Consider the following 55808-nt stretch of genomic DNA (forward strand, 5'->3'; position numbering starts at 1 on the left):
GACGGCCTGCCCGCGATGGCCTTCGGCACCCCGGGCGGCGACCAGCAGGACCAGTGGCAGCTGGGGTTCTGGCTCGCGCACACCGCGGGCGGGATGAACCTCCAGGAGGCCATCGACTCGCCGATGTGGCACACCAACGCGTTCCCGAGCTCGTTCTACCCGCGGTCGTGGACGCCCGGCGAGGTCGTGGTCGAGTCGCGGATCGGCGACGCCGCGATGGCGGAGCTGCGCGAACGCGGCCACGCGGTCCTCGACGCCGGACCGTGGACGCTGGGCCGGATGTCGGCCGTGGCCCGGGATTCGCGCGACGGCCTGCTGCGTGCCGCCGCCAACCCGCGCGGTGGCCAGGGTTACGCCGTCGGCCGCTGACCGGGTCGGGCTGCTCGGCTGATCGGCGCTGATCGGCCTGGTTGGAACGGCCCCGGCCCGAGGGGGAGGGGGCCGGGACCGCTCCGGATCGGGGGTGTCAGCGGCCGAGGCTGATCTTCAGGTCCAGCGGCCCGCCGGTGGCGCCGTCGCCCAGGACCAGGGGACCGGTGACGACCGGGCCGGCCGGGTTCGAGAGGTCGACCCGGACCACGTCGCCGAGGTTCGCGACCTTGCCCGGTTCGGCGTCGAGGTCGGGCCGCGCGTGCGCACCGAGGTCGACGGCCTGCGCGGTGCCGCCCAGGCCGAGCATGACGGCCGCGCCGCCGAGGGTGACCGCGGCTCCGGCGATGGTCTTCCTGAGGTTCATGGCCCGGAAAGTTTCGCAATCCGGGTGTCCGGTTCAAGCTCGCTAATCCACCCGAGTGGACTACTTCACCCGGTCCGGTGGAGCCCGGTCCAGTGCAAACCCACCGTGCAGACCCGCGTCCCACCTCGCCACACCGCGACCGAGTAGACGCCCTTCGGCGCTCCTGCCCGCGCCAGGAAGTCCACCGCACACCCCCGCGTGTACCGGTCCTTCCACTCCGCGCCACGTTCGATGTACCAACCGTGGTCGTTGACGTTCTCGACGTGCTCGCGCACGAGCGAGCCGTTGGCCTGACGCCGGAAGTACTCGATCCGGTGCAGGTAGGCCGTGTCCGTCATGGGGTCACGGTCGTCGGCGGAAGCCCTCGTTGAGATTCCCACCCGCTGTTTCCGCCGCCGTAGCGTTGCGCGGTCGGATGATCACACGCTGATCCGGAGGTGGTGCCGATGACCAGGAACGAGCCGACTCACCGGATGCGCAGGCTGGGGGAGGTCCTGCGGGAGCTGCGCCTGCGGGCCGGCCTCTCGCAGCAGGAAGCAGCCGACCGGCTCAACTACGACCACCGCAAGATCAGCCGGATCGAGAAGGGCCAGCGACCCGACTACCACGGCATGCGCGCCATGCTCGACACCTACGGCGTCCCGTTCTCCCAGTGGGAGCCGTACATGGAGATGTACGCGAGGGCGTTGGAGAAGGGCTGGTGGAGCAAGTACGACCTCGACGACCAGGGGTACATCAGCCTGGAGCACGACGCGTCCAAGGTCTCCGACTTCCAGGTCACCTACGTCCCTGGACTGCTCCAGACCGCCGACTACTCGCGGGCCGTGCTGGCCGGCGCGCGGGTGCAGCGGTCGAAGCGGTGGATCGCGAACCAGATCGAGGTGAGGCTGCTCAGGCAGGAGCAGCTGCTCGGTGAAGAACCGGTCGAACTGCACGCGATCATGTTGGAGAGTGCGCTGGCCCAGGTCTCGCAGGCTCAGTTGCTGCACCTCGACTCGCGGTGCCGACTCCCCAACGTGACGGTCCAGGTCCTGCCGCATCGGGCGGGGTTCCATGAAGGGCAGTACGGCGCGTTCACCGTGCTGGACTTCCCGATGAAGGCGGACCGATCGGTGCTGTACGTCGAGCACGCGGCCGGGTCGTTGCACGTGGAGGACCCGGCGAAGGTGAAGGTGGCTAAGCTGAACTTCACCCATCTCTCGAAATTGGCGTTGTCTCCCGAGGAGTCCGCCGAGTGGATCGGGGCGCTGACCGCTGAGCGATAGGGATCGGGGTGTCACCGTGTGGCGCAAGAGCAGCCGTAGCAACGGGGGCGGGAACGGCAACTGCGTCGAGGTCTCGTTGACGGGCCTCTCGGCACGCGTTCGGGACTCGAAGAACCCGGCCGGGCCGACCGTGGCGCTGCCGGACTGGGCGGGCTTCCTGAACGCGGTCAAGAAGGGCGCGTACGACGCCTGACGTACGGGCGTGAGCCGCCTCTGAGGGGACGCTGACCTGCGCCGGCCTCCCGTACCGTCGTCGGCATGGCGTGGCTGGCGTGGGTCTGGTTCGCGGCGACGTTCGCGCCGCTGGTCTGGCGCAAGCGCTTCCCCGTCGCCGTCATCGCGGTCACCGGGATGTCGACGTGGCTCTACTACGTCACCGGGCACTGGGGTCCGCTGATCGCCGCGCCCGCCATCGCCGTGCTCTCCCTGCGCCGCACCCGGGTCCGCGAACAGCGCGGCCGCCAGGCGGAGGAGGAGCGGTTGCGCATCGCGCGGGAGGTGCACGACGTCGTCGCGCACAGCCTGGCCATGATCAACGTGCAGGCCGGTGTCGCCGCGCACGTCGCCGACCGCCGTCCCGAAGAGGCGGTCAAGGCCCTCAGGGCGATCAAGGCGGCCAGCGGCCACGCGTTGGACGACCTGCGCGCGACCCTCGGCGTGCTGCGGACCGGCGGGGGCACGACGCCGGTGCCCGGTCTGGACCGGCTGGACGAGCTGGTGGAGCCCGTGCCGGTCGCCAAGGTCGTCGGCACGCCGGGCGCGGTGCCCGCACCCGTCGACGCCGCCGCGTACCGGGTGGTGCAGGAGGCGTTGACCAACGCGATGCGGTACGCGCCGGACGCGTCCGAGATCGTCATCTCGTTCGAGCGCACCGAGGACGCCCTGGTCCTCACCGTCACCGACGACGGCACGACCAGGGGCGGCCAGGCGCCGCAGGGCGCAGGCTCCGGCATCCGCGGCATGCGGGAGCGGGTCGAGGCGCTCGGCGGCACGCTGGACGCCGGACCATCGGCCGCGGGCTTCACCGTCCACGCGGTCCTACCGTGGGAGGTTCGTGGTGATCAGGGTGGTGCTGGCCGACGACCAGGCGTTGGTGCGCGCGGGTTTCCGCCTGCTGCTCGACACCGAGGACGGCTTCGAGGTCGTCGGCGAGGCCGGTGACGGCGCGGAGGCGGTCCGGCGCGCGCACGAGCACCGACCGGACGTCGTGGTGATGGACATCCGGATGCCCGGCACCGACGGCCTGGCCGCCACGCGGCAGATCTGCGCCGAGCTGCCGGACGTGAAGGTGCTGGTGCTGACGACCTTCAACGTGGACGAGTACGTGTTCGAGGCGTTGCGGAGCGGCGCGTCGGGCTTCCTGCTCAAGGACACCGATCCGGTCGAGCTGCTGCGCGCCCTCACGGTGGTCGCGGAGGGTGAGGCGCTCCTCGCACCGAGTGTCACCCGGAAGTTGATCGAGGAGTTCGCGAACCGACCGGAGCACCGCCGTCCCGATCCCAGGGCGTTGCGCGGGCTGACCGCTCGGGAGCGGGAGATCCTCGCGCTCGTCGCGGCCGGGATGTCGAACGAGGAGATCGCCGGGCACCTCGTGATCAGTCCGGCGACATCGCGCACCCACGTCAGTCGGGTGATGACCAAACTGGGCGCGCGGGACCGCGCACAACTCGTCGTGCTCGCCTATGAATCAGGTTTGGTGTCACCGCGCCGAGGGTGAATATTCATTGTTGGGAACGCGCCTGGCGCACGCGGACCGGCTTCGAAACTTCTACGTAAAACGTAGAACAATCACGGACAGTAACCGAAACGCCGATACCCGCCGCATTGTGTGTGCGGCGGGTGACGTTAACGGGAGATGTCTAGGCGATAGCGCCGGGCGGCAGGTTCAGCTTGAACGGCAGGGTGGTCACGACCGCGAGGTCGGATGCCGTCTTCTTCATCAGCGTCGGCGCGTTGCGCGTGCCGGGCTCCGGCAGGTCGAGCAGCCGGTCCACGGCCTCGACCAGCGGTCCCTCGTAAATCCAGACGGCCTGGGCGGCGCGCTGGCTGTCCCGGACGGCCGGGAGCCTGCCCGCGCGGGCCTCGGTCTCGGACCAGAACAGGATCGAGTCGATGAACCCTCTGCGCTGCTTGAACGCCATGATGCGGTCGAGCTGTCCGTCCTCGTCCCGGAGGTGGAGGAACTGGAACCCGCTTTCGCGCAGCTCGATGACCTTACTCAGTGCGAGATCCATGACGCACCTACCTCTGTTCTGAGGTCCCCTAGCAGGCACAGGTCGTACGACCCGAAATGATCGTACGGCAAGTGGACAAGCCGCCATAGGGACTAGACCGGTGGGGCGGTCTCAATACGGGTTCGCCCACCTTCGGATTTCGATGCGGAGCACAGGACTCGAACGGTTCGCACTAAAAACGCCAGCGCTCCGGCGGTGACCAGCATCACAGTGGGCCACATGCGATCCTCCGGTGCGTCAGGTGTCCTGCCACCCGAAGAGACGTTCGCCATGGCCGCTGGGTTGCACGCGCGACAGTTCTTGAATCCCCACCTTGAGGTGAACCACTAACAGGTGATGTGCGCGCCGGCTACGCTGTTCGGCGTGAGCACCGACCCGCCCAAGAGCCTCCCGGCGGTGCCGGAGTCGCTGCTACCCCGCGAGCACGCCCTCTACCGCCCTCGGCACAGCGGCCGCCAGCGCACCGCGCTCACCCTCGCGGTCCTCTTCTTCTGCGCGCCCGCCCTGCTGCTGGTCGTCGGCGTGCGCCCGGCGGAGTTCGAGAACCGCAAGCTCGCCGAGTTCCCGTCGATCACCGACGGCTGGGGCTTCTTCACCGGGCTCAACGCGTGGGCGAGCGACCACGTGCCGCTGCGCGACAAGGCCGTGGCCGCCGCGAACGGCATCAGCCGCGGCGTCTTCGGCGAGGCGCCGGACCTCGACCGGCGGCAGGACGTGGTCGGCCCGGTGCCGACGCCGCCGAAGGACCCGTCCGCGGATCTGCCCGACCCGACGGCGTTCGTCGACGTGATCGAGGGCAAGGACGACTGGCTGTTCCTCGGCGCGGACGTCGAGGGCGCGTGCGACCCGGTGATGCCGGTCGCCGAGGTGCACGCCCGGCTGGCCCGCCTGCGCGCCGCGGTCGAGTCGTCGGGGCGGCGGTTCCTGCTGATCGTCGCGCCGAACAAGAGCACGATGGTGCCCGACTACCTGCCGTCGAAGTTCTACGGCAAGGACTGCTTCAACAAGGCGCGCGACGAGTTCTGGCGGGGGATCGGCAAGACGGGCGCGCTCGACCTGCGGTCGCGGATCGAGGAGACCGCCGAGCTGACCGACCGCCTGCCCTACCCGAAGTACGACAGCCACTGGACCCACGAGGGCAGCCTCGTGATGGCCCGCGTCATCACCGACACCGTCAAGCCGAACACGTCCCGGGACTGGAAGGTCGAGCCGACGAAGGTGGTCGACCGCGAGGGCGACCTGGCGCCGTTGCTGGGTCGGACCGCGACCGACCCGATCCAGTCCTACGACCTCGCGCCCGACGGCAGGACGGTGCGCAACCACGAGATCGCGCCCGACCCCAAGCCGCAGCGGTTCACGCAGCCGCCGGCGAAGGGCGTGGCGACCGCCAAGGTGGGATTGCTCGGCGACTCGTTCGCCTACTACGCGGCGCAGTACCTGGTGGCCTGCTTCACCGACTTGACGATGGTGCACGTCGAACGCCTCACCCACGACCCGCGCGAGGTCGCCCGCGCCCTCGCGGCCAACGACGTCGTGGTGCTGGAAGCGGCCGAGCGGCTCCTCGTCAGCGGGCTGGACCCGGTGCTCGAACCACCGGTCATCGACATCATCGCCGAGGAGATGGCGAAGCAGCCGCGCTAGCGGTGGTGGCCGTTCTCCTTGGCGTGGTTGGCGAGCAGCGCCGCGACCGTCACCGCGGGCCCGCTGTCCTCGCGCAGGCGCCGGCGCCCGGGCGTGGGCGCCTCGTCGGCTTCGGGCTCCTCGACCGGCCAGACCGCGGCGGGCAGGTACTGGGTCGCGTCCTCGACCGGCGGGGGTGAGGGCGGGGGTGTCGGCCGTGGCGCGGGCGGGCGCGGCGGGGGTAGGGCCGGTGTGCGCTGGGCCGGCGTGCCGCGCGGGGGTGTGCCGGGGACCGGTGACCCGTTGGCCGGTGACCCGTTGGCCGCGCCCCTCGGCGGCGCGCCGTTGACCGGAGAGCCGTTGACCGGTGAGCCGTTGACCGGTGAGCCGTTGACGGGTGAGCCGTTGACGGGTGTGCCGCGAGCCGGCGTGCCGTTGACCGGTGCGCTGCGCGGCGGTGTGCCGTTGACCGGCAGGCCGCGCGGCGGTGTGCCGGGAACCGGAACTCCCCTGGGCGGTGCGCCGTTCACGGGTGCGCCGTTGACCGGCATGCCCCGGGGTGGCGTGCGCGGAGGCGGGGTGCGTTGGAGCGGGGTGCCCTGCGGTGGGGTGCGGGGTGGCGTGCGCCGGGGTGGTGGCGTGCGCGAGCGGACCGGGCGGATGATCTCGGTCGGGTCCTCCCGCACGGGCGCGGGTTCGTCCGGCTCCTCGGACTCGTCCGGCCAGTCGGCGTCCTCGACGTCGTCGAACCCGTCGTCGAGCCCGTCCTCGATCCCGTCGTCCTCGAACTCGGCTTCGGCCGCCTCCGCTTCGAGCTCCGCTTCCGGCTCGGGCACGGGCGCGGGCTTGCGGGACAGCTTCCGGGCCAGCGCGTGGCTCGGCTTCTCCACGTACCGGTAGCTCAGCTCCACCACGCCGAACGTCAGGGCCACCGCGAGCGGGATCGCCAGCAGCAGCGGCACGGTCGGCCGGATCAGGTCCAGCGTCACGAACGCCACGAGACCGTGCAGCAGGTAGATCGAGTAGCTGCGCTCGGAGAGCAGGATCCAGACCTTGCGCTCCTTGAGCCGCGACTCCGCGAAGTACCCGGCCATGAAGAACAGCAGCGCGAACGCCAGCGCGAGGTTGTACGAGGTGTCGAGCCGGCCGAGCTTCAGGAACTCGGCGAGCACGTACAGCGACCACGCGATGCCGACGTACACCCCGCCCAGCCACAGCGGCACGCGCTTGCTCGTGGTCGCCCAGATGATCTGGCCGATGATCGGGATGGGCAGGTACGACACGTTCACCGCGAACAGCGCCCACGACGCGCCGAACTCGCGGGCGCTCATCATCACCACGAACACGAACGTCAGCTGCACGCCGATGGCGAGCCACGTCCAGCGCCGCATCACCGGCAGCAGCACCACCAGCAGGAGGTAGAACACGACCTCGACGACCAGCGTCCACGCGACGCCGACCATCACCACCTGCGGCACGATCAGGTAGTTGATCACCAGCGAGTTGGTGAGGACGGTCCACCAGGTGATCGTCGGCTCCTCCGCGCCGATCAGCGTCCGCGCGCCGAGCAGGATCACCGCGGCGGTCAGCAGCACCACGAACGTCATCGGGATGTAGACCCGGACCACCCGGTTGAGGCCGAACCGGCGCCGGCCCTGCCGCAGCGCGATCGGCGTCACCACGAACCCGCTGACCAGGAAGAAGAACGGCACCGCGATCTGGCCGATGCCCTGCAACCCCATGTGCATCGGGTCGCTGGTCAGCGCGTCGATGAAGTCGATGCCCGGTGTCGGCCCGACCTCGCGCTTGGCGACCCACTGCTCGGCGATGTGGCTGTAGAAGACGAGCAGGGCGGCCAGCCCGCGTCCGATGTCGATGAACGCGATGCGGACCTTCGGCGGTGCCGTCTGACCGTCCAGGGGTCCGCCCCTTCCCCGTCGCCGCCTCCCCGCCGCCCAGCATGGTAACGGAAGGCTCTCGATCAGACGGCGGATCGTGACTATCCCGCGCGGCCGGTGGCGCTGCCCCGTCGTTCCCAGCGGCGGACCGCCCGATCGGCGGGCATCTCGATCCAGCGGTGCAGCGCCTCGGCCGCCACCGCGGTCGTCACCAGGCCCAGCACCGCCACCAGCGTGGGATCGAGGTGGGGCATCAGGGTGTCGTACAGGGGGTACATCGCGCTGAGGTGGATCAGGTAGATCGCGTAGGTCCGCTTCGACCAGCCGCGGATGAACGCCGACCGGCTCAGCGGACCGCTCGCGGCCACCAGCAGCACGGTCAGCAGCACGGCGACCAGCAGCGTGCGCGGCACCGAGTCGCCCTGGTCCGTGTGGCCGCCGACCTTGTCCACCCAGACGAACAGGGTGAAGTGCACCGCGCCGATGGCCGTGCCCGCGACCGGGTGCACCTTGCCGGAGTGCACCAGCGAGATCAGCTGCCCGAGCACCAGCACCGGCAGGTAGGACGCGAACTGGCCGATCTCGTGACCGAGCACGGTCGGGACGTGGCCGACGACCAGCAGCACGGTGAAGCACAGCGGCGCGGCGGCCAGCGGCGGAATCCAGGCGCGCTTGCGCAGCAGCGGGATGGTCAGCGCGACGTAGCAGTAGAAGACGACCTGCACCTGGAGCGTCCACGTCACCGCGACCAGCGCCACCTGCGGCGTCTGCAGGAAGTTGACCAGGAACATGCCGCTGACCAGGTCGCCGAGGTCGAGGTCCGCCTCGCGGGCCGACGACACCCGGAAGCCGAGGTTGATCAGCACCCACACGACGACCGTGACGACCCACAGCAGCGGGAGCAGCCGCACGACGCGGCGGCGCAGGAACTGCAACGGGCGCTCGCGGTTCGCCACGTGCGTCACCACCACGCCGCTGACGACCAGGAACAGCGCGACGCCGAGGAACGACAGGCGCGGGTTGAGGTGCAGCGGCTCGACGACGCCGCGCTCGACCGCCGTCGCCAGCCAGAACTCGCGGTCGTTCAGCGTGAACCAGGCGATCAGGTGGGTGAGCACGACCGCGCAGGACGCGATGACCCGCAGCAGGTCGAGGCCGTGCAGGTACCCGGCGCTCTTGGGGATGACCTCGGTCCGTGCCAGCGTGTCCGCCGTCATGCCACCTTCTCCGAACCCCGGTGCAGCGCCTCCGCGGCGCCGCCGGCGCACACCGTGCCGAGCAGCAGGGCGATCGTCGGCGGCACGACGTCCGCCAGCACGCCGGTCACCGCGTAACCGACGACCGGGACGGACGCGTACAGCGGCACCGCGCGGCTGCTCAGCCAGCGCACCGGGCGGGTCGCCGCCAACGACGCGCCACGCGGCAGCGCGATCAGGAACAACAGCAGCGCCAGCACGCCGCCGTACGGTCGCCAGTAGCCGGCCAGGTCCGGCGCCATCCCGTCGGCCAGCACCAGCAGCGCCACGGCGAGCAGGCCGAGCCCGAAGCCGTGCGCCGCGGTCAGCCGCCCCGCGCGCACCTGCCAGGCCACCTGACCCAGCGCGGTCAGCGGCAGGAGCCCGCCGACCAGGCCGAGCAGGCGCAGCACGTCCGGACCACCGCCGCCGGCCCAGCCGCCCGCCAGCACCAGCACGCAGGCGATCTCCAGCTGCACCAGCACCGCCAGCCACGGCGCGCCGCGCTCCACCGGCCGCAGCAGGAGCACGAGCAGCCCCGCCGACGCCACCGCCGCGACCGGCGCCGTCACCGCCGCGTCGGTCAACGGCTCCGCGCCGACCAGCGACAGCAGCACGCCCACCAGGACCGCGCACACCACCGCGGGCACGACCCGGCGCAGCAACCGGACCGCCGCCGGCCACCGGTCGACGCCCGCGACCGCGTGCCCGGCCGCCATCAGCAGCAGGGCGACGCCGAGGAAGCCGAAGTCCTCGCCGATCCCGGTCGGCTGGTTGACCCAGCTCCGGACCACCACGACCAGCCCGGCCTGGTGGTCGTGCCGGTTCGGCCACAGGCCGAACAGGTAGCTGTAGGCGAGCAGGCACACGGCGGTCGCGGTCACCACGCGCACACCGGGCGGGGTCGTGCCGCCGGTCCCGACGGCCGTCATCGTCTCAGCCATCGGCCGGCAGCGCCCGCAACTGCCTCGCCAGCAGCGGCCCGAACTCGGCGGTGAGGTCGAACGACCTGGCGTTCAACTCGACCCGGACCAGCAGGTCCCGGTGCACGTAGTAGCCGCGGGTGGTCGGCCGCGGCGCGGGGTCGACGTCCGGGTGCCGGACCACCCGCGTCACCCGGGTGACGCCGTGCTCGGGCGGTATCCGCTCCAGGCCGAAGCCCAGTTGCAGCTCGTCCAGGCGGTCGGCGGCCCGCAGCGCGGCGTCCCGGTCCGCCATCCGGATCACGGCGACGAGCACCCGCCCCTCGGGCCGCTTGGACGACACGGTCATCCGCGCCGCGCCCGCCCCTTCCTCCTGGTAGACCGCGACCTCGGCCCGGTTGAGGAAGTCGAGCCTGAGCATGTCCGGGAACGCGCGGACGAAGTCGTAGGACTCGGTGCCCGAGTCGAAGTCCGCCAGCGCCAGCGGGTCGGCGGCCAGCCGGCCCGCCTCGCCGGTCGGCGGCACGTTGCGCGCGCTCGCCGGCAGCGGTTGCCCGCCCCACAGGCCCCACGCGCCGAGGGCGACGGCGGCGAGCAGCGCGATGATCGACAAGGTGCCGAGGAGGGAGGTGCGCGACGGCGTCCGGCGGTCGGACACGGAACCTCCTCATGGACGCGGCTCCCACCGGTGGGTGGGAGCCGCGTCGATTGTAAGTGAGGAGCTCGGCCGTCCGCGCCGAGAACGCTCAGGTCAGAGTGGTCGGAGCCACAGCGTGACGAAGCCGGTGTCGACCGCGTTGGCCTGGCGCACCAGGTCGTCGTCGGCGTGCTCGGCCTCCGGGTCGGCGCCGAGCGGCACGGGGGCGTAGCCCATCTTGCGGTAGCCGAGGAGCACCTGGAGCGGGTCGTCGCCCAGCTCCTCGATCGCGCTCGGGCAGAACTCGCACACCACGTGCGGGCGGTCGCGCTCCAGCACGGCGGTCAGACCCGCGAGCGCCCGGTGGTCGCGGCCCTGGAGGTCGACCTTCACCAGCGTGACGCGGCGGTCGGTCACCTCGGACCTGCCGTCGAGCCGGATCGCGGGGATCACCACGCCGCCCGCGCCCTCGTCGGACAGCTCGTGCGCCCGGTGGTCGCCGCTGTTGTCGTCCTCGGCCTGCACGAGGCGGATGCTGCCGTCCTCGTCCCACGCCGCGACCGGCAGCACGTCGACGGTCCGCGCGCCCTCGGCGCCCAGGTTGGCCACGACGTTGCGGCGCAGGTACTCGGCGTTGACCGGGTTGGCCTCCACCGCGACGACCGACGCGACGCCCTCGGCCCGCTGGAGCAGGCGCAGCGTGTGGTAGCCGACGTGCGCGCCGATGTCGAGGAACGTGCCGTCGCCGACGAGCCGGGCCATCAGGTCGGCCTCCTCGACCTCCCACGACCGGTGGTAGGCGAGCCACGGCAGCACGACGTTGTCCACGGGCAGCAGCAACGCGCCCGCGTCGCACACCACCACGTCCGCGCCCGCGGGCACCGGCGCGTGCCGCAGCCGTGCCGTGTCCTGCACCGCGGACAGGGTCCGGGCCAGGTCCGCGATCCGCTGCTCGTCGCCGTCGAGCCGCTCGTCGCGCTCGGCGAACCGGGTGTGCGTGGCGCGCTCGTCGTCCTCCAGCCGCGACCACACCCGCTCCAGGGTGCTGTCGAGCCGCCGTTCCAGGTTCGTCAGGCCCGCCAGGTTCGTCGCCGCGCTGTCCTCGGCGGCGGCGCGGAACTCGTCCTGCACGCTCGCCAGCCGGGTCTTGAGGCCCTCGTTCGCCCAGCGCGTCGACTCGACGTTCGACTCGACCGCCTCCAGCCGCGCGACCACGCTGTGCAACGTGTCCTCGACGCCGCCGACGAGCGTGCCCATCACCTTGCGCTGGTGCACGTCGTAGTGGTCGATGGCGCGCAGCACGGCCTTGCGCAGCGCGGGCGCCAGCGGCATGCGCGACGCCGCGCCCACCTCGGCCCGCCACAGCAACGCCTGCTTCGACTCGCGCAACGGCCGCAGCAGGTCCGCGCCCGGCAGCTCGGCCCGGTAACCCGCGCCGCCGCTGCCCTGCCAGCTCTCGTACGCCGCGCGCAGCTGCTCGGCCATCCACGTGGCGGCCCGCCGCACCGACCGCGTGCGCAGGACGTGCTCCCGGGCCGCACGACCGCGGCGGGCGGCCTCGGCCGGGTTGTCCGCGACCTCGCGCATGGCGCGGGCGGCGGCGTCCAGGTCGGGCTCGGCCCACATCGCGCTCGCCGGGTACGGGTGGTTGCCCGGACCCACCGGCACCAGCTTGGCCGGCACCGGCCAGCCGGTCTTCGCGTTCAGGAACTCCGCGGTGCTGGAGTAGTCGGTGGAGATCACCGGCATGGCCCGCGCCATCGCCTCGGCCACGGTGAGGCCGAAGCCCTCGCTGCGGTGCAACGAGACGTAGGCGCTGCTCGACGCGTACAGCTCGTCCAGCTCCCGCACCGACAGGTAGCGCTCGACCAGCTCGATCCGCGGGTCGTCCATGACCCTCACCCGCAGCCGCTCGGCGGTGTGCGGGTTCTTGTCGCCGTTGATCGCCTTGAGCACCAGGCGCACGTCGTCGCGGCCCTCGAAGGCCCGCTGGAACGCCTCGACCAGGCCCCACGGGTTCTTGCGCTGGCCGATGCTGAAGAAGTCGAACGCGAACAGGAACTGCACCGGGTCGCCGGGCCGGCGTTCCGGCCGGGACACCGCGCCGGGGTCGCGCACGGGCACCGGGATCGCCTTCACCGGCACCGACGTGTGCTTGGCGATGGCGTCGCGGCAGAACTCGCTGACCGTCCACACCTCGTCGACCAGGTCGAACGCGTGGTGCATCTCGCCGGGGAACTCCTCGAGCTCCCAGGCCCACAGGCCGATCCGGTAGCGGTGGTGGCCGACGTGCGGCTGGTGGTCCAGCACCGCGCGCGTCTGGTCGGCGTTCACGCACAGCAGGCTGATCGGGAACCGCGGCCGGCCGACCGTGCCCGGCTCGGCCAGGCCCGTGCGGTTGGACACCAGCTGGTCCTCGACCACCGAGACGACCGGCACGCCGGACTCGCGGATCGCGTCGTGCACCAGCCGTGCCATCTCGCCGACGCCCAGCTCCGCGGTCAGGTAGCCGACCACGTTGACGCCGAACTCGTCCGACGGCTCGGACGGCTCGACCGGCTCGGCGGGCAGCGCCCACGCCGGCAGCGACGCCTCGGTCACGCCGGAGCTCGCGCACCAGGAGCGGAACGGCGCGGCGTCACGGCTGTGCGGCAGCGGGAACGCGGTCCTCAGGTCGGGGCGCGACTCCCACACCGCGTGCACGAGGCGGCTCAGCGTGGTGCCGACGGGCGCGTCGTCGGGCGGACCGGCGAGCCACCGGCGCAGCGCCTCGCCGCCGTCGGCGTCGAACGCGTGCGGCGGGACCGGGGTCCTGCGGTTGCCGGCCAGGCCGTGGGCGTCCTCGCGCTCGGCCTTCACCCACGCGTCCCGGTACAGGGTGCGCATGGCCGGGCTGATCTTCGTGCCGTCGGCCATCTTCGCGAAGCCGTACGGGATCGACTCCAGCGTCTCGGCGTAACCGTTGCCCTGCAAGGCCGCGCGGTAGCCGTCGCACAGCTCGCGGACGGTGGGGTGCTCGGACAGCACCACGCGCGGCCGGTTCGGCGTGTGGTGGGACAGCAGCCACGGCTTCTCCGGCCGGTACCCGCTGTAGTGGAAGAACCGCAGCCGGTGGCCGCCCGCGGTCAGCACGCCGTCCGCGTCGCGTTCGACCGGGCGCTCGTGGATGTTCCAGTAGGCGACGTTGAAGCCGGGGTCGCGCAGCACGGTGTTCCCGAACAGCGCGGGGACCTGGTCGACCCACCGCTGGTCGGTGAACAGCTGCTTCTCCGGCGCGACGATCGCGTCGTGGCGCAGCCGCTCGGCCCAGAAGTCCAGGAACGGCTCCGAACCGGGACCGGTGGCCACGAAACCGAGGTTGAAGATCCCGGCGCCCATGATCGCGGCTTCGCTCGGGTCCTTGCCGTCACGCGGCAGCGGGGTGAGGAAGTGCGGCGTGAGCACGATGCCGTGCGCGAGGGCCAGCTCCGCCAGTTCCGGCATCGGCGCGAAGACCTGGATGTCCGGGTCCAGGTAGATCACCACGTCGGCGTGCGCCCGCAGCTCGCGCAGCAGGTACGGCTTCACCGCCGTGGCCAGCTCGGTGATGTTGTAGGCCGTGGCCATGCGCAGGTAGTCGTCCGCGTCGATGCCGCCGGCCTCGGGGCCGACCGTGCGCAACCGGCCCTGCCGCTCGCCCGAACCGCGTGGCGCGTCGATCACCGCGATCACGAACTCGTGGTCCGGGTGGTGTTCGAGGTACGACGCGGCGAGGACGCGCGCGGCGGGCATGTAGTTGCGGGCGACGACGGTGCACGCGGTGACGGCGCCGCCGGCGTTGCGCGGGTCAGCCATCGGCGGGGAGCACCTCGAGCTCGGCTTCCAGGGCCTCGTCGAAACCCTTGCGCGCGGCGGTGAGCGTGGACGAGGCCACGTCGACCCGGATGATCAGGTCCTTGCTGCTGTAGTGGCCGCGGACGCGGGCGAGCGCCGGGTCCTTCGCGTCGATCTGGCCGGCCACCACGCCGGTGGGACTACCCGTGACCTGCGTCATGCCGTTGTTGATCTGGGTGTTGTGCAGGCCGAGCACGGCCGCCGCGGCGGACGCGGCGTCGGCGCCCTGCACGATCAGGATGATGCCCTTGGAGCCGTCGTCCAGGGTGAACTGGGTCAGCTTGGTCTTGGTGGCGCCCGCGGTCGTGTAGAGCGCGGCCTCCGAGTCCAGCAGGTACTTGAGGTTCGGGACCGCGGTGAAGTCGGTCACCGCCTTGTTCGTGGCGACCTTGCCGGGGATGTCGCCGAGGGGCAGCGGGTCCGGCGGCGGCTGCGACGTGGTGGTCGTGGGCGCGGTCGTCCCGGTGGTGCTGCCACCGGCCGTGGACGACGACTCGCCGCGCCCCCAGATCCAGTAGGCGCCGAACGCGATGCCCGCGAGCAGCACGACGGCCACCACGATCCCGATGACCTTGCCCTTGCCGCTGCCGCTGTCGTCGAAGACCTCGGGGCCCTGCGCGATCCAGCTCGGGTTGGCGTCGCCGATCGGGCTGTAGTTGTCGCCACCCCACGGCGGCGTGCTCGACGGCGGGCCGGACTGCCAGCCACCCTGCTGCTGCTGTTGCTGCGGCGGCGGCATCTGGTGCTGCGGCGGCGCGATGGGGGTCACGTACTGGGTGCGGTCGGCGTCGGCCGGCCGCTGGCTGACCACCTGCGTCCGGTCCGGGTTCGCCTGCTGCTGCGCGCCGGGCGTGACGATCTGGGTGGCCTCGGGGTTCTGGTTCGGCGGCGACGGCGGCACCGCGTCCCACCGCACGGGGGGTGCGAACGGGCCGCTGTTGGGCGGTGCGGCCGGGCCGCCACCCGAGGCGGCGGCGAGGAGTTCATCCCGGCGTCGGCGGTAGTCGTCGGCGCTGATCCGACCCTCCGCCAATGTGCGGTCCAGCTCTGCCAGGTCCTCTTGCCAGGACATTCCGCTCCTCCAGGGGTTGCCGCGCGAGCGCCATTGTTGCTTATGCGTCCGTGGCGGGTGCGGGCGTACGGCACTTGTGATGCGGTCGTTGCCGGCCGTTGCACCCTCCGGTCGGTGCCCGGCCACCGAACAGCACGTGGAACGGGCCGTGTGACGAAAGCCGAGCGGGGCGTGAGGGCTCCCCGAGTGCGATGTTCCCCACACGCCGGGTGAGTGCTTTGATCGATGGGCCGCCGCCGCGTGGACCGAGCGGAAGGATCGTCGATGCGCTTGACCGCGACAGTGCTCGCCCTGCTCGCCGTGCTGGTCGTCCCGGGCCAGGCGAATGCCGCCAGCCCGATCGGCCTGACCAGCGGTTTCTACGTCGACCCCAACTCGAACCCCGCCGTCTGGGTGCGCAACAACCCCAACGACGGCCGCACGTCGGCCATCAGGTCGTCCCTCTCCACCAAGCCGATGGCGCGGTGGTTCGGCAGTTGGAGCGGTGACATCCGCACGGCCGTCGGGAACTACGTGGCCGCCGCCGACGCGGCCGACAAGCTGCCGGTCCTCGTCGCCTACAACATCCCCGGCCGGGACGCGTGCGGTGGGCACTCCGGTGGTGGCGCGGGATCACCCGAGGCCTACCGGGCGTGGATCTCGAACTTCGCGTCGGCCATCGGCACGCGCCCCGCCGTCGTGGTGATCGAGCCGGACTCGCTGGCCGACTTCAACTGCATGACGCCCGACGCCGTCACCGCGCGCAACGCGATGATCCGCTACGCCACCGAGCAGTTCCGCGACCGCGCGCCGAACACGTGGGCCTACCTGGACGCGGGCAACGCCCGCTGGGTGCCCGCGAACACCATGGCGGGCCGGTTGGACGCGGCCGGCGTGCGCAACGTGCGCGGGTTCGCGATCAACGTCTCCAACTACTACCCGACGACCGAGTCCGCGTCCTACGGCAACTCGGTGAACGGCTCCCTGCCCGGCTACACCAAGGCCTTCGTCATCGACACCAGCCGCAACGGCAACGGGTCCAACGGCGAGTGGTGCAACCCGGGTCAGCGCAAGCTCGGCGCGACCGCCCAGACCGGCGGCGGCGCGGAGATGCTGCTGTGGGTCAAGGTCCCCGGCGACTCCGACGGCAACTGCGGCACCGCGCCGAACACGCCCGCGGGCACGTTCGACCCGGAGATCGCCTACCGGCTGGTGTTCGGCTACTGACCGACCGGGCGGGTGTCCCCACCGGCACCCGCCCGCCGGTGCCCGCAGTGGCGAGCGCGACACCCGACCGATCCGCACCTCCCGACCGGGCCGGCCGCTGTCACTTCCCGTAGTGGTAGCGACACGCGGCGTACTACCGCCGGTTTGCGCCTGCTCGACGGCGTTGAACAACCGCCGGACGTCCTTCGGACTCCGCAGCGGTAGGTGGTTCGGGCAGGTGTCCTTACCCGCCCGGCCAGGGCAAATGGGGTGGACCGGCCACCTACGATGTGAGAGCGCTCTCCCCACACGGCGCGGTGTGGGTTTCTCGTGACCCCCGTTCGCAGGAGCCCCCGCACCATGCCCCACGGTCCGCTCGACCACCGCTACCGCGGCGAGCACCCCATCCGCACCCTCCTCTACCTCTTCCGCGACGACCGCGCGAAGCTCGGCCTCGGCGCCGGCGCGTTCTTCGTCAAGCACAGCCCCACCTGGCTCACCCCGGTCATCACCGCCCACGTCATCGACGTCGTCGTGGAGCGCAAGCCGGTCACCGGCATCTGGCTCGGCGCGGGGTTGCTGCTGGTCACGCTCGTGCTGAACTACCCGTTCGCGGTCCTCTACACGCGCTGGTGGTACGGCAGCGCGCGCCGGACGGGGATGCGGATGCGGTCGGCGCTGAGCCGGCGGATGCAGCAGCTGTCCATCGGCTACCACGCCCGGGTCAGCGCCGGCGTGCTGCAGACGAAGGTCATCCGGGACGTCGAGAGCATCGAGACGTCCACCCAGCAGGTCGGCGACCAGGGCCTCTCGGCGCTGGCGACGTTGATCGGCGCGCTGGTCGTGATCAGCTTGAGCGCGCCCGCGTTCCTGCCGGTGTTCCTGCTGGTCGTGCCCGCGGCGGCGGTGCTGGTGATGTGGTTGCGCGGCCGGCTGCGCGCGTACAACGAGTCGTTCCGCCAGGAGGTCGAGCAGCTGTCGTCGCGGGTCGGCGAGATGACCACGCTCATCCCGATCACCCGCGCGCACGGCCTGGAGAGCACCGCCCTCGACCGCATGGACGGCACGCTGCGCCAGGTCTTCGCCGCCGGCATGAAGCTGGACGGCCTCAACGTCCGCTTCGGCGCGCTGGCGTGGATCCTGCTCAACGCCCTCGGCGTCGGCTGCCTCGCCGGCGCGGCCCTGGCCGCCTACCACGGCCGGCTGTCCGTCACACCGGGCGACGTGGTCATGCTCAGCGCCTACTTCGCCTCCCTGACCGGCGCGGTCACCACGTTGATGAGCCTGACACCGCTGATCAGCAAGGGCTTGGAGTCGGTGCGCTCGCTCGGCGAGGTGCTCCAGGCGCCGGACCTGGAGCACAACGCGGGCAAGGCGCAGGTCGACGTCGTGCACGGCGGCGTGCGGTTCGAGGACGTCGGGTTCGCCTACCCGGAGTCCGCGCGGAACTCGGTCAGCGACTTCACCCTCGACGTGCGGCCGGGCGAGACGATCGCGCTGGTCGGCGCGTCCGGCGCGGGCAAGTCGACGGCGGTGAACCTGGTCATCGGGTTCCTGCGGCCGACCGAGGGCCGCATCCTGCTCGACGGTGTCGACATGGAGGCGTTGGACCTGCGCAGCTACCGCCGGTTCGTGTCGGTGGTGCCGCAGGAGTCGATCCTGTTCGAGGGCACGATCCGGGACAACGTCACCTACGGCCTGGACGACGTGCCCGAGGACGTGGTGCGGCGGGCGTTGGCCGACGCGAACGCCCTGGAGTTCATCGACCGGCTGCCGACCGGGCTGGACACCGTGGTCGGCGAGCGCGGCGCGCGGCTGTCCGGCGGCCAGAAGCAGCGGCTGGCGATCGCCCGGGCGCTGATCCGCGACCCGCGCGTGCTGGTGCTGGACGAGGCGACCTCCGCGCTGGACAACAGGTCCGAGGCGCTGGTGCAGCAGGCGCTGGCCCGCTTGGTGCACGGCCGCACGGTGTTCGTGGTGGCGCACCGGCTGTCCACGATCCGCAACGCCGACCGCATCGTGGTGATGGAGGACGGTCGGATCGCGGAGATCGGCTCGCACGACGAGCTGCTCCGGACCGGTGGCCAGTACGCGCGGGCGCAGAGCGCGTAGCCGGGGACCGCGCGGGAAGCGGGGCGGTCCCCGGCTGCGGGCCGCCCTCAGTTCTTCCTGGTGAGCAGGGTGGGTCCGACGATGCGGCGCGCGATCCGGCGCAACTTGCTGCGCGAGGTGGCGGGCGGCGTCGGCTTGGCGGCGGCGGTCGCGGCGGGCGCCGGTGCCGGTGCTTCGGCGGGCTCGGTGACGGGCGCCGCGCCGGGCGCGGGTGGCGTGGCGACGGGCGCGAGCGCTTCGGCGGCGGGCGGGTCGGCGGGCGCGGTCACGGGCGGCACGGGTGCGAACGCCGCGGTCCGGTCGGCGGGCGCGGGCGCGAAGGGCGACGCGGCGGACGGACCGGCGGGCGCGAAGAACGACGTGGTGGGCGGGTCGGCCGGCGCGAACGTGGGCGCGGCGGGCGCAGGGGGCACGCTGGTGAGGACGGGTGCGCCGAGTGCGCTGGTGCCGAGTGCGCCGGCGGCCGGCGTGGGCGCGACGGGCGCGGGTGCGCCTAGTGCGTTGGCGGCGGGCGCGGGCGCGGGTGCGTTGGTCACAGGTGCGGGTGCGGCGGGCGCAGGTGCGTTGGCGGCGAGCGCGGGTGCGGCGGGCGTGGGAGCTGGTGCGCCGAGTGCGTTGGCGGTGGGCCCGGCTGCGGCGGGTGCCGGCGCGGTGGCGGTGGCGGGCGGTGCGAGTGTGGCGGGCGGTGCGTCGGCGGCTCCGTCGAGCCTGCCCTTGAGCGCGTCGACGAGCCTGCCGTTGCTGTGGCCGTGACCGTTGGTGTGGCCGTTGCCGTTGCTGTGGCCGTTGAGCGTGCCGTTCGACCTGCCGGACACCGGCTCGAACTTCGTGGTCGCCGCCGCGACCGGCGCGAGGTTGGTCGCGGTCATCGGCTCGGCGGTGGGCCAAGCGGGCTCCCGCACGGCGGCGATGGGCCGCACGCGGATCGTGGGCGTGTCGTTGGTTCGCTGGGGCTGGGTGGGCACCTGGCTGGACGTCACGCCCCGATCTTGCCAAAACACGTTCGGTTATCCGTTGCCGGGCGAGTCAGCAGAAGATGAACCCGCACGGTCTGCGGGTCGTCGTCGTGGTCGTCGTGGTGGTGGTGGGACGCCGCGTCGTGGTCGTCGTCGTGGTCGGCCGCGCGGTGGTGGTGGTCGTCGTGGACGACGTGGTGGTGGTGACGGTGGTGCTCGTCGTCGTGGTGGTCGTGGTCGAGGACGCCGACGTGGTGCTCGACCGGTCGCTTGACCTGGTGCCGGCCGACGTCGTGCCGGTCGTGGGGGTCGTGCGGCCCGGCTGCTCGCTGCGCTTGACGACCACGACCTCGCCGCCACCGGTCGGCTCCAGGCCGCGCGGCGGCTTGGCCGTGCTCCCGTGCGCCGCCAACAGCGCGGCCACCGCCGCGCCGATCAGGGCGCCGAACGCGAGCCGGCCGGGTCCACCCAACGCCGTGAGCATCCCCAACGACTACCGGCCTCACTCATTGGGGTCAAATCCTCGCGGACAACTGGTACCGGCCTGACACTTCGGGTATCTGACCGGTACCAGAGCTCATCCGGCGAGCCGGGTCACGCCTGGAGGTTGGCCGTCAGCGTGATCTCGGTGCCGGCCAGCGCCTTGCTGACCGGGCAGTTCTCCTTGGCGTTCGCGGCCGCGGCCGCGAAGCCCTCCGCGTCCAGCCCCGGCACGACCGCGGTGACGGTCAGGTGGATGCCGGTGATGCCGGTGCCGGGCTGGAACGTCACCTCGGCCGAGGTCTCGACCTGCTGCGGCGGGGTGCCCGCCTGCGCGAGGCCGTGCGACAGCGCCATCGAGTAGCAGGACGAGTGCGCGGCGGCGATCAGCTCCTCGGGGCTGGTCTTGCCGTTCGCCGCCTCGGCCCGGGACGGCCAGCTCACGTCGAACGTGCCGACGCCGGACGACTCAAGGGCGACGTTGCCCTTGCCCTCCAGCAGGTTGCCTTCCCAGCGCGTGGTCGCCTTGCGGGTGGTGGCCATGTCTACAACTCCGTCTTCGACGAGGAAACCCTTCGCCGCCAAACCTAATGGTGATCGTCGGCGCGTGCCGTGGCGCACACGCGAAAGGCCCCCGGTGCGACACCGGGGGCCTTTCGGAGAGCGGATGACGAGACTCGAACTCGCGACCCTCACCTTGGCAAGGTGATGCGCTACCAACTGCGCTACATCCGCCTGTTGGAGACCACTATAGACCACTCTCGAACCGGGTTTCGACGGGGGGTCCCGATCGCGCCAGCAACCGGTCGACCTCGATCAACCGCTCCTTCGACCAGCGCCACTCCCACAGGGGCCTGACCCGGTCGACGACCTCGGCGGGCAGCCACGGCGCCACCTCGTCGCGCAGCTCCCACTCGTCGAACACGTGCTCGTAGAAGCTGACCACGGACGCGTCGGACAGGAACCGCTCGGGCTGCCGGAAGCACCAGTGCGCGAAGCCGTACACCCGGCCGAGCGCCTCGCGGTCGCCGTCGCGGTGGGCCTCCAGCGCGAGTTGCCACAACTCGGACAGGAACACGTGGCAGGACCAGGACTCGCGCTCGACAACGGCGCTCAGCTCGGGGAGGAGGGCGGAAGCCCTTGTGCGCCAATCGACCACGCGGCAGGAGACTACTCGTCGGCGGGCGGTCCGCAGCGCGGTCGGCCACCAGCTGACGCCCACCCGTGACCGCCCCGTCACCGACCGCGAGCGCTCCCGCCGCGGTGCGCAGGTGCTCTGACTAGGCCGAACGGTCGACACCACCCGTCGGGTGTTCGGTATCGGCTCGCTATCACTTCGGGCCGGGACCAGCCGACTGTGGCATCTTGACCACTGGACCACAGGCGGGGCGGGAGGTGCCGGGGCGGGATGGCCGGAGATGCCGATGTCGACCTGGAACTGCTCGCCAGGGTCAGGGCGGGCGACGACGGCGCGTTCGGCGAGCTGTTCACCCGCCACGCCGACGCCGTTCGCCGGTTCGCCCTCCGGCACGTGCGCGAGCACGCCGAAGCCGACGACCTGACCGCCGAGGCGTTCTTCCGCGTGTTCCAGGCGATCCGCCGGGGCAACGGGCCCACCGAGCACGTCCGCACCTACCTGCTGACCGTCGCGCGCCGGGTGGCGTGGGAGTGGAGCGGGCGGCGGCGGGACGTGCCGGTGGCGGACGAGGAGCTGAGCCTGCGGGTCGAGCCGTTCCCGGACGTCACCGCGAACCGGCCGGAGCACGCGCTGATCTCCCGCGCGTTCACCAGCCTGCCCGAGCGGTGGCGCACGGTGCTGTGGCAGGTCGAGGTGGAGGGCGAGCGGCCGGCCGCGGTCGCGCCGCACTTCGGCCTGAGCCCGAACGCGATGGCGGCGCTGGCCCGCCGCGCCCGCGAGGGGCTGCGGGCGGCCTACCTCCAGGCGCACCTGGCCGAGGACGCCGGGCCGCGCGCGTGCAGCTCCGTGGTCGCGAAGCTGGGCGCCTACACGGCGGGCGGCTCGCAGGGCGCCGAGCACCGGCGCATCCGCGCGCACCTGCGGACCTGCTCCTCCTGCAACGCGCTGCACGCCGAGCTGGTCGAGGTGTGCTCGACGTTGCGGGCGCACGCGGCGAGCATCGCCGTGCCGGTGGCCGCGACCGCGCTGCTGGGGCCGGCGGTGCTCGGCCCCGTGGCGCTCGGTCCCGCGGTGCTCGGCCCGGCGGTGCTGGGCAAGGCCGCGTGGCTCACCGGCCGGGTGAAGCTGGCGCTGGCGGCCGCCACCTCGGCCGCGGCCGTCGGCCTGTTCGGGGTGCTGGCGGGCACGTTCACCGGCGCGCCCGGCCCGGCGCTGGTGCAGTCCGGCCCGGACGGCGCGCCCGGCGAGAACGTGCTGGCCCTGTGCTCGACCGGAGCGACCACGACGATGACCGGCACGGCGACCAGCGCGACGTCGCCGCCGCCGGCCGACGCGCGGCGGGTCGTGCGCACGAGGGTGGAGCAGGCGGGGCGTCCGGCGCCGACGACGACGTCCACCTCCGTCCCGCCGCGGGTGGAGCCGACCGGCTCGACCGCGCCGGCCGAGCCGCGCGACCTGGACCCGACCACGACGTCGACGCCGGTCACCACGACCGACCCGCGCACGGTCCTCCTGGTCACGACCACGACGAGCACCGCGGCCACCACCACCGAACCGGCCAGGTCGGCCGAGCCGCCGACGCCGCCGGTCACGCCCACGACCGTGACGCTGCGCCCGACGCCGACCGGCCTCGGCGCCGCGTGACGGCCGGGGTTTCACCCACGAGGTGCAAGACTTTGCCGGTAGCGTGGAAAGCGCTGAGTGATCGCTCGACGTCTTGAGGAGACGGTGATGACGCGGCTGGTGCGCGGAGCTGACGGCCGGATGTGGACGGTGCGCAGCCAGATCGAGTGGCGCAACCCGTCGACGGAAGAGGACTTCGAGCACGACGTGAACGGCGGCCACGGCCCCGGCGTGCTGCTGCTGGCGATCGTGATCGGCATGGGGGTGCTGCTGGTCGCGTGGACGCCGGCGGAGGTCGTCGTGCCGGCGTGGCTGCTCGTCGCGCTGGTCCTGGTCTTCCTGTTCTTCCCGGTGCGCTGGGCGGTGCGGCGGCCGTGGCTGGTGGCGGCGGAGTCGAAGAAGACCGAGGAGCTGCCGCCGGAGCGGTGGGTCGGCTCGGTGCGCGGCTTCCTGACCGTGCGCAACGAGGTCGCCAACGTGGCCCGCAAGATCGAGATGTACTCGCTGCCGGACCTGGACGGCCCGCTGCAACCGGTCGACTGACACCGGTCGACTGATCACAACCGGTCGACTGATCGCGCCCGGCGGGTGACACTGGTCGGGTGCCGGAACTGCCCGAGGTCGAGGCGCTCGCCCACCACCTGCGCGAGCACGCCGTCGGACGGCGCGTGCACCGGGTGGACGTCGCGTCGTTGCAGGTGTTGAAGACGTTCACGCCGCCGTGGACGGAGCTCCAGGGGCGCGAGGTGACCGGCGCGGGCCGGTTCGGCAAGCACCTGGACCTCGACTGCGGCGGCCTGCACCTGGTGGTGCACCTGGCGCGGGCCGGGTGGCTGCGCTGGTCGGAGCACCTGTCGGCGGCCCCGCCCAAGCCCGGCCGGGGCCCGTTGGCGCTGCGCGTGCACCTGGGCCCGCCGGGTGAGGGGCCGGGGTTCGACCTGACCGAGGCGGGCACCAAGAAGGGCCTGGCCGCGTGGGTCGTCGATGACCCGGCGGACGTGCCCGGCATCGCGCGGCTCGGTCCGGACGCGCTGTCGCTCACCCGCACCCGGCTCGAAGACCTGTTCGCCGGTCGCACGGAGCGGCTGAAGACCGCGTTGACCGACCAGGCGCTGATGGCGGGCGTCGGCAACGCGTACTCCGACGAGATCATGCACACGGCGCGGCTGTCGCCGTACGCGACGGCGGGGAAGCTGCCCGCCGAGGCGCTGGACCGGCTGCACGAGGCGTTGGTCGGCGTGCTGACCGACGCGGTGGCCCGGTCGGTGGGCCAGTCCGCCGCGACACTGAAGGGTGAGAAGAGGTCCGGGCTGCGGGTGCACGCGCGGACCGGGCTGCCCTGCCCGGTGTGCGGTGACGCGGTGCGCGAGGTCTCGTTCGCGGACAAGGCCTTCCAGTACTGCCCGACGTGCCAGACGGGTGGCAAGCCGCTCGCCGACCGCCGGCTGTCACGGCTCCTCAAGTAGGTCACACGGACGAGTGGCTTGGCCCGTTCGTCGGCTGAGTCGCGCCGTCGGGGGAACTCCTCCGGGGTCAGACCGACCCGCTTGGAGGAGTCATGAACCAGCGCATCGCCGCCGCGCTGATCGGCACGACCATGGGACTGGCCACGTTCGCCGGTTCGACCATCGCCGTCTCGGCCGCCGCGCCGAAGGCCGAGCCGCCGGCCCAGTTGCAGCAGGACCAGGTGTCCGAGGTGATCTGCCGGGTGCTGGAGGACCTGGACCTGCTCGACCACCCCGCGCTCGCGGACCTGGTGAAGAACCTGAAGTGCAAGGACTCGGACGACCCGACCGAGACCACCACGTCGGCGTCCGAGTCGGCAGAGCCGGGCCGGCGCTGACGCGGGGTGAGCGCCGAGGCCGGGTGCGCGACCCGAGTGATCGGGTCGCGCCCACGCTCAGTGATCGTCACGAGTGTTGATCACCCGTTCGGGTAAGCACCCTGCCACGGTTGCCCGCAATTCATCGGATGTGCACGTCTCGCACGGCCCATCCCCTTGCCTATACCGCCCCCACGGCACAGCATGGACGCCGTGCGGGACCTCCTGACCGAGCGCGCTGTGCTCGGACTCATCGCGACCTTGGCCGTTCTGGGCCTCTTCGTGATGCTGTGCCGCGCCCGCCGCGTCAGCACGTCGGTCGAGGACGCCGTGATGGACATGCTGCACCGCATGTCGAAGGCGTCGGCCGACCTGCGCGAGGGCTTGACCGAGGACGCGGCGAACAAGGCGACGCCGCACCTGCGGGAGATGCTGCGGTGCGTCGCGGTCGGCATCACCGACCACGAAGGCACCCTGCTGTCCTGGGACGGCGGGGCCAACGACCACTACGAGTTCCTGCGCGCCTACATCGAGCGCGCCATCGGCGAGGGCCACAAGGAGCACGTCGAGCACCGCAAGCTGGACTGCGAGCTGCCCGGCCCGTGCTCGCTGCACAGCGCCGTGATCGTGCCGCTGGTGGTCGAGGGCGACGTCGCCGGCACGTTGATCGTGGTCAGCGGGGTGGCGAACAAGCGGCAGATCCGGATGGCGGAGGAGACCGCGCGGTTCGTCTCCACGCAGCTGGAGCTGGAGGTGCTGCAGAAGTCCCGGCAGGCGCTGGCGCAGGCCGAGGTCCGGGCGCTGCGGGCGCAGATCTCGCCGCACTTCGTCTACAACGCGCTGAACACGATCTCGTCGCTGATCCGCACGGACCCGGCGCACGCGCGGGAGCTGCTCCAGGAGTTCGCCGAGTTCACCCGCTACTCGTTCCGCACCGACGGCTTCTTCACCACGCTGGCCGACGAGCTGACCAACATCCACCGCTACCTGACCATCGAGCAGGCGCGGTACGGGTCGAGGCTGAACGTGCGGCTCAAGATCGCGCCCGAGGTGCTCCAGGTCGTGCTGCCGTTCCTGGTGCTGCAACCTCTGGTGGAGAACGCCGTCCGGCACGGGCTGGCGAAGAAGCCCGGCGGCGGCGAGCTGACGATCATCGCCGAGGACAACGGCGCGGAGGCGTTGATCTCGGTCGAGGACGACGGCGTCGGCATGGACCCGGACCGCCTCTTCGACGACCTCAAGGACGCCCACCAGACCGGCGCGCACGTCGGCCTCGGCAACATCAACCACCGGATGCGGGCGGTCTTCGGCGACGACTACGCGCTGGTCGTGGAGACCGCGCCGGAAGCCGGCATGAAGATCATCCTGAAGATCCCGAAGTACCGGCCGGGCGTGCAGACGAACCTGCCCCTGGTGCCGTCGCGGCTGGAGGACACCACCGAGCAGCCCGTGGTGCGCGCCTGACCGGACCGGCGGCGGCGCGCGTTCAGGCGGCGGCGATGGCCAGGACGGTCACCACCATGACCGCGCACACGCTCCACGTGATCCACATCCAGTAGACGTGCATCGCGGTCGGACCGTCGGCGTTCCGGCGGCCCCGGTCGTCCCACCACTCGACGTACCGCTCGAGCCACCGGAACGGGTTGAACGTCACCGCTCGATGGTAGCCGTGCCCGCCGGTGCTTCCCGGACGCGCTCGACCGCCGCGGACCCGTAAGGTCGAGCACATGAGCGTGACGGACAAGATCGCGGCCCGGCTGCCCAGGATCGTGAGCGAGCGGACCGAGCGCGGACCCGTGGTGGCCGCCGTCCGGCTGCACGGCGTCATCACCCCGACGCCGACGCCGATGGCGCGCAACACCATCAGCATGCAGACCGTGGAGAGCGCGCTGACCCGGGCCTTCGAGCACGACCGGTTGGTCGCGGTCGCGCTGCTGATCAACTCGCCCGGCGGCGCGCCGACGCAGTCCGCGCTGGTCGCCGAGCGCGTCCGGGAGCTGGCCGCGAAGAAGAAGGTGCCCGTCCTGGCGTTCTGCGAGGACCTGGCGGCCTCCGGCGGCTACTGGCTGGCCTGCGCGGGCGACGAGATCTACGCGCACGGCACGTCCCTGGTCGGCTCGATCGGCGTGGTGAGCTCGGGTTTCGGCCTCGACGGGCTGATCGAGCGCTACGGCGTCGAGCGGCGCGTGCACACGGCCGGCGAGGCCAAGGTGCGCCTGGACCCGTTCAGCCCGGAGAAGCCCGAGGACGTCGAGTGGCTCAAGGGCCTCCAGGCGCAGCTGCACGAGCAGTTCACCGACTGGGTCAAGGAGCGCCGCGGCGCGAAGCTCACGGCCACCGACGACGAGCTGTTCAACGGCGAGGTGTGGACCGGGGCGAAGGCGGTCGAGCTCGGCCTGGTGGACGGCCTCGGCACGCTGCGCGGCGTCGTCGCCAAGCGCTACCCGGACGCGGAGATCGCGATCGCCGAGCCGCGCCGGCCCTTCCTCGCCCGCCTCGGGCTCGCCGGCGCGACCACTCGATCGGGCGACTTCCTGGTGGAGGGGTTGGCGGCGCTGGAAGAGCGGGCGCGCTGGTCGCGATTCGGCTTGTGAGGTCACGCCCCGGTGGCCGTCCGGCAACCGGCGTAGACAGCGACCCCACCGGGTCGGCAAGATGCGCGGCACAGTGAGTACCCAGGACAACACCGGCCTCCTCGTTCTGGCGGTGGACGACGAGGCACCCGGTCTGAGCGAGATCAAGTTCCTGCTCGAGAGCAGCCCGCACATCCGACGCGTGCTCACGGCCTTCGACGCGGCCGAGGCACTGCGCATCCTCCGGGGTGACTACGACGTCGAGGTGATGGACCGCACCCGGGCGGGGCTGCCGCCGGTCGACGCCGTGTTCGCGGACATCAACATGCCCGGGCTCAGCGGCACGGACCTCGCGCGCGTGCTCGGCGCGTTCCGGCAGCCGCCGGCGCTGGTGTTCGTCACGGGGGTCGAGCACTCGGAGGCCGTGGTGGCGTTCGAGGTGGGCGCGCTGGACTTCGTGACCAAGCCGATCAACTCCGACCGGATCAACAAGGCGATCTCGCGCGTCGTGGACCGGGTCGCCGCGACACCGGCGGTCACGCCGGAGCCCGCGGCGGAACCGCTGGACGACGAGGTGATCCCGGTCGAGCTGGGCGGCACGATCAAGCTCGTGCCGCGCGCCACCGTCCGCTACGTCGAGGCGCAGGGCGACTACGCGCGCCTGCACACCAACGACGGCGCGAGCCACCTGGTGCGCATCCCGCTGGCCCAGCTGGAGGAGCGCTGGGAGAACGCCGGGTTCGTCCGCATCCACCGCTCCTTCCTGGTGGCGCTGCCGCTGGTGACCGAGCTGCGGATGACGTCGAACGGGTACGCGGTGGTGATCGGCTCCGGCGAGGGCGCCAAGGAGCTGCCGGTCAGCCGGCGGCACACGCGTGAGCTGAAGGAGAGGATCGTGCGTCCCCCCAAGAGCAGTTGGGGATGACCAAGCACTCCGGCCCTCCCGGGCAACCGGACCAGCCGCAGCCGGGCGAGCGCGATGCCTGGCTGTCGGTCTCCGCGCGCAAGAACCGCCGCCGGCGCGTGGTGCTGGCCGATCCGCGCGGGCGCGGGCGGGTGCTCCGCACGATCATCGAGCTGGAGGAGCAGACCAGCGTCGGCGAGAAGCTGATCCGCGACCTGATCCGGACCCAGCTGCGCACGGGCCTGGTGCTCGGCGGCGGCACGTTGCTGCTGCTGGCGCTGCTGCCGCTGGTGTTCTACCTGCTGCCGTGGCTGGCGGAGGTGGAGCTCGTCGGCGTGCGGCTGCCGTGGCTGCTGCTGGGCCTGCTGCCGTTCCCGCTCTGCTACGGCGTCGGCTACGCGTACCGGACGTTCGCCGAGCGGCACGAGCAGGACTTCGTGAACTCGGTGGACCGGTGATCGACAACACGTGGAGCCTCGTGCTCGTCGGCGTGATGGCGTTGCTGACGTTCTCGCTGGGCTACGTGGGTTCCCGCCGGGCGAACACGACGCCGGACTTCCTGGTGGCCCGCCGCGCCGTGCCGGCCACCCGCAACGCCGCCGCGATCTCCGGCGAGTACCTGTCCGCGGCCTCGTTCCTGGGCGTGGCGGGGCTGGTGCTCAAGGACGGCATCGACGCCCTGTGGTACCCGATCGGCTTCACCGCGGGCTACCTGGCGATGATGCTGTTCGTGGCCGCGCCGCTGCGGCGGTCGGGCGCGTACACGCTGCCGGACTTCGCCGAGGCGCGGCTCGGCCCGTCGAACCTGCGGAAGGTCTGCACGTTCTTCGTGATCTGCATCGGCGTGCTGTACCTGGTGCCGCAGCTCCAGTCGGCCGGGTTGACGTTGAACACGATCACCGGCCTGCCCGCGTGGCTGGGCGGCGCGGCGGTGACCGTGATCGTGGTGGTGAACGTGCTCGGCGGCGGGATGCGCGCGATCACGCTGGTGCAGGCGTTCCAGTACTGGGGCAAGCTGTTCGCCATCGCCGCGCCGACGTTCGTGCTGTTCGCGCTGTTCCTGACCGGTCCGGGCAACGGCGCGCAGCCGGTGGACGCCTCGGGCGTGCTGCGGTTCCCCGAGGACGTCGAGGTGACCACGGTCGACCCGGTGCGGGTGCGCGTCGACGTGGCGATGGAGCTGTCCGCGACCGGCCGGGTGGACGGCTCGCCCGCCGACGGCCCGGTGTACTGGACGCCCGGCGAGTACGCGGTGGGCGCGGAGACGGAGCTGCGGTTCGCCGCGGGGTCGCCGGTGCCGGTGGTCGAGGGGTCGCCGACGTCGAACCACGACTGGCTGCGGCCCCAGACGGAGGGCCTGTCGGGGCTGTTCGAAACCTACTCGCTGATCTTCGCGACGTTCCTGGGCACGATGGGGCTGCCGCACGTGCTGGTGCGGTTCTACACGAACCCGGACGGGCGGGCGGCGCGGCGCACGGCGTTGCACGTGCTGTACCTGCTGGGGTTGTTCTACCTCTTCCCGACCGTGCTGGGCGTGATCTCGCGCCAGTACCTGCCGCAGCTGCTGGTCACGGGCAAGACGGACGCGGCGGTGCTGCTGCTGCCGACCACGATGCAGCCGAACCTGCTCGGCCAGGTGCTCGGCGCGGTGGTGGCGGCGGGCGCGTTCGCGGCGTTCCTGTCCACGTCGTCGGGGCTGCTCGTGTCGGTGGCCGGGGTGGTGTCGACGGACATCCTGCCGGGCAAGGTGCGCGACTTCCGGTGGGCGACGGTGCTGACCGGCGCGGTGGCGATCGGGTTGGCGCTGCTGCTGCCCCGGTCGGACGCGTCGTTGACGGTGGCCATGTCGTTCGCGCTGGCGGCGTCCACGTTCTGCCCGTTGTTGTTGCTGGGCATCTGGTGGCGCGGGTTGACGTGGGTCGGCGCGATGGCCGGCCTGCTGGTCGGCGGCGGGCTGGTGATCGGCGCGCAGGTGGCCACGGTGGTCAGCTCGTACACCGGGGAGTGGGCGCCGTCGGTGTTCTCGCAGCCGGCGCTGGTGACCGTGCCGGTGGCGTTCCTGACCATGGTGATGATCAGCAAGCTGACCGCGCGCCGCAGGCCCGAGGACGTGAACCAGATCCTGCTGCGGTTCCACGCGCCGGATCCGCTGGGGTTCATGCGCGACCGCGAGTCGCAGTTCGGCGCGGCCGAGGAGAAGTCGCGCGCGGTGGATCGCGAGCACGGCGCGCACGGGCCGTTCGCTCCCTGAATCGGTGTGAAACGGCTCACAGCCGTGTTTGAGCGGCCAATCCTGGGTCAGTCCTCCGGGAAGGCCTGTCGCCCGTGCGGTCCCACGATGACCTGCGGCGTATCCGGCCGCTCGGGGACTTGTCGCTGAGAGTGGAGATAGGTCTCGATCGGGTGAAGATAAAGACACCGATCCGGCTATCGGTGACTTCGATCACCCGAGTGGCAGTTCGGCTCAGAGTTACTACCGCTCATCGCATCACTCGACTGTTGAGCGCAAGGTCACACAAAAGGTCTTTCAGGCGTGAGCCAGGTCTCCCTACGGTGCACGGCGTATCAGGAACGCACCAGGAGGACTTACGTGCCGTTCACACCGTCGTCAAGTACGCGAGGAGGGGACCGTGAGCACCTCTGAGCAGCACACCCCCGACGCCCAGGGCAACCACAACTGGGTGGATGTGCAGAACAGCCCCGACTTCCGCGAGTTGCGCCGGCGGCTGCGCAGTTTCGTCTTCCCCATGGCCGGCCTCTTCCTGGCCTGGTACCTGCTGTACGTCCTGCTCGCCGACTACGCCCACGGGTTCATGTCGACGAAGGTCATCGGCAACATCAACTGGGGCCTGATCCTCGGTCTGCTCCAGTTCGTGTCGACGTTCCTCATCACCACGCTCTACGTGCGGCACGCGAACAAGAACCTCGACCCCATGGCGGAGAAGCTCCGCAACGAGCTCGAAGGGGGTCAAGCGTGAACGGCAACGCCCTGCTCAACATCGGCATCTTCGGCGTCTTCGTCGCGGCAACCCTGGTCGTCGTCATCCGGGCCAGCCGCAACACCAAGACGGCCGCCGACTACCTCGCCGCGGGCCGTGCCTTCACCGGCCCCCAGAACGGCATCGCCATCGCGGGCGACTACCTGTCCGCCGCGTCGTTCCTCGGCATCGCGGGCGCCATCGCGGTCAACGGCTACGACGGCTTCCTCTACTCCATCGGCTTCCTGGTGGCGTGGCTCATCGCGTTGCTGCTGGTCGCGGAGCTGCTGCGGAACACCGGCAAGTTCACGATGGGCGACGTGCTCGCGTTCCGGATGCGGCAGCGGCCCATCCGCGCGGCGGCGGCCACCTCGACGATGGCCGTGTCGTTCTTCTACCTGCTGGCCCAGATGGCCGGCGCCGGCGGCCTCGTCGCGCTCCTGCTGGGCATCACCGGCAAGGGCGGCCAGGCCGTCGTCATCGCCGTGGTCGGCGCGCTGATGATCGCCTACGTGCTCATCGGCGGCATGAAGGGCACCACCTGGGTGCAGATCATCAAGGCCGTGCTGCTCATCGCGGGCGCCGGCGTGATGACCGTCTGGGTGCTGGGCAAGTACGGCTTCAACCTGTCCACCCTGCTCGGCTCGGTGTCGGACAAGCTGCTCGGCCCGGGTCTTCAGTACGGCAAGACGGAGACCAGCAAGCTCGACTTCCTCTCGCTGGCCCTCGCGCTGGTGCTCGGCACCGCCGGCCTGCCGCACATCCTGATGCGCTTCTACACGGTCCCGACCGCGAAGGAAGCCCGCCGTTCCGTGGTGTGGGCGATCTGGCTGATCGGCGTGTTCTACCTGCTCACGCTGGTGCTCGGCTACGGCGCGGCGGCCCTCGTGGGCTCCGACAAGATCACCAAGGCGCCCGGTGGCGTGAACTCGGCCGCGCCGCTGCTGGCCGAGGCCCTCGGCGGTCCGATCCTGCTCGGCCTGATCGCCGCGGTCGCGTTCGCCACGATCCTCGCCGTGGTCGCCGGCCTGACGATCACCGCGTCGGCGTCGTTCGCGCACGACATCTACGCCAACATCATCAAGAAGGGCAAGCTGGAGGACAAGGAGGCGGAGGTCCGGGTCGCGCGGATCACCGCCGTCGTCATCGGCATCGTGGCGATCCTCGGCGGCATCCTGGCCAACGGCCAGAACATCGCCTTCCTGGTCGCGCTCGCGTTCGCGGTGGCGGCCTCGGCGAACCTGCCGACGATCCTCTACTCGCTGTTCTGGAAGCGCTTCAACACCGCGGGCGCCCTCTGGAGCATCTACGGCGGTCTCGGCATCACGGTGCTGCTGATCGTGTTCTCGCCGGTGGTGTCCGGCAAGCCGGTCAACCCGGCGACGGGCAAGAGCGCGTCGATGCTGCAAGGCGTCGACTTCCACTGGTTCCCGCTCGACAACCCCGGCCTCGTGTCGATCCCGCTGTCGTTCCTGCTGGGATACCTGGGCACGATCCTGTCGAAGGAGAACAATAAGGAGAAGTACGCGGAGATGGAGGTGCGCGCCCTCACCGGCGTCGGCGCCGAGAAGGCGACCGTCCACTAGTCGCCGCTCCGCTGCTGACCCGCGCCGGCCGTCATCCTTTCGGGGAGGGCGGCCGGCGTGCTCCTTATCCCCGGCTCATGGCGGCCGTGGCAGCATGGTCCCGTGACCGTTCCCAGCGTTGAAGTGTCCGAGGTGCCGGCGGAACTGCCGGCGGGCAAGGTCCTGCTCGACGTGCGCGAGGCCGACGAGTGGGCGGCGGGCCACGCCCCGGGCGCCCTGCACATCCCGATGAGCGAGTTGGCGGGCAGGCTCGACGCGCTCCCGGCCGACTCCGAGTTCTACGTCGTGTGCCGCGCCGGCGGCCGTTCCGCGCGGGTCACCCAGTACCTGAACGCCAACGGGTGGGAGGCGACGAACGTCGACGGCGGCATGCAGGTGTGGGCCGCGTCCGGCCGTCCGCTGGTCGGTGAGGTCGACGGCGCGGAGCCCGAGGTCATCTGACATGGCGCTGCGACCGATGCGCGTGGACTGGGTGGCGACCCCGCCACCCGGCGCCTACCCGCACCGTCGCCAGGGCGGGCCGCGCCGGGGCTACACCGGCCCGCCGTCGTACCCGGTCCCGCCGCGCTGGGGCTTCCCGCTGCTGGCGTGGCGCTGGCCCACGTCCGTGGCCATCGACGACGACCGGCCCGCCGACTCCATCGACCACGCGCAGCGGCTGGCGCGCACGGCGTCCCACGCCCTGGGGCTGGTCGCGCTGACGGCGGTGTGGGCGGCGGGCAGCGAGCTGTGGCGCTACGTGTTGCTGCTGCTCAGCCGCTACGGCGCGATGTCGGAGACCACGGTGGGCGTGTCGGACGCCATGGTCGTGGCGTCGTCGGTGGTGACGATCGTGGCGTCCGCGGTCGCCCTGGTCTTCACGCTGCTGTGGCTGCGCCGCGCCCGCGCCGCCGCCGCCTCGGAAGCGGGCTACGGCCCGTCGAGGTCGGACCGGGAGGTGCTGGTCGGCCTGGTGGTCCCCGGCGTGAACCTGGTCGTGCCGGGCTCGGTCCTGGCGGAGCTGGAGCACGCGGCGCTGCGCGAGCCGGCCAGCTCCCGCCCGGCGCCGTCCAGGCTGGTCCGCTGGTGGTGGGGGCTGTGGGCGGGCACCGGCCTGTTCGTCGCGTTCACCGCGGTCTGGGACTTCCGCTCCAGCGTGCAGGCCATGGCGGACGGCGTGCTGTTCCACGCGGTCGCCGACCTGCTGACCGCCGCCGTGGCCGTCCTGACCGCCGTGGTGGTCCGCCGGATCACCACCCTGCTGCTGCCGGTGGACGCCGGCGCCATCCGCCGGATGCGGGTCGTGGACGTCAAGGACGCCCCGACCCCCGTCCTGCGCCCGATCCGCTCGTCGGGCTCGCCGCGCTGACGCACCCGGGCACGACCACCCGCCCGGTGGTCATGCGGTCTTGTCCTCGTGGTCGGCTTCCTCGTACTCCCAGACGAGCGCGAGGGGGACGCGCCTGCCGTACCGGGCGAGGGCCGAATCGGCGGACGTGTGCTGCCCGATGAACGTGCGGCCGGTCTCGGGATCGCGCCGGTAGACGATCGCGTCCGACCGGTCCTCGTCCACGACTTCCATGCCCCAGGCGAAGATCCGGCTGCGGTCGGTCGCGTCCACCAGGCTGAAGAGATTCGCTTCCACGCCGACGACTGTGCGGCCGGGAGATCCGCCCGATGCGGTGAAGCGCAGCGGGAATCCCGCATCCGCGCGTCCCACCGGATCATGCTGCCCTGTGCCCACTCCGCCACCGTTCCGCCGCCGTCGGCTGGGGCGCAAGCTCACCCGGATGCGGACCCAGGCCAAGCTCACCCTCGATGAAGCGGCCAAAGCCCTCTACCGCACCAAGTCCACCCTGCACCGGCTGGAGAAGGGCGAGACCATCCTCGACGTCCACCTCGCCAAGTCGATGATGGACCTCTACGACCAGTACGACCCCGACCTCCTCGACCAGGCGCTGCGCGCCCGCGAGCCCGGCTGGTGGACCACCCACGGCATCGAGAACCAGGGCTACATCGACGTCGAGACCGAGGCCTCCGACGTGCGCGACCTGTCGCCGCTGATCATCCCGGGCCTGCTCCAGACGACCGGCTACATGCGCGCGATGTTCGAGGCGCACCGGCTCAAGCGGACCAGGCGGTGGTTGGAGAACGACATCAGGGTCCGGCAGATCCGCCAAGAGCGGCTGACCCAGCCCGACGAACCGCTGCGCCTGCACGCGATCCTCGATGAAGCCGCGCTTCGCAAGGTGGTCGGCAGCCGAGAGGTCATGCGCGAACAGCTGAGGCACCTGATCGAGCTGGCGAAGCGGCCGAACGTGACGATCCAGCTGGTGTCGAGCGGGCAAGGCGTGGTCGACGGCATGGCGACGGCGTTCACGCTGCTGGGCTTCGCCGGACCCGACGAGCCCGAGGTCCTGTACATCGAGTACCTGACCGGAGCGCTGCACATCGAGGAGGAACGGCAGCTCCAGGAGGCTAGACTGACGTTCGGCTTCGCGGCCTCCCAGGCGTTGGGTCCGGAGGATTCGGTGGTCTTGATCGAACGGGTTCTGGCCGAGTGAAAGAGGCGGTGGCGGTGTCCACAGGGGACCTCTCCGGCGTGACGTGGCGCAAGAGCAGCCGGAGCAACGGCGCCAGCAACGCGAACTGCGTCGAGGTGGCGTTCGCGGAACCCGTCGTCGCCGTGCGGGACTCGAAGAACCCGGATGCCGCCACGCTCGTGTTCCCCGCTGTTCAGTGGTCGTTCTTCCGCCGGCACTGGGGCTCCTGACCTGCCGCGTGCCACCGTGGAGCCATGCGGGCACTCGTGGTGGCACTGGTCCTGACCCTGCTGACCTCCGGTGTGGCGGAGGCGGGCAGCGGCCGGAGGTTCGACCTCCAAGCCCACCGCGGTGGGCTCGGGCTGACGGTCGAGAGCACGGTGGCGGCGTTCGGCAAGGCGCTGGAACTCGGCGTCACGACGCTGGAACTGGACGTGCAGATCACCGCGGACGGCCGGGAGGTCGTCACGCACGACCGGAAGACGAACCCGGGCAAGTGCGCCGACACCGCGCCCGCGTTCCCCGGCGACCCGGCGTTCCCGTACGCGGGCAAGTACGTGAAGGACCTGACGTTCGCGCAGGTCCGCACGCTGGACTGCGGGTCGAAGCGGTGGGCGCAGCACCCGGACCAGGAGCTGTCGCCGGGCGCGCGGATGCCGACGCTGGCCGAGGTGTTCGCCCTGGCCCGCGACCACCGCGCGTTCCACGTGAAGTTCAACGTCGAGACCAAGGTCGAGGCCGCCGCGCCGCACGAGACCGCGCCGCGCGAGCAGTTCGTCGAGGTCACGGCCCGCGAGATCCGCAAGTCCGGCTTCTACCGCAACGTCACCGTGCAGTCGTTCGACTGGGGCACGCTGATGCTGTGGCGCGAGGCCGAGCCGCGCCTGCCGCTGGTCGCGCTGACCCAGCCGGAGTTCCTGCGCCCCGGCTCGCCGTGGACGGGCGGCCTGGACCTGGCCGACTTCGGCGGCAGCGTGGTCGAGGCGGTGAAGAGCTTCGGCGCGTCCGCGCTCTCCCCGGTGCACGGCAACCCGCAGAACGGCCGGGTCGGCGACCCGGACTACGTCCCGTTCACCACGAAAGCCCTGGTGGACGAGGCGCACGCGCACGGCCTGAAGGTCATCCCGTGGACCGTGAACGACCTGGCCACCATGCACAAGCTGATCGACGACGGCGTGGACGGCATCATCACCGACTACCCCGACCGGCTGCGCGCGGTGATGGCCGAACGCGGCTTCAAGCTGCCGAAGAAGTACCCGCGCAGGCGCTAGCCGGACGTCAGCGGCAGGTCGTGCAGGCCGCGGATGACGAACTCGGCGCGGCGGCGGGGTTCGGCGGCCAGGGTGGCGGTCGGGAGCTTGCGGGCCAGGGAGGACAGGGCGGCCTGGACCTCGATGCGGGCCAGGGGCGCGCCCAGGCAGTAGTGGATGCCCATGCCGAAGCCCAGGTGGGGGTTGGGGTTGCGGGTGATGTCGACGGTGTCCGGGTCGGTGAAGACCTCGGGGTCGCGGGCCGCCGCGCCCAGCAGCGCGGCGATCTTCTGACCCGGTTCGAGCCGGTACCCGGCGATCGTGACGGCCTCGGTGGCGGTGCGCTCGAACAGCTGCAACGGCGAGTCGTAGCGGATCAGCTCCTCGACCGCCGTGGGCAGCAGGGCGTGGTCGGCCACCAGGCGGCGCCACTCGTGCGGGTGGCTCATCAGCGCTCGGACGCCGTTGCCGATGACGTTGACCGTGGCCTCGTGGCCGGCCATGAGCAGCAGCACGGCGGTCGCCACCAGCTCGTCCTCGGTCAGCTTCGCGCCATCGGTGTCGGTGACCGCCACCAGGTCGGACACCAGGTCGTCACCGGGCGACGCGCGCCGCAGCGCGATCAGCTCCCGCAGGTAGGCGACGAACTCGGCGGCGGCGTGCTCGGCCGCCGCCTGCTTGTCCGCGGCCAGGTCGTACTCGTACATCTTCACGATGGCGTTGGACCACGGCTGGAGCAGCGCGCGGTCACCGGCGGGCACGCCCAGCAGTTCGGCGATCACCTCGACGGGCAGCGGCGTGGCCACGTGGGTCAGCAGGTCGGCCTGCCCGTCCGACGAGATCCCGGCGACCAGCTCGTCCACCAGGCGGTCCGCGAGGTCGGTGATCCACGGCCGCAGCCGCTCCACGTGACCGCGGCCGAACGCGGCGGCGACCAGCCTGCGCAGCCGGCCGTGCGTGGGCGGCTCGTTCTCCAGCAGCGAGTTGCGGTGCAGCAGGTTGAACGACGTGAACCGGTCGACGGGCTTCGCGTCGGTCCAGAGGCGGCCGAGCGACCGGTGCCTGAGCACGGCCGACGCCGCCGCGTGCGACACCGCGACCGCGACGCCCATGTCCTCGTGCCAGTGCACCCCGCCCTGCGCGCGCATCGCCGCGAACACGGGGTACGGATCGGCGATGAAAGCCGGATCGTGCTGGTCGAAGGAGGCCACGGTGACGGACGGTAGGTCTTGAGCGGGGCTCGCGTCCATCGGCGCGTGGTTGTTGTGGCGAACATTCAGCGATCTGTGACGTGCAGTAGTCGAATTGACCCCGTACGCGCGAGGCTAGGAGCATCCCCGTCGTGCCACCTGAAGTCGTCGCCCACCGCGGCGCGTCCACCCGCCGCCCCGAGCACACCCTCGCCGCCTACGAGCTCGCCCTGCGGCAGGGCGCGGACGGGCTGGAGTGCGACGTGCGGCTCACCAAGGACGGCCACCTCGTCTGCGTGCACGACCGCACGATCGACCGCACCAGCGGCGGCGTCGGCAAGGTGAGCGCGATGACGCTGGAGGAGCTGCGCCGGCACGACTTCGGCAGCTGGCACGGTGGCGAGCCCGCCGAGGTGCTGACCCTGGACGCCCTGCTCGGCCTCGCCGCCGACCACGGCAAGCGGCTGTTCGTCGAGACCAAGCACCCCGTCCGGTACGGGGGGCTGGTCGAGCGCAGGCTCGCCGAGGAGCTGGGCCGCCACCGGGTCGACGCGGTGATGATGTCGTTCTCCGTCTTCGCCGTGCACCGGTTCAAGGAGCTCAGGCCCGAGGTGCCCACGGTCCTGCTCTACGACCGGCTGTGGCCGAGGACCAAGCCCCACTTCGCCGACTACGCCGGACCGGGCGTTCACCTGCTCAGGCGTCACCCGGACCGGGGACAGGGCGTCTACGCGTGGACGGTGGACGACCCGGCCGACATCGCGTTGTGCCGCGAGCGGGGCGTCCGGTTCCTCGCCACCAACAACCCGGGGGAGACGCGCGGTCGCCTTGCGGATAACTTGACGCCCGACCAGCCCTGAGACCTGAGGAGGCGCGCGGTGGCGAAGCGGACAGCCGTGAAGAACAAGCCGGCGGACGGCGTCAACCCGCGGCAGCCGTGCCCGTGCGGCTCCGGCAAGCGCTACAAGGCCTGCCACGGCTCGGCCGGCGGCGCGGCGGACGTGATCGTCTCGCGCCCGTTCGAGGGATTGGCCGCCGAGGCGGAGCTGATCGCGCTGCGCGAGTTCGTGCCCTCGGCGATGGCGAAGCTGCCGCTCAAGGACGGTTCCGGCCGCGAGATCACGCTGGCCACCGTGCTGCCGATGGCGGCGGCGGGCCTGGTCCGCGCGGACGGCACCGCGTTCGTCGGGTTGCAGGTGCAGACCCGGTCCGGCGACCTCAGCCGCGACCTGGCCCGTGCCGTGCGGTGGGCGCTGGCCGCGAAGACCGGTGACGCCCTCGCGGTCGTCGGCCCGGACGACGGCTCGGACCCCGGCCGTTTGCAGGACCTGCTCGACCTCGACGCGACGTTGAGCCCCGAGCTGCACACCGACTTCGCGTGGTGGCTGCCGCCGGACAACGAGCCCGCCGGCGAGGTCGCCCTGTCCCTGGAGCGCGCCAACGCCGCGATCCTGCCCACCGAGCGCCTCGACGCGCCGGGCGTGGCCGCCGCCTACTGGGTGGACGCGGGCGACAAGGCGCACCTGCGCTGGGTCCGCCCCGAGCCGGAGGAGACGCTGCTCGCGGCGCTCGCCCGGCTGACCGTGCGCGGCGAGCTGGACCTGGGCGAGGGCTCCCGGTACGCCGGGTCGTTCCGCGCGCACGGCCTGCTGGTCCCGGTGTGGGACCTGGACCGCGAGCTGCACTCCAGCGAGTGGGCGCCGGGTGCGGAGGCATTGGGCAAGCGTTTGCAGGACGCCCTGACCAGCCTCGACGCCGAACCGCTCACCGAGCCGGAACGGCGGGCGCGCGACGGTCTGCGCGGCCGGCAGATCACCCTGCGCTGAACCTGTCCACAGGTATCCCCAGCTTTGTCCACAGGCTCCTGTGGACAAGTGAGGAGTCGGAGTGATCCTGCGGATCAGCCCGAAGGCGGACTGGCGGCGTGCCCGCGAGGACGGCGCGATCCCGCTCGACCTCGACGGTTTCGTGCACTGCTCGGACCCGGGCACGGTGCACCTGCCCGCCAACCGCCTGTACCCGGACCGGCACGACCTCGTGCTGCTGGTGATCGACCCCGAGGGCCTGCCCGTGCTGTGGGAGCCGGGCGAGACCGAGGACGGTCCGTGGTTCCCGCACGTCTACGGGCCGATCCCGGCCGACTCGGTGGTGGCCGTGCACGAGTTCTCCCCGGACGCCGACGGGGCCTTCCGGCCGTTGCCCGTTTTGTGACCTCGGGCTGAGGCAACCGACAACCCCGTTCGAGCGTGTCCTCTTCGACGGTGGCCGAGGGGGCTGCCGCCGGAGGGGGTTCCGAGGTGACCGCGGTCTTGCCGGGGGAGAGGGCCACCGATCGCGGTGGGGGGACGACGGCCGACTTCGTGCGGATGTCGTTGCCGGGCTTGTTGCGCTACGGGCACGCCTTGACCGGGAACCCGCACGACGCGGGCGACCTGGTGCAGACGGTGCTGGAGAAGGTCGGCTCGCGGTGGGCGGCCGTGCTGCGCAAGGGCGAGCCGCTGGCCTACGTGCGGCGGTCCATGGCGAACGCCAACACCAGCCGGTGGCGTCGTCGGCGGCGCGAGGACCTGGTGGCGGACTTCCCCGACGCGGTCGCCGCGGCCGGGCACGACCGCCTGGAGCACGAGCCGCTGTGGCAGGCGTTGCGGGCGCTCCCGCCGCGTCAGCGCGCCGTGGTGGTGCTGCGCTTCTACGACGGTCTGTCCGAGGCCGAGATCGCCCGCGCGCTCGGCGTGTCCGCGGGCACGGTCAAGAGCCAGAACAGCAAGGCGATGGCGACCTTGCGCGCACGACTGGGGGAGGCGGGGTGAACATCGAGGAGGAGCTGGGCCGGCTGCTGAAGGACGACCGGCTGGACGTGGCGGCCAGGCCGGGCGCGACCGAGGTGGTCGTGGCGGGCGCCCGCCGGGTGCGTCACCGGCGGACCGCGGTGGTGGGCGCGGTCACGGCGGTCGCGCTGGTGGTGAGCGGGTGGGGTGTGTCGGCCCTGGGCGGTTCGTTGAGCCTGCCGCCCGTCGACCCGGCCGTGCTGCGGACGACGACCACCACCACGACGTCCACCGGTGGGGTGATCGCGGCGCCGCCACCGCACACCGTGGTGGAGACGGCCACCGTGTCGGTGACGAAGGAGCGCGCGCTCCCGAACGTGGGGTACGGCGCGGTGAAGTTCGGCATGACCGAGCAGGAGGTGGCGGCCACCGGCCTGGTGACCGCGGCGCCCGGTGGCGAGTGCGCGGCGTTCACCTGGGCGAGTGATCCGGGTGTCGCGAACGCCGTGCTCGTGGCGCGTGGGCGGGGGGTCGTGCAGATCAAGTTGCCCGCGGGTGGCAAGACGTCGACGGGGGTCGGCGTCGGCTCGGCGCTGGAGCAGGTGAAGGCGAAGTACCCGGCGGGGGAATCGACCCGCGGGGGCGCCTCCTACGACGTGCTCATGCCGGGTGACGTCGCTTGGAAGTACGTGTTCGCGCTGGACGCGGAGCGGGTTGTCGGGATTCGGATGCAGCGGCTCACCGCCGACTGCGCGCAACAGGGGGAACAGCGATGAAGGTCATGGGTGTGGTGCTCGCGGTCGCGGGGTTGGCGCTGGTCGGGTGCACGGGGGAGCCGGCCGCGTCGGGCGGTCCGTCGTCGACGTCGTCCGCGACCACGACGACAGCGCCGTCGAGCACGTCGTCCGTCGCGCCGACCGCCGTCACGGTGCGGTCGACGGTGACGAGCACGGTGGTCGAGACCGTGGTGGTGGACACGACGCCGGTCCTGAGCCACACCGGGTTCGGCGCGATCCAGCTCGGCATGACGCGTGAGCAGCTGGTGGCGACCGGCCTGGTCGGCGAGCCGGTGCTGCGGATGAGCGCCCAGTGCGACATGTACGAGTTCCGGTCCGGCGGCGGCAGCGCCTGGATCCAGGACGGCAAGGGCCTCATGGCGATCATCGTCAAGCACGGCGCCACCACCGCCGAGGGCCTCCCGGTCGACATCAGCCCGGTCGACCCGCGGGTCGCGCGGACCTACCCGGGTGGCGAGGCGGGCCCGAACGGCTACAAGGTGTGGGTCGAGGACGACGTGTCCTACTTGGTGAACGGCGTCACCTCGCTCGCCCGCCGGGGTCAGGCCTGCTTCAACTGATCGTGGCCGCGGGTGGCGCGGAGCGGGAGGATGGGCGGATGAAGTGGCTGGTCGTGGCGGCGGTGCTCCTGCTGCCGACCGCCTGCGAGTCGTCCGCGCCGCAGGCCGTGCCACCCGCCACGAACGTCAGCGCGACGTCCGGGGCGGGTGGCGCGGCCGTGCTCGACGCCCGCGGCGTCGGCGCGGTGCGGCTGGGCATGACGGTGGCGGAGCTGGAGGCCACCGGCGAGGTCGGCGGCGACGTGACCAGGCCCGAGTTCTCCTGCTCGATCCGCGAGCTGACGGCCGCGAAGGGCTGGGTCGGCCTCCAGGACGGGGTGGCGGTGGAGATCCGGGTCGAAGCCGGTGGCCGCACGCCAGAGGGCCTGCGCATCGGCGACTCGCGGGCGCGGATGCACGAGGTCTACCCGGACGTGGAGCAGTACCCGCACGGTTTCATCCGGCCGTTGGACGCCGAGACCGGCTACAAGTTCTTCTTCGAGGACGCGGGCGACACGCTGACCGGCATCGGCCTCGTCCGGGCCGACCGGGGCTGCCTGACCTGAGCACAGCCCACCTGGGCACGCTGCCTGACCTGAGCACGCAGCGACGCCCGAGCACGCGGCGACGCCCGCCACCTCCACCGGTGACGGGCGTCGTTCGCTGTCGGCGGGGCCGGTCTACACGGTGCCACCCGCGGCGCGCGGCGTGCCGTTGTCGGCTTCCTCGCCCACGTTCTCGCGGGTCAGGAAGGTCTCCACGTGGAACAGGTTGCCGTCGGCGCGGTCGATCACGGTGAGCAGCGTGCTCATCGACGCGACCTCCTCCACCTGCTCCTTCAGGAACCACTGGAGGAACTGCTCGCCGATGTAGTCGCCCTCGTCGCGGGCCGTCTTGGCGAGCGCGACGATCTGCTCGGTGACCTTCTTCTCCTGCTCCAGCGCGAGCGCGACCGGCTCGCGCGGCGCGGCGAAGTCGTTGCGCACGTCGTCCACACCGGGAATGGCCACCGGCAGTCCGTTGTCCATCAGGTACTGCACGATCATCATCGCGTGGTTGCGCTCTTCCAGCGACTGCTTGTAGAAGTGCGAAGCGAGGCGCGGCAGGTCGCTCGCGTCGAACCAGACCGCGATGGCCACGTACTGCTGCGAGGCCGTGAACTCGTTGCGCACCTGCTCCTGAAGCAGGTCGTGGAACTTCGAGGAACGCGCGCCGGTAATCTTCTTCAAGTTGACAGCCATGCTCGAAGAATACCCGATAGTGTGGGTTTAATGCATTGCAGGTAAGGCTTCGTGAACGTTAGGAAAGGGTTGCCGAAGAAAGCTTAGGCAACCCTTTCCGAGTGTTCAGACCAGCGGTGCGCGGTCGATCGGGCACGACATGCAGCGCGGGCCGCCGCGACCGGAGCCCAGTTCGGAGCCGCTGATCCGGATCACCTCGACGCCCGCGTCCTCCAGTCGCGCGTTCGTCTCCACGTTTCGCTCGTAGGCCACGACCAGGCCGGGTCCGACGGCCAACGTGTTGTTGCCGTCGTCCCACTGCTCGCGTTCCGCGGTCACCGGGTCGAGGCCGGTGTCGATCACGCGCAGCCGGTCGATGCCCATCGCGTCGGCCGCCGCCTCCAGGAACGGCCGCCGGTCCTCCACCACGACGCCGCCCGCGCCGTCGGACCGCACGGGGAAGGCGAACAGGTTGTCCCGCACCGCCGGGTACATCACCACGGCGTCCCGGTCGACCATCGTGCACACCGTGTCCAGGTGCATGGTCGCCCGCTCCTGCGTGATCGGCACCGCCAGCACGGTGTGCGCCAGGCCGTCGGCCAGCGCGGACCGGGCGAACGACTCCGCGCCCGCCGGCGTGGTCCGCTCGCCGACGCCGATCGCCAGCACGCCCGGCGCGAGCAGCAGCACGTCACCGCCCTCGACCGGCGCGGAGTGCGCCCCGTAGGCGCGGCCGGTCCGGCGGAAGCGCGGGTGGTAGGCGTAGATCAGGTCGGTCAGCGCGGTCTCCCGGTCGCGGGCGGGCAGCGCCAGCGACGTGATCGCGACCCGGTCGCCGACCCACACCGACGAGTCGCGGGTGAACAGCAGGTTCGGCAGCGGATCGACCGCGAAGTCGATCGGGTGGTGCATCTTGCGCACCAGCGACGCGCCCTCGGCGGCGGGCAGCTCCTCGAACGTCATGCCGGTCATCAGCGCGGTGGCCAGCTGGTCGGGGCCGATCGAGGCCAGGTGCGAGCGCAGCGCGTCGGCCAGGTCGATGCCGAGCCGCCGCTCGTTGACCGCGCTGTGGATGCCCGCGATCCGGGCCCGGTCGTCGTGCAGCGCGTCGACCAGCAGGTCCGCCAGCAGCAGCACCTCGACGCCGCGCCCGCGCAGCAGCTCGGCGAACGCGTCGTGCTCCTCCTGCGCCCGGTCGACCCACGGCACGCCGTCGAACAGCAGCTGGTCGTTGTTGCGCGGGGTGAGCCGCTTGAGCTCGGCGCCCGGACGGTGCAGCAGCACCGTGCGCAGGGGGCCGACTTCGCTGTCGACGCGGGGCGCCGCTACCGGCTCGCCGTCGGTGGACGGGGTCTGGGCGATGTGCGCAGTCACGGATCGAGGGTAACCCGAGATTGGTGGGATCAGCAGCTCTGAGTGGCCTTCGCCAGCGAAAGTCGATCGTATGTCGGCTTGAGAACGGTGATTCGTTGCACGTTTGAGCTACTTGACGTTGTGAACGTTGCGTTCTCACGTGGACTACCGGTCCGGGGGTGTGCTTGCGGGATGATCGTGGTCTACCGGGGGAGGATCAGTGGCGGACTTCCACTTGTTCGTCGACGCGCCGGGCCGAGCCGCCTCGGCGACGAGCCAGTTGTCGCAAGAGCTGGTCAGGGGCGCGAAGGTCGACGCGCGGCCCGCGCCGGCCGCGTCGCCGGAGGGCTCCAAGAGCGGCGCGGGCGCGACCGTCGCCGAGCTCGTGCTCAACGGCGCGCTGCCCGCCGCGGTGGCCGCCGCCGTCGCGTCCGTGGTCACGTCGTTCGTGCAGCGCGGCAGCGCGCGCAAGGTGACGATCAAGACCCGTGACGCCGAGATCACCGTCGAGGGCGTGGACGCCCGCTCGCAGAAGGCCCTGCTGGAGGCGTGGCTGCGCGAGCACGAGGGCGAGGGGTGAGGTGGGCCGGTACGCGTTGTTGGTCGCGACCGGCGAGTACGAGGACGTGCGGCTGAGCCGGTTGCGCGCGCCGGAGCAGGACGTGGAACGGCTCGCCGCCGTGCTGGAGGACCCCGACGTCGGCGGGTTCACCGCGGTCGAGGTGCTGCGGGACCGGACCGATCACGAGATCCGGCGCGCGGTCGAGGACGTGCTCGCGCCGCGCGAGGCCGACGACCTGGTGCTGCTGTACTTCTCGTGCCACGGCCTGACCACGGCCGCGCGGCGGCTGTACTTCGCCGCGTCGAACACCGTGCAGGACCGGCCCGCGGGCACCGCGATACCCCGCTCGTTCCTGAACGAGCAGCTGGAGGACTGCCGGGCGTCCGGGCGGGTCCTGGTGCTGGACTGCTGCTTCAGCGGCGCGTTCGCGGAGGGGTTCAAGGCGGGCGCGACGGACGTGCTGGACGACGTCGGCGAGGGGTACGTGGTGCTGACCGCGTCCAACGCCTACGAGTACGCCTTCGAGCAGGACTCGCTGTCGCTGGACGCGCCGATCGCGTCCCTGTTCACCGACGTGCTGATCGAGGGCCTGGCCGGCGGCGCCGCCGACCTCGACGGCGACGGGTGGGTCGACGCCGACGAGCTGTTCAAGTACGCGCGGGGCGAGGTGCGCGCCCGGCGTCCCGACCAGACGCCGCAGTTCTTCGCGCACGGCTCGTCGCAGCCGCTGCGGATCGCGCGCGCCGGCGCCGCTTCGGGGCGCCGACCGCGCGGCACGGCCACCTACACGTCCGGGCAGCTGCTGGTGGCGCGTGGTTTCCGGGCCGCCGCCGAACCGGTGTGCCGGACGCTGGGGCCGATGGGCCGCCGCGCCGTGGTGTTCGTGGACCGCAGGCCGGTGGAGCTGGCCGACGCGTCGGCGATCGTGGCGGCGTTCCAGCCGGACGACCCGCGCGACCGGCTCGGCGCGGGGTACGTGCGCGACCTGGTGCTGGAGGTGCGGCGCGAGGCCGGTGACGGCGCGGCGTCGGCGGTGGCCGTGGCGCGCGCCGCGATCGGCGGGCTGGTCGACGCGATGCGCGACGGGCACCACCCGGTGCGGCTGATGCGCGGCGTCACGGCCGCCGCCGCCCGCGCCGCCGAGCTGATCGGCTCGGCGCGGCCGTTGGCCCCGGCCGAGCTGCCCGCCCTGGCCACCGCCGCCTCGGGTGACGCCGCGATCGGCCGGCTGATCGGGGCCGTCGCCGCCCGCACCGGGTGGCGCGGACCCGTGCTGGTGGAGGAGGGCAAGCGGTTCGAGCCGGAGTTCGAGGTCCACCGCGGCCTGCGCCTGGACCGCGGGTACGCGTCCGACCGGTTCGTGACGGACCCCGCCGGCGGCACGGCGGTGCTGGAGGACGCGTGGGTGCTGCTGACCGCCGGCGAGCCGACCGGCGTCCAGCGGTCGCTCGACCGGCTGGACCTCGGCGGACGCCCGCTGCTGGTGGTGTGCGAGGTGCTGCCGCACGCGGAGCTCGCCGAGGTGCTGAGGATCGCCGAGACGCGGGACGTGGTCGCGGTGACCGCCGGGCCGGACGAGGCGGAGCGGCTCCGGGGCGTGGTCGGCGGCACGATCCACTACCTGTACGGGGGCAACGACCCGGTGCTGCTGTCGTCGTTGGGCCGCGCGGCGAAGGTGGTGGTGACCGGGCAGGACACGGTCGTGCTGGCCGGGCCCACGTCGGCCGCCGGCGACACCGCCGCGCTCATCCGGGCCGCCGCCGGTGAGGTGGACCGGGTGCGGCGCGCGGTGCGCGCCGTGGACAGCGCGGTGCGCGAGGGCGTGATCCGCGGTGGTGGCGTCGGCCTGGCCGAGCTGGGCGCCCGCCTGGCCCAGGACGCCACCGGCACACCGGAGGAGGTCGCCGGCCGGCTGGCCTTCGCCGCGGCCCTGGCGGAACCGGCCGCCCGGATCGCCGAGAACGCCGCCCTCCGCGTCACCGACCTCGACCCGGCCCTGCTCGACTCGGCCGGCGCGGCCCGCACCGTGATCGCCGCCGCCGCCCGCACCACCTCCCGCTTCCTCCTCGTCCACTGACCCGCGAGAGTCCTACCTCCAGAACGCGCGTGTCCTACGTTCAGAACGCGCGTGTCCTACGTTCGGAACACCCGAGTTGAACGCTCAGGCGATGCGCGGACTCAGGGCAACCAGGACACGTGACCGCGCACCAGCGCGTAGCCGACGAACGCGACCACGTCGAGCAGCGCGTGCGCCACGACCAGCACCCACAACCGGTTCGTGCGCTGCCACACCTTGCCGAACACCAAGCCCATCACCACGTTGCCGATGAACCCGCCGAACCCCTGGTACAGGTGGTACGAGCCGCGCAGCACCGCGCTGGCCAGCAACGCCGTGTTCTCCCGCCACCCGAGCTGCCGCAGCCGGGTGATGAAGTACCCGACGACCAGCACCTCCTCCGCCCACGCGTTGCCCACGGCGGACAGCACCAGCACCACGCCGCGCCACCACGAGGAGTCCAACGTGGACGGCAGCACGGCCAGGTTCAGCCCCAGGTTCCACGCGACCAGGTAGAAGACCAGCCCCGGAACGCCGATCACGGCCGCCAACCCGAGGCTGCCCAGCGCGTCCGGCCCGACGCGCGTGCGGTCCAGGCCGAGCGCCTTCAGCTTGATGCCGCCCTGCCACAGCAGGTACAGGCCCAGCCCGCCCCACGCGGCCAGCTGCACGACACCGAGCAGCTGCGCGATCAGGTCCAGCAGGTCGAACCGCGCCTGCGGGACGTTGATCGCGACCTTCTGCTCGTTCAGCGGCACGGGTTGCAGCAGGCTGTCCAGCAGCCGCACCAGGCTGCGCACGCCGGACAGCCCGAGCGTCACGGCGAAGACGAGCAGCAGTTCCAGCCGGTAGCCGCGGCGCGTCCGGAGGTCTTCGGTCACCCGCGTACGTTAACGGCGCTGCGCCAGGAAGGGGCAGCCCATCAGGCGACGCAGTTCCCCGGCCAGCTCCTGCGCCGTGCCCACCGGCCGGGAGAACGCGATCCGCACGTCGTGGTCGGAGTCCGACATCTCCACCCGCAGCCGCAGGCCGAAGCGGTCCAGGCCGAGCGGGCGGACGTGACCGCCCCGCAGGTCGACCGGCAGGTGCTGGGCGAGCAGGCCCACCACGTCCCGGTGCGACAGCTCCAGGTGGCGCAGCCAGTGGTCCTCGTGCGCGGCGAACGGGTCCGGCTCCGCCTGCGCGAACGACTCCGGCCGCAACGACGTGGTGCCCTCGGCGTCGGCCACCACCAGCGACGCGGGCGACAGCCGCAGCGCCGACGCGCCGTGCCCGACGTCGAGCAGCCGCGGGTCCGGACGCGCCTCGGCGACCTCGATGCTCGCCTCGCGCGCCTCACCGGGCGTGAGCGTGCGCAGCCAACCGGTGATCCACAGCAGGCCCCGGACCGGTTCGCGCAGCTGCACGGGAGCCTGGTCGGCGAGCTCCAGCATCGCGGTCACCTCGGTCCCGCGCGCGGCCTCGACCAGCGGGTGCCCGTCGGGCAGCACCACCGTCGCGTCACCGTTCGGGTGGACGTGGTGCAGCACCGGGGTGATCCGGTTCTCCGTGCCACCGGACGGCAGCAGGGCCGCGCGCCCACCACGGGCGGCGATCGTGCGGGCCCGCTCCGCCGGATGCGGCGCAGGCGGTCGACGTGTCTCGTTCACCCGCTCACCTCCCAACTTAGGGCAGCCTAACTTGACGGAGCGCTGCGGCGGTAGTTCCACCTCCGGCTTACCGGGAATCTCGCCGGGCCGGAGTGGTTCACGCAGGTTAGGGGGTCGGTCGCGGCCGTGCCGAACGGGTCCGCGGAACGGGACGCGGAACAGGTCTTCGGAACGGGCGCTGACCGGTCCTGCGGCACGGTCCGGTGAAGCGGTCCGGTCGGCCGGCGGAACGGTCCGGTTGGCCGATTCGACGGGCCGCGCGTTCGTCGTAACCTTGGCTCGCCTGGCGGAGGTGGCTCGTGGTCGTGCCGAACAAGCCGTCCACCGGGGGCGCGGCCCTCGACGACCGGTGGACCCGGTACTGCGTGGAGATCGCCGGCCGGCGGGCGTTCGGCTGGGTCGTGGTCGGCGCGCTCGCGTTCGTGCTGCAACTCGCGCTGATCTTCGTGTTCCCCGTGTCCTCCACCCTGCCGCTCGTGCTGCTGCTGTTCTCCGCGCTGGTGCTCGGCTACGGGCTGACGCGGCGGCAGTCGTTGCCCGGGGTGCTCGGCGAGCACGCGTGGGTCTACGTGCGCGTCCACTGGCGCGGCGGGCTGCTCGTCGTGCACGGACCCCGGCCCCTGGTGCTGGACGTGAGCGCCGGACCCGTCGTCCGCGGGCGGATCAACCGGCACCGGCGGGCGTGGGTCGTCGCACCCGACCGCGCCGGGAACACCGTGGTCACGTTCCGCGGCGTGCCGAAGCTGTTCCCGGCGAAGGTCGTGCGACGGTGAGTTTGCTGATCATCTGTTCGGGCACCCCCGGGGTGGACATCTGGTTTGCTGGGAGCGGTGGTGGGCGAGGCTTGGGTGGACAAGTGCCTGACCAGTGCGGATCGCCGCGCGGTCGGGTTCATCGGGCTGGCGTTGTTCGCCCTGCTGACGCTGTGGGTCGTGTCGGAGTGGGTCGGGTCGCGCTGGGTGTTCCTGCTCACCCCGCTGTGCGTGGAGTTCGCCGTGCCCGGGCTGCGGCACTTCTTCTCCCGCCGCGCCCTGCGGCGGTTGCTCGACGCCTACCCCCGGCACGCCGTCCCGGTGCGCTTCGTGCCGGGGCGCACGCGCGTCGGGCGGCAGACGTACCTGGAGACGGAGGGCTCCGACCGGACGTTCCTGCGGCTGGCCGAGATCCCCGAACGCGTCCGCGAGAACATCCACCGGGGCGGCCGGGTGTGGCTGGCCGGACCCGACCCGCGCGGCCGGGCGGTGGTGCTGACCCGCGGCGCGCCGTTCATGACGCTGGGCCGGGTCGTCATCCGGTGACGGCCCGGCTGCCGAGGTCTTAGCGGCCGGACCTAGCGACCGACCGGGATGCCGCTCTGCTCGGCCCACGCGGCGACGTCCTCGCGGCGCAACGCCGTCGCCAGCAGGTCGGGGAACCGGTCCGGGGTGCAGGCGAACGCGGGCGCGCCCAGCTCGGACAGCTTCGCGGCCAGTTCGTGGTCGTAGGCGGGCGTGCCGCTGTCGGACAGCGCGAGCAGCACCACCACCGTCACCCCGCTCTGCACCAACTCCCGCACCCGCCGCTGCAACTCCCGCGCCACACCCCCCTCGTACAGGTCGCTGATCAGCACCATCACCGTGTCCGTCGGGCGGCGGACCAGCGACTGGCCGTAGGCGACGGCGCGGTTGATGTCCGTGCCGCCGCCCAGCTGGGTGGCGAACAGCAGGTCGACCGGGTCCTTGAGCTGCTCGGTCAGGTCGACCACCTCGGTGTCGAACACGACCAGCTTCGTGTCGACGGCCTTCAGCGAGGCCAGCGAGGCGCCGAGCACGGCGGAGTAGACGACCGACTCGGCCATCGAGCCGGACTGGTCGACCAGCAGGATCACGTCCCGCAGCGAGGCCTGGCGGCTGCGCCTGCTGTTACCGACCAGGTCCTGCACGATCACCGTGCGCTGGTCGGGCTGGTAGTGGCGCAGGTTCTTGCGGATCGTGCGGTTCCAGTCGACGTCGGACAGCCGCGGGCGGCTGGTGCGGCGGGACCGGTCGATCGCGCCGTGCACGGCGGCCAGGAGGCGGTCGGCGAGCTTGCGCTCGATGTCCTCGACCACCTTGCGCACCACGGCCCGCGCGGTCTCGCGGGTGCGTTCCGGGATGGCGCGGGAGAGGGAGACCAGCGTGCCGACCAGGCTCACGTCCGGCTCGACGCTCGAGAGCAGCTCGGGTTCGAGGAGCAACTGGCGCAGGCCCAACCGCTCGACCGCGTCCTTCTGCATCACTTGGACGACCGAGCTGGGGAAGTACGTGCGGACATCGCCCAACCACCGGTGCAACACCGGTGAGGACCCGCCCAACCCGGCGCTGCGCTTGCCCCCGGCGTCCACCGGATCCCCACCGCCGTACAACCCGGTCAACGCGGAGTCCCGCCGCTGGTCGTCCTCGCCGAGGGCACCGAGATCCCCCGCCGCCCCACCCAACAACAACCGCCACCGCCGCTGCCGCTCGACCGCGATGTCCTGCGTCACGCGCCCACCCGCCCATCCGGGCCACCCCAGGGCCCTCTGTCACACCATCGGGTGATCATCGCCCGAAAATGTACGGAAACACTGTTACCGGCCCTCGGTTAAAACATGAGGAAGCCCCGACCAACCACCCCCGTCACACCCCCGCCCCCGCCGCCATCCCCGTTCCCGTCCCCACTCCCGTCCGCATCCCCGTTCCCGCCCGCACTCCCGCTTCCAGCAGATCGCGCACGTGCCCGACAAGCCGCGCCGCGAGCTCTTCGTCCCAGTCACCCGACGCCACCGCCCCACCCGCCGCCGAGCCCTTGACCCGGTCGCCGAGCATCCGACGCTCCGCCGGGCTGAAATCACCCACCGCCCGGCGCAGGAGCGGCAGCGCGGCGGCGAAATCCGCCCCGGACAGACCGGTCAGCCACTCGTCCACGACGCCGAACAGGCGTGGATCAGCGGTGAGCAGGGCAGCCGAGCCACGCAGGAAGCCCGCCACGAACGCGGTCGCACCGGCAGCCAGCGAGACCGCGCGGTGCAGGCGGGTGGCCACCGCGTCGGAGTCCAGGACCCCCGTCTCCCACAGCAGGCGCGTCGCGCGGCCGGTGGGCAGGCCGTGCGCGTCGGGCATCGCGACCAGCGACTCCAGCGCGCGCTGCCACGTCTCGCGGTGCTCGTCGTCGGCGGCCAGGCGCACCGCGTCGTCCGCGCCCTCGACCGCCTTGACCGCGCGTTCCGCCGTGTCCTCGTCCACGCCCCGGCACGCCAGCGGCAGGCCGACCGCGCCGCGCGCGAGCAAACCGTGCAGGGCAACGCGAAGCAGCTCCGGGTCCGTGCCGCGCACCGAGCCGTAGCGGACGGTGGTCGCGAGATCCGGTAGGGCGGCCAGGAGTTCCAGGGCGTCGGTCGCGGCGGCGGCGCAGCGGTCCAGTGCTTGGCGGGACGCGGCGACGGCCTCCGGGATCTCGCAGCCCACGGCCCGGCTCAACGCTTCGGCGGCGTCGACGACCCGGGTGGCCGCGTCGGCACGGGCGATCAGCACGGTCCGCGCGGCCGACTCGACCGTCGTGCCGTGCCGTGCCGCGACGGCCAGCGCGACCGCGAATTCCGGCCGCCAGTGCAGCTGCCAGGCCTCGGCGAACGTGCCCAGGGTCCGGGTCGTGTCCGGCGTGCCCCACGGGACGTCGAGAACCTCCAAGCGCCGCAACAACTTCGAGCGTTCACGATCGGTGTCCTTGCGCAGGTCGAAGCGCATCGGCTTGATCGCCGCACTGGCTGGCATGCGCAAGCGGCGCTGCAACCGCGCCAGGTCCGCGGCCAGCGGTGACGTCGGGACGTCGTCGCCCACCTCGCCCAACCGCTCACCGACCACCAACTGCTCGTGCACCAGGCGGAGCGGGGTCGCGTCACCGCCGCACAACACCGCCAGCGACGCCTCCATCACCTCCGACAGCCCCGGCGACGGCCGCCCGCGCATCGCCGCCAACGCGTCCGCCAGCCGCACCGCCTCCACCGCGCTCGCCGTCGACGCGGGCAGGTCCTCCGCCCGCAACACCCCGCACGCCTTCGCGAACCAGCGCGGCACCGCGTCGCCGCGTTCGGCGCACTCCCACAAGTGCGCGTACCACCCCGGCGAAGCGATCCCCGCGCCATAACCGGACGACGCGGCCAGCCGACCGTGGCTCCACGGCACCCACGTCCCCGACACCTTCTTGCGCGGCAAGCCCTTCAGCGCCGCGGCGTCGACCGACGCGGGCGGCAGGGTGCGCAGCGCGGGCACGTGCCACGCGCCGGCCACCACCGCGATCGGACCCTCGACGTCCTTCAACGCCTGCCGGACGTTCTGCCGCATCGCGGCTTCCCGGCGCAACGTGCGGGCGTCCACCTGGTCGGCGAACTCCTCCCGCAACGCGCCCATCGCCTCCGCGACCGCCTCGGCCAGGTCACGCGGGTCGGTGTGGTGCTCGACCACGTCCTCCCACCAGCGCTCCGGGTCGTCGAAGCCCGCCGCCTCGGCCAACGTGCCGAGCGGGTCGAGCGCCGCTTTCGGGGAAGCGGGGGAGGCGGGGGAGTCGGGTGTGTCGGGCGTTTCCGGTGTGTCGGGCGTTTCGGGGTCGGCCAGGGAGGCGGCGGCCGGCAGGTCGAAGAACCGCACCGGGACGCCGTTGGCGTGCGCCCACGTCATCGCCCGCCACTCCGGCGAGAACTCGGCGAACGGCCAGAAAGCGGCCCGCGCCGGCTCCGCCTCGTCGTGCAGCAGCAACGCCACCGGCGGCGTCAAGCTCGGCACGTGCGGCAACAGGGCGTCACCCTCCGGTGGTCCCTCGATCAGGACCACCTCCGGCCGCAGAGCCGCCAACGCCGCTTCGACCATCCGCGCCGAACCCGGACCGTGATGCCTGATCCCGAGCAACGTCACCCGGTCGGGCAAGGGCTGGTCGCGTGCCATCAGCCCACCATGTCCTGGCACGCCCGGTACAGGTCACGCCACTCGGCGCGCTCCTTCACCACCGCCTCCAGGTACTCCTGCCACGCCGCCGCGTCCGACACCCGGTCCTTCACCACCGCGCCGAGCAGGCCGGACGCCAGCTCGTCGGCGGTGATCGAGCCGTCGCCGAAGTGCCCGGCCAACGCCATGCCGCTGGTCACCACCGAGATCGCCTCGGCCGTCGACAGGCTGCCGCTCGGCTTCTTCAGCTGCGTTCGACCATCCACAGTGGACCCGTTGCGCAGCTCGCGGAAGATCCGCACCACCCGGCGCACCTCCTCCAACGCCGGCGGCTCGGCGGGCAGCTGCAACGCCCGACCGAGCTGGGCGGCGCGCGCCGACACGATCTGCACCTCGTCGTCCTCGGTCGCGGGCGGCGGCAGCACGACGGTGTTGAAGCGCCGGGCGAGCGCCGACGACATCTGGTTCACGCCGCGGTCGCGGTCGTTCGCGGTGGCGATCACGGTGAAACCGGGCACCGCCTGCACCTGGATGCCCAGCTCCGGGACCGGCAACGTCTTCTCGGACAGGATCGTGATGAACGAGTCCTGCACCTCGGCGGGCATCCGGGTCAGCTCCTCGACCCGGACGACCGCGCCCTCGCGCATCCCCGTCATCACCGGGCTCGCCACCACCGCCGCCTCGGACGGCCCCTCGGCGATCAACCGCGCGTAGTTCCAGCCGTAGCGGACCTGGTCCTCGCCCGTGCCCGCGGTGCCCTGCACGACCAGCGTCGAGTTGCCGCTCACCGCCGCCGCGATGTGCTCGGACAGCCACGACTTCGCCGTGCCGGGCACCCCGATCAGCAACAACGCCCGGTCGGTGACCAGCGTGCCGACGGCGATCTCGACCAACCGCCGGTCGCCGACGTACTTCGGGGTGATCACGGTGCCGTCCGGGAGCTTGCCGCCGAGCACGTAGGTGACCACTGCCTGCGGCGACATCCGCCACCGCGGCGGACGGGGCCGGTCGTCCGCCGCCGCCAGGGCCACGAGCTCGGCGGCGTACTGCTGTTCCGCGGCGGGCCGCAGCACGGATTCGGTGGTCACTGGCTTTCCTCCCGGTGGTTGAACGCCTCGCGCAGCTGCATCCGCAGGCGCAGGACGTCGAGTTCGACGGTGTGCTCGGGCCAGCGCTCGGTGATGCGGGCCCAGTTCGTGCCGAGGACCTCGGCGTCACCCCTGGCCAGCAGCACCGCGGGCGGCCGACCGGCGCGCCACCTCGGGTCGCGCATCCCGGCGTAGCGTTCGAGCAGGTCTGCGGTGGCCTGCGCGCCCCACGGCGCGGGCAACTGCGAGCACGCGTGGTCCAGCAGGTCGTAGTTCCACTGCCGCGACACCTCGACCACGGTGCGCGCGGCCAGCTCGGCGGGCAGGCCGCCGAGCATCTCCAGCTGCTCCATGCCGGTCAACGACCGGGTCGCCGCGACGGCCCACGGCCGGGCGTCGTCGGCGAGCTTCAGGTTCTGCGCCACGCCGCGCAGCAGCGAACTCGCCCACGGGCCGCGCGCGAGTTCGGCGGCGGCACCCTCGTCGTCGGTGTCCAGCCGACCGGTCCAGTGCTGCGGCGGCACGCTCGCCGCCGCACCGCGCAGCCGACCCGCGATACCCGCCTCGGAACCGTCTTTCAGCAGGTCACGGGCCTCGTCCAGGTCCGGCGCGGTCTCGGTCCACAGCTCGTCGGTCTGCACGTCGAAACCGTCCGCGGTCAGCCACAGGCCGCGGTGCAGGCGTTCGGCGGCGCGTTCGGCCAGGTGGGACGTCGGCAAGGTGCGCAGGAGCCGCAACGCCTCGTCGTGCACGCCGATCGCGCGGTCGTCCAGCGCGCGTTCGAGGAGCGGTTCGTCGTCCGGGCCGAGGCCCGCCTCCAGGGCGCTGACCAGCACCTGGCGGTCGGTGGCACGGCGCTGGACCTCGAACTGCGCGGCCAGGAACGCCCGCGTTCCCACCGGATCCTGGTTGCGGGCGCGGCGCAGGGCGGCGAGGCGAGACGTGCCGGGCAGGTCGAGGGCCTCGTCGAGGTCGATCTCCTCCGCGACCACGCCGGTCGCGGCCCAGGCCCAGGCCGGGCGGATGG

Annotated in this window: 59 protein-coding genes and 1 tRNA gene (2 of these 60 cut by a window edge); 36 read left to right on the forward strand and 24 right to left on the reverse strand. The window is 72.1% G+C overall.

Features of this window, described 5'->3' with window-relative positions; all coding sequences use genetic code 11:
- Positions 1-369, forward strand: partial view of a gamma-glutamyltransferase family protein gene (locus ACQPYE_RS00275; protein WP_498718478.1) — the 3' portion only. The gene continues 1428 nt to the left of window position 1, outside the view; 369 of the gene's 1797 nt are visible here — the last part of the coding sequence; the start codon falls outside the window, past its left edge; its stop codon occupies positions 367-369.
- A gap of 97 nt (positions 370-466) precedes the next feature.
- On the opposite strand, the gene ACQPYE_RS00280 is transcribed toward ACQPYE_RS00275, so the two are convergent.
- Positions 467-736 (reverse strand): hypothetical protein, encoded by a 270-nt coding sequence (locus tag ACQPYE_RS00280; protein WP_498718479.1) that lies wholly within the window; start codon positions 734-736, stop codon positions 467-469.
- Between the two features lie 65 nt (positions 737-801).
- Positions 802-1074, reverse strand: coding sequence for a hypothetical protein (locus ACQPYE_RS00285; protein ID WP_498718480.1), 273 nt, complete (start codon positions 1072-1074; stop codon positions 802-804).
- A gap of 108 nt (positions 1075-1182) precedes the next feature.
- Here ACQPYE_RS00285 and ACQPYE_RS00290 point away from each other — a divergent pair, with 108 nt between their 5' ends.
- The 4 genes from ACQPYE_RS00290 to ACQPYE_RS00305 all read left to right on the forward strand — a co-directional run bounded on the left by ACQPYE_RS00290 (position 1183) and on the right by ACQPYE_RS00305 (position 3718).
- Positions 1183-2001: a helix-turn-helix domain-containing protein gene (locus ACQPYE_RS00290; RefSeq protein WP_498718481.1), complete on the forward strand. Its 819-nt coding sequence runs from the start codon at positions 1183-1185 to the stop codon at positions 1999-2001.
- A 16-nt stretch (positions 2002-2017) separates the two neighbouring features.
- Positions 2018-2194, forward strand: coding sequence for a DUF397 domain-containing protein (locus tag ACQPYE_RS00295; RefSeq protein ID WP_498718482.1), 177 nt, complete (start codon positions 2018-2020; stop codon positions 2192-2194).
- Positions 2195-2259: 65 nt separating this feature from the next.
- On the forward strand, positions 2260-3162 hold the full coding sequence (locus ACQPYE_RS00300; protein WP_498718483.1) for a sensor histidine kinase: 903 nt from the start codon (positions 2260-2262) through the stop codon (positions 3160-3162).
- The gene (locus tag ACQPYE_RS00305) at positions 3059-3718 is read left to right on the forward strand and encodes a response regulator transcription factor (RefSeq protein WP_498718484.1); all 660 of its coding nucleotides are present in this window, start codon (positions 3059-3061) and stop codon (positions 3716-3718) included. Before ACQPYE_RS00300 ends, ACQPYE_RS00305 begins: the two co-directional genes overlap by 104 nt.
- Before the next feature lie 142 nt (positions 3719-3860).
- On the opposite strand, the gene ACQPYE_RS00310 is transcribed toward ACQPYE_RS00305, so the two are convergent.
- The gene (locus tag ACQPYE_RS00310; RefSeq protein ID WP_360789996.1) at positions 3861-4235 is read right to left on the reverse strand and encodes a hypothetical protein; all 375 of its coding nucleotides are present in this window, start codon (positions 4233-4235) and stop codon (positions 3861-3863) included.
- Between the two features lie 363 nt (positions 4236-4598).
- On the opposite strand from ACQPYE_RS00310, the gene ACQPYE_RS00315 reads away from it, so the two are divergent.
- On the forward strand, positions 4599-5876 hold the full coding sequence (locus tag ACQPYE_RS00315; RefSeq protein ID WP_498718485.1) for an alginate O-acetyltransferase AlgX-related protein: 1278 nt from the start codon (positions 4599-4601) through the stop codon (positions 5874-5876).
- On the opposite strand, the gene ACQPYE_RS00320 is transcribed toward ACQPYE_RS00315, so the two are convergent.
- From ACQPYE_RS00320 to ACQPYE_RS00345, 6 genes are all read right to left on the reverse strand, one after another.
- Positions 5873-7930: an acyltransferase family protein gene (locus ACQPYE_RS00320; protein WP_498723093.1), complete on the reverse strand. Its 2058-nt coding sequence runs from the start codon at positions 7928-7930 to the stop codon at positions 5873-5875. The two genes, ACQPYE_RS00315 and ACQPYE_RS00320, sit on opposite strands and share 4 nt — an antisense overlap.
- A complete protein-coding gene (locus ACQPYE_RS00325) occupies positions 7855-8970 on the reverse strand; it encodes an acyltransferase family protein (protein WP_498718486.1) in 1116 nt (371 codons plus the stop codon). Before ACQPYE_RS00325 ends, ACQPYE_RS00320 begins: the two co-directional genes overlap by 76 nt.
- Positions 8967-9932 carry a hypothetical protein gene (locus tag ACQPYE_RS00330; RefSeq protein ID WP_498718487.1) on the reverse strand — a complete coding sequence of 322 codons (966 nt, stop codon included), beginning with the start codon at positions 9930-9932 and terminating at the stop codon, positions 8967-8969. Before ACQPYE_RS00330 ends, ACQPYE_RS00325 begins: the two co-directional genes overlap by 4 nt.
- Complete coding sequence (locus tag ACQPYE_RS00335) at positions 9925-10569, reverse strand: hypothetical protein (RefSeq protein ID WP_498718488.1); 645 nt, start codon at positions 10567-10569, stop codon at positions 9925-9927. The genes ACQPYE_RS00330 and ACQPYE_RS00335 overlap by 8 nt, the downstream gene beginning before the upstream one ends.
- Before the next feature lie 93 nt (positions 10570-10662).
- Positions 10663-14382, reverse strand: a complete 3720-nt coding sequence (locus ACQPYE_RS00340; RefSeq protein ID WP_498718489.1) for an FkbM family methyltransferase — start codon at positions 14380-14382, stop codon at positions 10663-10665.
- Positions 14375-15493, reverse strand: coding sequence for a hypothetical protein (locus ACQPYE_RS00345; RefSeq protein ID WP_498718490.1), 1119 nt, complete (start codon positions 15491-15493; stop codon positions 14375-14377). The genes ACQPYE_RS00340 and ACQPYE_RS00345 overlap by 8 nt, the downstream gene beginning before the upstream one ends.
- A gap of 264 nt (positions 15494-15757) precedes the next feature.
- On the opposite strand from ACQPYE_RS00345, the gene ACQPYE_RS00350 reads away from it, so the two are divergent.
- Both ACQPYE_RS00350 and ACQPYE_RS00355 read left to right on the forward strand, forming a co-directional pair.
- Positions 15758-16699 carry a glycoside hydrolase family 6 protein gene (locus ACQPYE_RS00350; protein WP_498718492.1) on the forward strand — a complete coding sequence of 314 codons (942 nt, stop codon included), beginning with the start codon at positions 15758-15760 and terminating at the stop codon, positions 16697-16699.
- A gap of 339 nt (positions 16700-17038) precedes the next feature.
- A complete protein-coding gene (locus ACQPYE_RS00355; protein ID WP_498718493.1) occupies positions 17039-18790 on the forward strand; it encodes an ABC transporter ATP-binding protein in 1752 nt (583 codons plus the stop codon).
- Positions 18791-18837: 47 nt separating this feature from the next.
- On the opposite strand, the gene ACQPYE_RS00360 is transcribed toward ACQPYE_RS00355, so the two are convergent.
- A complete protein-coding gene (locus ACQPYE_RS00360) occupies positions 18838-19770 on the reverse strand; it encodes a hypothetical protein (protein ID WP_498718494.1) in 933 nt (310 codons plus the stop codon).
- A 56-nt stretch (positions 19771-19826) separates the two neighbouring features.
- Between ACQPYE_RS00360 and ACQPYE_RS00365 the strand changes: the two genes are divergently transcribed.
- Positions 19827-20294, forward strand: coding sequence for a hypothetical protein (locus ACQPYE_RS00365; RefSeq protein ID WP_498718496.1), 468 nt, complete (start codon positions 19827-19829; stop codon positions 20292-20294).
- 46 nt (positions 20295-20340) lie between these two features.
- Here ACQPYE_RS00365 and ACQPYE_RS00370 read toward each other — a convergent pair whose 3' ends face one another.
- The 3 genes from ACQPYE_RS00370 to ACQPYE_RS00380 all read right to left on the reverse strand — a co-directional run bounded on the left by ACQPYE_RS00370 (position 20341) and on the right by ACQPYE_RS00380 (position 21385).
- Entirely contained in the window at positions 20341-20769 is a 429-nt protein-coding gene (locus tag ACQPYE_RS00370) for an OsmC family protein (protein WP_498718497.1), read from the reverse strand.
- A gap of 119 nt (positions 20770-20888) precedes the next feature.
- A tRNA-Gly gene (locus tag ACQPYE_RS00375) sits at positions 20889-20961 on the reverse strand.
- Between the two features lie 13 nt (positions 20962-20974).
- Positions 20975-21385 (reverse strand): DUF7674 family protein, encoded by a 411-nt coding sequence (locus tag ACQPYE_RS00380; protein ID WP_498718498.1) that lies wholly within the window; start codon positions 21383-21385, stop codon positions 20975-20977.
- 249 nt (positions 21386-21634) lie between these two features.
- On the opposite strand from ACQPYE_RS00380, the gene ACQPYE_RS00385 reads away from it, so the two are divergent.
- The 5 genes from ACQPYE_RS00385 (at position 21635) to ACQPYE_RS00405 (ending at position 26273) form a co-directional block, all read left to right on the forward strand.
- On the forward strand, positions 21635-23008 hold the full coding sequence (locus ACQPYE_RS00385) for a sigma-70 family RNA polymerase sigma factor (protein ID WP_498718499.1): 1374 nt from the start codon (positions 21635-21637) through the stop codon (positions 23006-23008).
- Positions 23009-23095: 87 nt separating this feature from the next.
- Positions 23096-23530 carry a DUF983 domain-containing protein gene (locus tag ACQPYE_RS00390; RefSeq protein ID WP_498718500.1) on the forward strand — a complete coding sequence of 145 codons (435 nt, stop codon included), beginning with the start codon at positions 23096-23098 and terminating at the stop codon, positions 23528-23530.
- Between the two features lie 59 nt (positions 23531-23589).
- Complete coding sequence (locus ACQPYE_RS00395; RefSeq protein ID WP_498718502.1) at positions 23590-24453, forward strand: DNA-formamidopyrimidine glycosylase family protein; 864 nt, start codon at positions 23590-23592, stop codon at positions 24451-24453.
- Positions 24454-24545: 92 nt separating this feature from the next.
- The gene (locus ACQPYE_RS00400; protein WP_498718503.1) at positions 24546-24830 is read left to right on the forward strand and encodes a hypothetical protein; all 285 of its coding nucleotides are present in this window, start codon (positions 24546-24548) and stop codon (positions 24828-24830) included.
- A gap of 183 nt (positions 24831-25013) precedes the next feature.
- A complete protein-coding gene (locus ACQPYE_RS00405; protein ID WP_498718504.1) occupies positions 25014-26273 on the forward strand; it encodes a histidine kinase in 1260 nt (419 codons plus the stop codon).
- Positions 26274-26295: 22 nt separating this feature from the next.
- On the opposite strand, the gene ACQPYE_RS00410 is transcribed toward ACQPYE_RS00405, so the two are convergent.
- Entirely contained in the window at positions 26296-26463 is a 168-nt protein-coding gene (locus tag ACQPYE_RS00410; RefSeq protein ID WP_498718505.1) for a hypothetical protein, read from the reverse strand.
- A gap of 73 nt (positions 26464-26536) precedes the next feature.
- Here ACQPYE_RS00410 and ACQPYE_RS00415 point away from each other — a divergent pair, with 73 nt between their 5' ends.
- The 8 genes from ACQPYE_RS00415 (at position 26537) to ACQPYE_RS00450 (ending at position 34198) form a co-directional block, all read left to right on the forward strand.
- Positions 26537-27403, forward strand: coding sequence for a S49 family peptidase (locus ACQPYE_RS00415; RefSeq protein WP_498718506.1), 867 nt, complete (start codon positions 26537-26539; stop codon positions 27401-27403).
- A gap of 61 nt (positions 27404-27464) precedes the next feature.
- Positions 27465-28307 carry a LytR/AlgR family response regulator transcription factor gene (locus ACQPYE_RS00420; RefSeq protein WP_498718507.1) on the forward strand — a complete coding sequence of 281 codons (843 nt, stop codon included), beginning with the start codon at positions 27465-27467 and terminating at the stop codon, positions 28305-28307.
- Positions 28304-28744 (forward strand): hypothetical protein, encoded by a 441-nt coding sequence (locus tag ACQPYE_RS00425; RefSeq protein ID WP_498718508.1) that lies wholly within the window; start codon positions 28304-28306, stop codon positions 28742-28744. The genes ACQPYE_RS00420 and ACQPYE_RS00425 overlap by 4 nt, the downstream gene beginning before the upstream one ends.
- Before the next feature lie 35 nt (positions 28745-28779).
- A complete protein-coding gene (locus ACQPYE_RS00430; RefSeq protein ID WP_498723094.1) occupies positions 28780-30537 on the forward strand; it encodes a sodium/solute symporter in 1758 nt (585 codons plus the stop codon).
- 379 nt (positions 30538-30916) lie between these two features.
- On the forward strand, positions 30917-31264 hold the full coding sequence (locus ACQPYE_RS00435; protein WP_498718509.1) for a DUF485 domain-containing protein: 348 nt from the start codon (positions 30917-30919) through the stop codon (positions 31262-31264).
- Positions 31261-32850, forward strand: coding sequence for a monocarboxylic acid transporter (locus ACQPYE_RS00440; RefSeq protein WP_498718510.1), 1590 nt, complete (start codon positions 31261-31263; stop codon positions 32848-32850). Before ACQPYE_RS00435 ends, ACQPYE_RS00440 begins: the two co-directional genes overlap by 4 nt.
- A 102-nt stretch (positions 32851-32952) precedes the next feature.
- Entirely contained in the window at positions 32953-33291 is a 339-nt protein-coding gene (locus tag ACQPYE_RS00445; RefSeq protein ID WP_498718511.1) for a rhodanese-like domain-containing protein, read from the forward strand.
- A gap of 1 nt (position 33292) precedes the next feature.
- Positions 33293-34198, forward strand: coding sequence for a DUF4328 domain-containing protein (locus ACQPYE_RS00450; RefSeq protein WP_498718512.1), 906 nt, complete (start codon positions 33293-33295; stop codon positions 34196-34198).
- Between the two features lie 30 nt (positions 34199-34228).
- Here the strand turns inward: ACQPYE_RS00450 and ACQPYE_RS00455 are convergent, their stop codons facing one another.
- Entirely contained in the window at positions 34229-34474 is a 246-nt protein-coding gene (locus ACQPYE_RS00455; protein ID WP_498718513.1) for a hypothetical protein, read from the reverse strand.
- Between the two features lie 91 nt (positions 34475-34565).
- Between ACQPYE_RS00455 and ACQPYE_RS00460 the strand changes: the two genes are divergently transcribed.
- From ACQPYE_RS00460 to ACQPYE_RS00470, 3 genes are read left to right on the forward strand one after another with little or no spacing between them, the layout of a single operon-like run.
- The gene (locus tag ACQPYE_RS00460; RefSeq protein WP_498718514.1) at positions 34566-35393 is read left to right on the forward strand and encodes a helix-turn-helix domain-containing protein; all 828 of its coding nucleotides are present in this window, start codon (positions 34566-34568) and stop codon (positions 35391-35393) included.
- 14 nt (positions 35394-35407) lie between these two features.
- Entirely contained in the window at positions 35408-35602 is a 195-nt protein-coding gene (locus ACQPYE_RS00465) for a DUF397 domain-containing protein (RefSeq protein WP_498718515.1), read from the forward strand.
- Positions 35603-35626: 24 nt separating this feature from the next.
- Entirely contained in the window at positions 35627-36643 is a 1017-nt protein-coding gene (locus tag ACQPYE_RS00470; protein ID WP_498718516.1) for a glycerophosphodiester phosphodiesterase, read from the forward strand.
- Here ACQPYE_RS00470 and ACQPYE_RS00475 read toward each other — a convergent pair.
- Complete coding sequence (locus ACQPYE_RS00475) at positions 36640-37872, reverse strand: cytochrome P450 (protein WP_498718517.1); 1233 nt, start codon at positions 37870-37872, stop codon at positions 36640-36642. The two genes, ACQPYE_RS00470 and ACQPYE_RS00475, sit on opposite strands and share 4 nt — an antisense overlap.
- A 92-nt stretch (positions 37873-37964) precedes the next feature.
- Here ACQPYE_RS00475 and ACQPYE_RS00480 point away from each other — a divergent pair, with 92 nt between their 5' ends.
- The 7 genes from ACQPYE_RS00480 (at position 37965) to ACQPYE_RS00510 (ending at position 42482) form a co-directional block, all read left to right on the forward strand.
- Positions 37965-38672 (forward strand): glycerophosphodiester phosphodiesterase family protein, encoded by a 708-nt coding sequence (locus tag ACQPYE_RS00480; protein WP_498718518.1) that lies wholly within the window; start codon positions 37965-37967, stop codon positions 38670-38672.
- Between the two features lie 18 nt (positions 38673-38690).
- Positions 38691-39638 carry a DUF5926 family protein gene (locus tag ACQPYE_RS00485; RefSeq protein ID WP_498718519.1) on the forward strand — a complete coding sequence of 316 codons (948 nt, stop codon included), beginning with the start codon at positions 38691-38693 and terminating at the stop codon, positions 39636-39638.
- A 61-nt stretch (positions 39639-39699) separates the two neighbouring features.
- A complete protein-coding gene (locus ACQPYE_RS00490; RefSeq protein ID WP_498718520.1) occupies positions 39700-40023 on the forward strand; it encodes a DUF952 domain-containing protein in 324 nt (107 codons plus the stop codon).
- A gap of 86 nt (positions 40024-40109) precedes the next feature.
- Positions 40110-40622, forward strand: coding sequence for a SigE family RNA polymerase sigma factor (locus ACQPYE_RS00495; RefSeq protein WP_498718521.1), 513 nt, complete (start codon positions 40110-40112; stop codon positions 40620-40622).
- Entirely contained in the window at positions 40619-41356 is a 738-nt protein-coding gene (locus ACQPYE_RS00500) for a hypothetical protein (protein WP_498718522.1), read from the forward strand. Before ACQPYE_RS00495 ends, ACQPYE_RS00500 begins: the two co-directional genes overlap by 4 nt.
- On the forward strand, positions 41353-41937 hold the full coding sequence (locus ACQPYE_RS00505; RefSeq protein WP_498718523.1) for a hypothetical protein: 585 nt from the start codon (positions 41353-41355) through the stop codon (positions 41935-41937). The genes ACQPYE_RS00500 and ACQPYE_RS00505 overlap by 4 nt, the downstream gene beginning before the upstream one ends.
- 38 nt (positions 41938-41975) lie before the next feature.
- On the forward strand, positions 41976-42482 hold the full coding sequence (locus ACQPYE_RS00510) for a hypothetical protein (RefSeq protein WP_498718524.1): 507 nt from the start codon (positions 41976-41978) through the stop codon (positions 42480-42482).
- A 114-nt stretch (positions 42483-42596) separates the two neighbouring features.
- On the opposite strand, the gene ACQPYE_RS00515 is transcribed toward ACQPYE_RS00510, so the two are convergent.
- Positions 42597-43157, reverse strand: coding sequence for a ferritin (locus tag ACQPYE_RS00515; RefSeq protein WP_498718525.1), 561 nt, complete (start codon positions 43155-43157; stop codon positions 42597-42599).
- 105 nt (positions 43158-43262) lie between these two features.
- Positions 43263-44510 (reverse strand): arginine deiminase, encoded by a 1248-nt coding sequence (locus tag ACQPYE_RS00520; RefSeq protein WP_498718526.1) that lies wholly within the window; start codon positions 44508-44510, stop codon positions 43263-43265.
- Positions 44511-44709: 199 nt separating this feature from the next.
- Between ACQPYE_RS00520 and ACQPYE_RS00525 the strand changes: the two genes are divergently transcribed.
- Complete coding sequence (locus ACQPYE_RS00525; RefSeq protein ID WP_498718527.1) at positions 44710-45069, forward strand: hypothetical protein; 360 nt, start codon at positions 44710-44712, stop codon at positions 45067-45069.
- Position 45070: 1 nt separating this feature from the next.
- Positions 45071-47128: a caspase, EACC1-associated type gene (locus ACQPYE_RS00530; protein ID WP_498718528.1), complete on the forward strand. Its 2058-nt coding sequence runs from the start codon at positions 45071-45073 to the stop codon at positions 47126-47128.
- A gap of 101 nt (positions 47129-47229) precedes the next feature.
- On the opposite strand, the gene ACQPYE_RS00535 is transcribed toward ACQPYE_RS00530, so the two are convergent.
- Both ACQPYE_RS00535 and ACQPYE_RS00540 read right to left on the reverse strand, forming a co-directional pair.
- Positions 47230-47988, reverse strand: a complete 759-nt coding sequence (locus ACQPYE_RS00535; RefSeq protein WP_498718529.1) for a CPBP family intramembrane glutamic endopeptidase — start codon at positions 47986-47988, stop codon at positions 47230-47232.
- A 9-nt stretch (positions 47989-47997) separates the two neighbouring features.
- Positions 47998-48756, reverse strand: a complete 759-nt coding sequence (locus tag ACQPYE_RS00540; protein ID WP_498718530.1) for a DUF2470 domain-containing protein — start codon at positions 48754-48756, stop codon at positions 47998-48000.
- Positions 48757-49055: 299 nt separating this feature from the next.
- Between ACQPYE_RS00540 and ACQPYE_RS00545 the strand changes: the two genes are divergently transcribed.
- Together ACQPYE_RS00545 and ACQPYE_RS00550 are read left to right on the forward strand one after the other, a co-directional pair.
- Positions 49056-49529, forward strand: coding sequence for a hypothetical protein (locus ACQPYE_RS00545; protein WP_498718531.1), 474 nt, complete (start codon positions 49056-49058; stop codon positions 49527-49529).
- A 60-nt stretch (positions 49530-49589) separates the two neighbouring features.
- Positions 49590-50054, forward strand: a complete 465-nt coding sequence (locus tag ACQPYE_RS00550) for a hypothetical protein (protein ID WP_498718532.1) — start codon at positions 49590-49592, stop codon at positions 50052-50054.
- Between the two features lie 32 nt (positions 50055-50086).
- Here the strand turns inward: ACQPYE_RS00550 and ACQPYE_RS00555 are convergent, their stop codons facing one another.
- The 4 genes from ACQPYE_RS00555 to ACQPYE_RS00570 all read right to left on the reverse strand — a co-directional run.
- Positions 50087-51259 carry a VWA domain-containing protein gene (locus tag ACQPYE_RS00555; RefSeq protein WP_498718533.1) on the reverse strand — a complete coding sequence of 391 codons (1173 nt, stop codon included), beginning with the start codon at positions 51257-51259 and terminating at the stop codon, positions 50087-50089.
- Positions 51260-51392: 133 nt separating this feature from the next.
- Positions 51393-53693, reverse strand: coding sequence for a DUF5682 family protein (locus ACQPYE_RS00560; protein WP_498718534.1), 2301 nt, complete (start codon positions 53691-53693; stop codon positions 51393-51395).
- Complete coding sequence (locus tag ACQPYE_RS00565; RefSeq protein WP_498718536.1) at positions 53693-54781, reverse strand: ATP-binding protein; 1089 nt, start codon at positions 54779-54781, stop codon at positions 53693-53695. Before ACQPYE_RS00565 ends, ACQPYE_RS00560 begins: the two co-directional genes overlap by 1 nt.
- Positions 54778-55808 carry the 3' portion of a DUF5691 domain-containing protein gene (locus ACQPYE_RS00570; RefSeq protein WP_498718537.1) on the reverse strand. Its footprint extends 397 nt past the window's final position, so only the last 1031 of its 1428 coding nucleotides appear in the window; its start codon lies off the right edge, out of view; it ends in the stop codon at positions 54778-54780. The genes ACQPYE_RS00565 and ACQPYE_RS00570 overlap by 4 nt, the downstream gene beginning before the upstream one ends.

Source organism: Actinosynnema sp. CA-299493, from assembly GCF_050946825.1.
In the GTDB taxonomy this organism is placed as follows: domain Bacteria; phylum Actinomycetota; class Actinomycetes; order Mycobacteriales; family Pseudonocardiaceae; genus Actinosynnema.

Excerpts from the sequence above, each read along its gene's own strand:
- ACQPYE_RS00385 (WP_498718499.1), top strand. The coding sequence starts at position 21,635 with ATGGCCGGAGATGCCGATGTCGACCTGGAACTGCTCGCCAGGGTCAGG.
- ACQPYE_RS00355 (WP_498718493.1), top strand. The coding sequence starts at position 17,039 with ATGCCCCACGGTCCGCTCGACCACCGCTACCGCGGCGAGCACCCCATC.
- ACQPYE_RS00475 (WP_498718517.1), bottom strand. The coding sequence starts at position 37,872 with ATGGACGCGAGCCCCGCTCAAGACCTACCGTCCGTCACCGTGGCCTCC.
- ACQPYE_RS00400 (WP_498718503.1), top strand. The coding sequence starts at position 24,546 with ATGAACCAGCGCATCGCCGCCGCGCTGATCGGCACGACCATGGGACTG.
- ACQPYE_RS00420 (WP_498718507.1), top strand. The coding sequence starts at position 27,465 with ATGCGCGGCACAGTGAGTACCCAGGACAACACCGGCCTCCTCGTTCTG.
- ACQPYE_RS00430 (WP_498723094.1), top strand. The coding sequence starts at position 28,780 with ATGGCGTTGCTGACGTTCTCGCTGGGCTACGTGGGTTCCCGCCGGGCG.
- ACQPYE_RS00415 (WP_498718506.1), top strand. The coding sequence starts at position 26,537 with ATGAGCGTGACGGACAAGATCGCGGCCCGGCTGCCCAGGATCGTGAGC.
- ACQPYE_RS00285 (WP_498718480.1), bottom strand. The coding sequence starts at position 1,074 with ATGACGGACACGGCCTACCTGCACCGGATCGAGTACTTCCGGCGTCAG.
- ACQPYE_RS00450 (WP_498718512.1), top strand. The coding sequence starts at position 33,293 with ATGGCGCTGCGACCGATGCGCGTGGACTGGGTGGCGACCCCGCCACCC.
- ACQPYE_RS00470 (WP_498718516.1), top strand. The coding sequence starts at position 35,627 with ATGCGGGCACTCGTGGTGGCACTGGTCCTGACCCTGCTGACCTCCGGT.
- ACQPYE_RS00310 (WP_360789996.1), bottom strand. The coding sequence starts at position 4,235 with ATGGATCTCGCACTGAGTAAGGTCATCGAGCTGCGCGAAAGCGGGTTC.
- ACQPYE_RS00340 (WP_498718489.1), bottom strand. The coding sequence starts at position 14,382 with ATGGCTGACCCGCGCAACGCCGGCGGCGCCGTCACCGCGTGCACCGTC.
- ACQPYE_RS00290 (WP_498718481.1), top strand. The coding sequence starts at position 1,183 with ATGACCAGGAACGAGCCGACTCACCGGATGCGCAGGCTGGGGGAGGTC.
- ACQPYE_RS00330 (WP_498718487.1), bottom strand. The coding sequence starts at position 9,932 with ATGGCTGAGACGATGACGGCCGTCGGGACCGGCGGCACGACCCCGCCC.
- ACQPYE_RS00365 (WP_498718496.1), top strand. The coding sequence starts at position 19,827 with ATGAACCCGCACGGTCTGCGGGTCGTCGTCGTGGTCGTCGTGGTGGTG.
- ACQPYE_RS00325 (WP_498718486.1), bottom strand. The coding sequence starts at position 8,970 with ATGACGGCGGACACGCTGGCACGGACCGAGGTCATCCCCAAGAGCGCC.
- ACQPYE_RS00505 (WP_498718523.1), top strand. The coding sequence starts at position 41,353 with ATGAAGGTCATGGGTGTGGTGCTCGCGGTCGCGGGGTTGGCGCTGGTC.
- ACQPYE_RS00370 (WP_498718497.1), bottom strand. The coding sequence starts at position 20,769 with ATGGCCACCACCCGCAAGGCGACCACGCGCTGGGAAGGCAACCTGCTG.
- ACQPYE_RS00280 (WP_498718479.1), bottom strand. The coding sequence starts at position 736 with ATGAACCTCAGGAAGACCATCGCCGGAGCCGCGGTCACCCTCGGCGGC.
- ACQPYE_RS00405 (WP_498718504.1), top strand. The coding sequence starts at position 25,014 with ATGGACGCCGTGCGGGACCTCCTGACCGAGCGCGCTGTGCTCGGACTC.
- ACQPYE_RS00300 (WP_498718483.1), top strand. The coding sequence starts at position 2,260 with ATGGCGTGGCTGGCGTGGGTCTGGTTCGCGGCGACGTTCGCGCCGCTG.
- ACQPYE_RS00560 (WP_498718534.1), bottom strand. The coding sequence starts at position 53,693 with ATGGCACGCGACCAGCCCTTGCCCGACCGGGTGACGTTGCTCGGGATC.
- ACQPYE_RS00390 (WP_498718500.1), top strand. The coding sequence starts at position 23,096 with ATGACGCGGCTGGTGCGCGGAGCTGACGGCCGGATGTGGACGGTGCGC.
- ACQPYE_RS00510 (WP_498718524.1), top strand. The coding sequence starts at position 41,976 with ATGAAGTGGCTGGTCGTGGCGGCGGTGCTCCTGCTGCCGACCGCCTGC.
- ACQPYE_RS00350 (WP_498718492.1), top strand. The coding sequence starts at position 15,758 with ATGCGCTTGACCGCGACAGTGCTCGCCCTGCTCGCCGTGCTGGTCGTC.
- ACQPYE_RS00425 (WP_498718508.1), top strand. The coding sequence starts at position 28,304 with ATGACCAAGCACTCCGGCCCTCCCGGGCAACCGGACCAGCCGCAGCCG.
- ACQPYE_RS00515 (WP_498718525.1), bottom strand. The coding sequence starts at position 43,157 with ATGGCTGTCAACTTGAAGAAGATTACCGGCGCGCGTTCCTCGAAGTTC.
- ACQPYE_RS00345 (WP_498718490.1), bottom strand. The coding sequence starts at position 15,493 with ATGTCCTGGCAAGAGGACCTGGCAGAGCTGGACCGCACATTGGCGGAG.